51 protein-coding genes, 1 tRNA gene, 1 rRNA gene and 1 pseudogene (1 of these 54 cut by a window edge) are annotated in these 50,282 nt (G+C 63.2%); 33 read left to right on the top strand and 21 right to left on the bottom strand.

Annotated elements, in window-relative coordinates; translation table 11 throughout:
• Positions 1–75: ribosomal RNA gene (gene rrf, locus C7449_RS22530) — 5S ribosomal RNA — on the top strand; the annotation flags it as partial.
• Between the two features lie 163 nt (positions 76–238).
• Positions 239–315 (top strand) — tRNA-Met (locus C7449_RS19625).
• Between the two features lie 509 nt (positions 316–824).
• Here C7449_RS19625 and C7449_RS19620 read toward each other — a convergent pair.
• The 5 genes from C7449_RS19620 to C7449_RS19600 all read right to left on the bottom strand — a co-directional run bounded on the left by C7449_RS19620 (position 825) and on the right by C7449_RS19600 (position 5,845).
• A complete protein-coding gene (locus C7449_RS19620) occupies positions 825–1,031 on the bottom strand; it encodes a hypothetical protein (RefSeq protein WP_108004600.1) in 207 nt (68 codons plus the stop codon).
• Positions 1,032–1,198: 167 nt separating this feature from the next.
• A complete protein-coding gene (locus tag C7449_RS19615; RefSeq protein ID WP_170115957.1) occupies positions 1,199–2,296 on the bottom strand; it encodes an alcohol dehydrogenase family protein in 1,098 nt (365 codons plus the stop codon).
• Positions 2,297–2,309: 13 nt separating this feature from the next.
• The gene (locus C7449_RS19610; protein ID WP_108004599.1) at positions 2,310–3,686 is read right to left on the bottom strand and encodes an aspartate aminotransferase family protein; all 1,377 of its coding nucleotides are present in this window, start codon (positions 3,684–3,686) and stop codon (positions 2,310–2,312) included.
• A gap of 44 nt (positions 3,687–3,730) precedes the next feature.
• The gene (locus C7449_RS19605; protein ID WP_108004598.1) at positions 3,731–5,227 is read right to left on the bottom strand and encodes an NAD-dependent succinate-semialdehyde dehydrogenase; all 1,497 of its coding nucleotides are present in this window, start codon (positions 5,225–5,227) and stop codon (positions 3,731–3,733) included.
• Between the two features lie 120 nt (positions 5,228–5,347).
• On the bottom strand, positions 5,348–5,845 hold the full coding sequence (locus tag C7449_RS19600; protein WP_108004597.1) for an Lrp/AsnC family transcriptional regulator: 498 nt from the start codon (positions 5,843–5,845) through the stop codon (positions 5,348–5,350).
• Between the two features lie 105 nt (positions 5,846–5,950).
• Between C7449_RS19600 and ehuR the strand changes: the two genes are divergently transcribed.
• The 11 genes from ehuR (at position 5,951) to C7449_RS19545 (ending at position 16,529) form a co-directional block, all read left to right on the top strand.
• Positions 5,951–7,336, top strand: a complete 1,386-nt coding sequence (gene ehuR, locus C7449_RS19595) for a MocR-like ectoine utilization transcription factor EhuR (RefSeq protein WP_108004611.1) — start codon at positions 5,951–5,953, stop codon at positions 7,334–7,336.
• Between the two features lie 121 nt (positions 7,337–7,457).
• Entirely contained in the window at positions 7,458–8,243 is a 786-nt protein-coding gene (ehuA, locus tag C7449_RS19590) for an ectoine/hydroxyectoine ABC transporter ATP-binding protein EhuA (protein WP_108004596.1), read from the top strand.
• 60 nt (positions 8,244–8,303) lie between these two features.
• Positions 8,304–9,158: an ectoine/hydroxyectoine ABC transporter substrate-binding protein EhuB gene (ehuB, locus tag C7449_RS19585; protein WP_108004595.1), complete on the top strand. Its 855-nt coding sequence runs from the start codon at positions 8,304–8,306 to the stop codon at positions 9,156–9,158.
• A 102-nt stretch (positions 9,159–9,260) separates the two neighbouring features.
• Positions 9,261–9,920 carry an ectoine/hydroxyectoine ABC transporter permease subunit EhuC gene (gene ehuC / locus C7449_RS19580; protein ID WP_108004594.1) on the top strand — a complete coding sequence of 220 codons (660 nt, stop codon included), beginning with the start codon at positions 9,261–9,263 and terminating at the stop codon, positions 9,918–9,920.
• Between the two features lie 2 nt (positions 9,921–9,922).
• The gene (ehuD, locus tag C7449_RS19575) at positions 9,923–10,585 is read left to right on the top strand and encodes an ectoine/hydroxyectoine ABC transporter permease subunit EhuD (protein WP_108004593.1); all 663 of its coding nucleotides are present in this window, start codon (positions 9,923–9,925) and stop codon (positions 10,583–10,585) included.
• Entirely contained in the window at positions 10,582–11,364 is a 783-nt protein-coding gene (gene eutA / locus C7449_RS19570; protein ID WP_108004592.1) for an ectoine utilization protein EutA, read from the top strand. Before ehuD ends, eutA begins: the two co-directional genes overlap by 4 nt.
• A 4-nt stretch (positions 11,365–11,368) precedes the next feature.
• Positions 11,369–12,373: a hydroxyectoine utilization dehydratase EutB gene (eutB, locus tag C7449_RS19565; RefSeq protein WP_108004591.1), complete on the top strand. Its 1,005-nt coding sequence runs from the start codon at positions 11,369–11,371 to the stop codon at positions 12,371–12,373.
• The gene (gene eutC, locus C7449_RS19560; protein ID WP_108004590.1) at positions 12,370–13,362 is read left to right on the top strand and encodes an ectoine utilization protein EutC; all 993 of its coding nucleotides are present in this window, start codon (positions 12,370–12,372) and stop codon (positions 13,360–13,362) included. Before eutB ends, eutC begins: the two co-directional genes overlap by 4 nt.
• Positions 13,363–13,394: 32 nt before the next feature.
• Positions 13,395–14,576: an ectoine hydrolase DoeA gene (gene doeA / locus C7449_RS19555; protein ID WP_108004589.1), complete on the top strand. Its 1,182-nt coding sequence runs from the start codon at positions 13,395–13,397 to the stop codon at positions 14,574–14,576.
• A 7-nt stretch (positions 14,577–14,583) separates the two neighbouring features.
• Positions 14,584–15,588, top strand: coding sequence for a N(2)-acetyl-L-2,4-diaminobutanoate deacetylase DoeB (gene doeB / locus C7449_RS19550; protein ID WP_108004588.1), 1,005 nt, complete (start codon positions 14,584–14,586; stop codon positions 15,586–15,588).
• 44 nt (positions 15,589–15,632) lie between these two features.
• Positions 15,633–16,529, top strand: coding sequence for a DMT family transporter (locus C7449_RS19545; protein ID WP_108004587.1), 897 nt, complete (start codon positions 15,633–15,635; stop codon positions 16,527–16,529).
• 119 nt (positions 16,530–16,648) lie between these two features.
• On the opposite strand, the gene C7449_RS19540 is transcribed toward C7449_RS19545, so the two are convergent.
• From C7449_RS19540 to C7449_RS19500, 9 genes are all read right to left on the bottom strand, one after another.
• Complete coding sequence (locus C7449_RS19540; protein ID WP_108004586.1) at positions 16,649–17,962, bottom strand: aspartate aminotransferase family protein; 1,314 nt, start codon at positions 17,960–17,962, stop codon at positions 16,649–16,651.
• Positions 17,963–17,975: 13 nt separating this feature from the next.
• Positions 17,976–18,644 carry a cysteine hydrolase family protein gene (locus C7449_RS19535; protein WP_108004585.1) on the bottom strand — a complete coding sequence of 223 codons (669 nt, stop codon included), beginning with the start codon at positions 18,642–18,644 and terminating at the stop codon, positions 17,976–17,978.
• A complete protein-coding gene (locus C7449_RS19530) occupies positions 18,641–19,672 on the bottom strand; it encodes a branched-chain amino acid ABC transporter permease (protein ID WP_108004584.1) in 1,032 nt (343 codons plus the stop codon). Before C7449_RS19530 ends, C7449_RS19535 begins: the two co-directional genes overlap by 4 nt.
• A 13-nt stretch (positions 19,673–19,685) precedes the next feature.
• The gene (locus C7449_RS19525; RefSeq protein ID WP_108004583.1) at positions 19,686–20,576 is read right to left on the bottom strand and encodes a branched-chain amino acid ABC transporter permease; all 891 of its coding nucleotides are present in this window, start codon (positions 20,574–20,576) and stop codon (positions 19,686–19,688) included.
• Positions 20,577–20,581: 5 nt separating this feature from the next.
• On the bottom strand, positions 20,582–21,289 hold the full coding sequence (locus C7449_RS19520) for an ABC transporter ATP-binding protein (RefSeq protein ID WP_108004582.1): 708 nt from the start codon (positions 21,287–21,289) through the stop codon (positions 20,582–20,584).
• Positions 21,282–22,016, bottom strand: a complete 735-nt coding sequence (locus C7449_RS19515) for an ABC transporter ATP-binding protein (protein WP_108004581.1) — start codon at positions 22,014–22,016, stop codon at positions 21,282–21,284. The genes C7449_RS19520 and C7449_RS19515 overlap by 8 nt, the downstream gene beginning before the upstream one ends.
• Positions 22,017–22,068: 52 nt before the next feature.
• A complete protein-coding gene (locus tag C7449_RS19510; RefSeq protein WP_108004580.1) occupies positions 22,069–23,241 on the bottom strand; it encodes an ABC transporter substrate-binding protein in 1,173 nt (390 codons plus the stop codon).
• Positions 23,242–23,359: 118 nt separating this feature from the next.
• Complete coding sequence (locus C7449_RS19505; RefSeq protein WP_170115955.1) at positions 23,360–24,010, bottom strand: isochorismatase family cysteine hydrolase; 651 nt, start codon at positions 24,008–24,010, stop codon at positions 23,360–23,362.
• Positions 24,000–24,815 carry an N-formylglutamate amidohydrolase gene (locus C7449_RS19500; RefSeq protein ID WP_108004579.1) on the bottom strand — a complete coding sequence of 272 codons (816 nt, stop codon included), beginning with the start codon at positions 24,813–24,815 and terminating at the stop codon, positions 24,000–24,002. Before C7449_RS19500 ends, C7449_RS19505 begins: the two co-directional genes overlap by 11 nt.
• Before the next feature lie 157 nt (positions 24,816–24,972).
• Between C7449_RS19500 and C7449_RS19495 the strand changes: the two genes are divergently transcribed.
• The 4 genes from C7449_RS19495 (at position 24,973) to tdh (ending at position 29,908) form a co-directional block, all read left to right on the top strand.
• Complete coding sequence (locus C7449_RS19495; protein ID WP_108004578.1) at positions 24,973–25,875, top strand: MurR/RpiR family transcriptional regulator; 903 nt, start codon at positions 24,973–24,975, stop codon at positions 25,873–25,875.
• Positions 25,865–27,178, top strand: a complete 1,314-nt coding sequence (locus C7449_RS19490) for a glutamine synthetase family protein (protein ID WP_108004577.1) — start codon at positions 25,865–25,867, stop codon at positions 27,176–27,178. The genes C7449_RS19495 and C7449_RS19490 overlap by 11 nt, the downstream gene beginning before the upstream one ends.
• 487 nt (positions 27,179–27,665) lie before the next feature.
• The gene (locus C7449_RS19485; protein WP_108004576.1) at positions 27,666–28,868 is read left to right on the top strand and encodes a glycine C-acetyltransferase; all 1,203 of its coding nucleotides are present in this window, start codon (positions 27,666–27,668) and stop codon (positions 28,866–28,868) included.
• A gap of 17 nt (positions 28,869–28,885) precedes the next feature.
• A complete protein-coding gene (tdh, locus tag C7449_RS19480) occupies positions 28,886–29,908 on the top strand; it encodes an L-threonine 3-dehydrogenase (RefSeq protein WP_108004575.1) in 1,023 nt (340 codons plus the stop codon).
• 115 nt (positions 29,909–30,023) lie between these two features.
• Here tdh and C7449_RS19475 read toward each other — a convergent pair whose 3' ends face one another.
• On the bottom strand, positions 30,024–31,343 hold the full coding sequence (locus C7449_RS19475) for an MATE family efflux transporter (protein WP_108004574.1): 1,320 nt from the start codon (positions 31,341–31,343) through the stop codon (positions 30,024–30,026).
• A 427-nt stretch (positions 31,344–31,770) separates the two neighbouring features.
• On the opposite strand from C7449_RS19475, the gene C7449_RS19470 reads away from it, so the two are divergent.
• The 9 genes from C7449_RS19470 (at position 31,771) to C7449_RS19430 (ending at position 40,301) form a co-directional block, all read left to right on the top strand.
• Positions 31,771–32,838, top strand: a complete 1,068-nt coding sequence (locus tag C7449_RS19470) for an extracellular solute-binding protein (RefSeq protein WP_245414457.1) — start codon at positions 31,771–31,773, stop codon at positions 32,836–32,838.
• Between the two features lie 145 nt (positions 32,839–32,983).
• The gene (locus C7449_RS19465) at positions 32,984–33,970 is read left to right on the top strand and encodes an ABC transporter permease (protein ID WP_108004572.1); all 987 of its coding nucleotides are present in this window, start codon (positions 32,984–32,986) and stop codon (positions 33,968–33,970) included.
• Positions 33,970–34,764, top strand: a complete 795-nt coding sequence (locus C7449_RS19460; RefSeq protein WP_108004571.1) for an ABC transporter permease — start codon at positions 33,970–33,972, stop codon at positions 34,762–34,764. The genes C7449_RS19465 and C7449_RS19460 overlap by 1 nt, the downstream gene beginning before the upstream one ends.
• A complete protein-coding gene (locus tag C7449_RS19455; RefSeq protein ID WP_108004570.1) occupies positions 34,764–35,849 on the top strand; it encodes an ABC transporter ATP-binding protein in 1,086 nt (361 codons plus the stop codon). Before C7449_RS19460 ends, C7449_RS19455 begins: the two co-directional genes overlap by 1 nt.
• A gap of 94 nt (positions 35,850–35,943) precedes the next feature.
• Positions 35,944–37,443, top strand: a complete 1,500-nt coding sequence (locus tag C7449_RS19450) for an NAD(P)-binding domain-containing protein (protein ID WP_245414456.1) — start codon at positions 35,944–35,946, stop codon at positions 37,441–37,443.
• Positions 37,444–37,452: 9 nt separating this feature from the next.
• Positions 37,453–37,953 (top strand): CMD domain-containing protein, encoded by a 501-nt coding sequence (locus tag C7449_RS19445; RefSeq protein ID WP_108004569.1) that lies wholly within the window; start codon positions 37,453–37,455, stop codon positions 37,951–37,953.
• Entirely contained in the window at positions 37,950–38,525 is a 576-nt protein-coding gene (locus C7449_RS19440; protein WP_108004568.1) for a peroxidase-related enzyme, read from the top strand. Before C7449_RS19445 ends, C7449_RS19440 begins: the two co-directional genes overlap by 4 nt.
• Before the next feature lie 21 nt (positions 38,526–38,546).
• Positions 38,547–39,161 carry a helix-turn-helix domain-containing protein gene (locus C7449_RS19435; RefSeq protein ID WP_108004567.1) on the top strand — a complete coding sequence of 205 codons (615 nt, stop codon included), beginning with the start codon at positions 38,547–38,549 and terminating at the stop codon, positions 39,159–39,161.
• A gap of 57 nt (positions 39,162–39,218) precedes the next feature.
• The gene (locus C7449_RS19430; RefSeq protein WP_108004566.1) at positions 39,219–40,301 is read left to right on the top strand and encodes an NAD/NADP octopine/nopaline dehydrogenase family protein; all 1,083 of its coding nucleotides are present in this window, start codon (positions 39,219–39,221) and stop codon (positions 40,299–40,301) included.
• 495 nt (positions 40,302–40,796) lie between these two features.
• Here the strand turns inward: C7449_RS19430 and C7449_RS22420 are convergent.
• From C7449_RS22420 to C7449_RS19410, 4 genes and pseudogenes are all read right to left on the bottom strand, one after another.
• Positions 40,797–41,083 (bottom strand): annotated as a pseudogene (locus C7449_RS22420) (antibiotic biosynthesis monooxygenase).
• Between the two features lie 83 nt (positions 41,084–41,166).
• Positions 41,167–41,376: an FGGY-family carbohydrate kinase gene (locus C7449_RS21855; RefSeq protein WP_170115954.1), complete on the bottom strand. Its 210-nt coding sequence runs from the start codon at positions 41,374–41,376 to the stop codon at positions 41,167–41,169.
• A gap of 151 nt (positions 41,377–41,527) precedes the next feature.
• Positions 41,528–42,751 carry an NADP-dependent isocitrate dehydrogenase gene (locus tag C7449_RS19415; RefSeq protein ID WP_108004565.1) on the bottom strand — a complete coding sequence of 408 codons (1,224 nt, stop codon included), beginning with the start codon at positions 42,749–42,751 and terminating at the stop codon, positions 41,528–41,530.
• A gap of 40 nt (positions 42,752–42,791) precedes the next feature.
• Positions 42,792–43,466 carry a FadR/GntR family transcriptional regulator gene (locus C7449_RS19410; protein WP_108004564.1) on the bottom strand — a complete coding sequence of 225 codons (675 nt, stop codon included), beginning with the start codon at positions 43,464–43,466 and terminating at the stop codon, positions 42,792–42,794.
• Positions 43,467–43,733: 267 nt separating this feature from the next.
• Here C7449_RS19410 and C7449_RS19405 point away from each other — a divergent pair, with 267 nt between their 5' ends.
• The 7 genes from C7449_RS19405 to C7449_RS22485 all read left to right on the top strand — a co-directional run bounded on the left by C7449_RS19405 (position 43,734) and on the right by C7449_RS22485 (position 49,246).
• Positions 43,734–44,723, top strand: a complete 990-nt coding sequence (locus C7449_RS19405; protein ID WP_108004563.1) for an ABC transporter substrate-binding protein — start codon at positions 43,734–43,736, stop codon at positions 44,721–44,723.
• A gap of 7 nt (positions 44,724–44,730) precedes the next feature.
• Complete coding sequence (locus C7449_RS19400; RefSeq protein WP_108004608.1) at positions 44,731–45,570, top strand: ABC transporter permease; 840 nt, start codon at positions 44,731–44,733, stop codon at positions 45,568–45,570.
• Between the two features lies 1 nt (position 45,571).
• Entirely contained in the window at positions 45,572–46,381 is an 810-nt protein-coding gene (locus C7449_RS19395) for an ABC transporter ATP-binding protein (protein WP_108004562.1), read from the top strand.
• A 6-nt stretch (positions 46,382–46,387) separates the two neighbouring features.
• Complete coding sequence (locus tag C7449_RS19390) at positions 46,388–47,140, top strand: ABC transporter permease (protein WP_108004561.1); 753 nt, start codon at positions 46,388–46,390, stop codon at positions 47,138–47,140.
• Positions 47,140–47,847, top strand: coding sequence for a fumarylacetoacetate hydrolase family protein (locus C7449_RS19385; protein ID WP_108004560.1), 708 nt, complete (start codon positions 47,140–47,142; stop codon positions 47,845–47,847). Before C7449_RS19390 ends, C7449_RS19385 begins: the two co-directional genes overlap by 1 nt.
• Before the next feature lie 132 nt (positions 47,848–47,979).
• Positions 47,980–48,813, top strand: coding sequence for a sulfite exporter TauE/SafE family protein (locus tag C7449_RS19380; RefSeq protein WP_108004559.1), 834 nt, complete (start codon positions 47,980–47,982; stop codon positions 48,811–48,813).
• A 214-nt stretch (positions 48,814–49,027) separates the two neighbouring features.
• Entirely contained in the window at positions 49,028–49,246 is a 219-nt protein-coding gene (locus C7449_RS22485) for a LysR family transcriptional regulator (RefSeq protein WP_210204760.1), read from the top strand.
• Positions 49,247–49,482: 236 nt separating this feature from the next.
• Here C7449_RS22485 and C7449_RS19370 read toward each other — a convergent pair whose 3' ends face one another.
• Together C7449_RS19370 and C7449_RS19365 are read right to left on the bottom strand one after the other, a co-directional pair.
• Positions 49,483–50,265 carry an ABC transporter permease gene (locus C7449_RS19370; protein ID WP_108004558.1) on the bottom strand — a complete coding sequence of 261 codons (783 nt, stop codon included), beginning with the start codon at positions 50,263–50,265 and terminating at the stop codon, positions 49,483–49,485.
• 2 nt (positions 50,266–50,267) lie between these two features.
• Positions 50,268–50,282, bottom strand: the 3' end of a protein-coding gene (locus C7449_RS19365; RefSeq protein WP_108004557.1) for an ABC transporter permease. Its footprint extends 1,164 nt past the window's final position; only the last 15 of its 1,179 coding nucleotides appear in the window; the start codon falls outside the window, past its right edge; the stop codon is at positions 50,268–50,270.

The raw sequence follows: 50,282 nt of genomic DNA, 5'->3' as shown, positions 1-50,282 counted from the left end.
CGAACACGGCCGTGAAACGCCCCAGCGCCAATGGTACTTCGTCTCAAGACGCGGGAGAGTAGGTCGCTGCCAGGTCTGCTAAAGGCAAATCGATGCAAAACAGGCGCCCCGGAACGTCGCAGACGGTCTGGACAGGCGGCCTGTCCAGGATAGACCATCTTCTCGACACTATCGGCTGACGCCGACACTTGAAAGGGCCGCGCACGCGGCCCATATGCGTTGAAGCGCAAAGAAATAACGCGGGGTGGAGCAGCCCGGTAGCTCGTCAGGCTCATAACCTGAAGGCCGCAGGTTCAAATCCTGCCCCCGCAACCACCGAAACTAACCGCTTCCAGAATGCCTCCTTCTCCGAAAGCGCGGCACGGAAGCGGTTCAAGTAGTCAAGCTTGACCCGGCTGTTCCTGAACCCGCCCGCCCTAACCCGGCGGGCATATTCGTTTTTGTGCTCCTCACGGACGCCGGCGCTGTAATGCTGAAACGCTTCCATCGAGGCGAGGATCGACGCCAATCGGCCATGAATGGTCAGCTCCGCGCGCCGGTTGTCGGGGGAGGGAGCAATCACCACCTTCTGAACAAGCGACCGGACAAACTGGCCCTAACCCACAAGCGTGTCGTTGCCATTCCCGGCCCCCTTCGGCGCCGTCGTCATGGCTTCCAGCACCGAGCGGTACGTTGCCGGGTTCACAATGATCGGGTCTCCCGCATTAGTAAGGAAATTCTGCCTTTCCGGTATGCGTAATTTGTTACGTGCCGGCTTGGAAGTGACGCATTGATCAAACGGTCGCTCAACAAGAGAGCCCCGGCTCGAAGAGCTCTGCTGTTCTTCAGTGCCGGCGCATTGCAGCGGGATCAACCAGTATGCCGGCGCTCTTCTTGATCCGCAGGAGGTTGAGCACGAAGCTAGTCTCGAACACGATCCCGAAATACAGATTGTCAGCCCACCGTCGTTCCAGGTCGAGATCGATGATCTCGGCAACGACAAGCCAGGCGTGCTGCATCGGATGCAGCAGTTCCAAGTCCAAGCCACGCATAAGGTATCAAGCTGTGCTTCCCGCGACCGTCATGGCTTTTGTAGTTGCGGCCAAGAATCTGGTCCGGCCCCGCGACCATAAAGAATTCAATATTTTTTCCTTCAAGTCGCTTCAATGAAAGCTCCTCCGCGCACGCGTTGAGGAGCTTTTGTTGTTTGGCCTCCGTCTCAAGTTCCGCGGCATGCGGCGCGTCTCACCGCGTCCGGCACCACAACCAGCTTGCCCACGAAGCTCTTGCGGATAAAATCCGTCTGGGCCTTGTGAAACTCGGAAAGCGGATAAACACCGCCGACGAGCGGGCGGATTTTCCCGTCCTCGATGTAGCCGATCAGCTTGCGGAAATCGGCGCGGCTGCCCTGGCTCGATCCGTGCAGTTCGAGCTGTTTGAGATACATCGTCCTGAGGTCCAACTGCACCACGGGTCCGGCGATAGCGCCAGCCGTCGTGTAGCGGCCTTCCGGACGGAGGATCTTCAGGAGATCGTTGAAGATGGTACCGCCAACGAGATCGGCGACGACGTCGATCGGCTTGCCGTTGGCGGCCCTGCTGACGGCCTCGACGAAATCGCCATCGCCACGGGTGACAACCGCCTCCGCGCCGATATCGAGCATGGCATGCTCCTTGCCCGGTGCCGTGAAGGCGATAGGCACCGCACCGCGGGCCCGCGCAAGCTGGATGATTCCTGAACCGACGCCACCGGAGGCGCCGGTGACGAGCACCGTTTCGCCCGCGGCAAGACGGGCGCGCATCAGCATGCGTTCAGCCGTGAGATAGGCGCAGCAGAACGTGGCGAGTTCGACATCGCTCATGTCGGTGGCGACGACATGGGCGTTCTCGGCCGGAAGCGCCATGTATTCGGCATAGCCGCCGTCCCGGCCGTGCCCCATGTAGTCGATGTCGGCAAGGCTGTCGTCCTCTCGGTTGTAGATCGAGAAATCGACCATGACGCGCTCGCCAATCCGCGCCTCGTCGATGCCCTCGCCGACCGCGACGATATGGCCGACAGCATCCGTGCCCTGGATGCGCGGGAAGGTGAGCGTGTTGCCCTGCCGGCGCCACGTCGAGACGGCGGCTGGGTCGTCTTCCGTGCCATAAGCGCCTTCGCGCACCCAGACGTCGGTGTTGTTCATGCCGCAGGCACTCACCTTGATCAGGACTTCGCCCGCTGCCACGCGCGGAACCGGCACGTCACGGCTGTAGACCAACTTGTCCAGACCGCCGTGGCCCATAAGGCGCACGGCAGCCATCGTATCGGGAACCGTCATCATCAGAGCCTCCTCAGCGACCGAGAACCGTTTCAATCGCCGCAGCCGTCGCCTTGACGACGGTGTCGGCTTCCTCGCGGGTCAGGCAAAGCGGCGGGGCAAAGCCGAGAATGTCGCCCTGCGGCATGGCCCGGCCGATAACGCCGCGCTCGAGAAGGGCGGCGGAGACCTGCGGACCGATCTTCCGGGAGGGGTCGAAGAAGACGCGATCATCTCGGTCCTCGACGAATTCCACGGCAGCCATCAATCCGTCGCCGCGCACCTCGCCGACGTGTTTGTGGCCGGCGACGGCCTTGGCCAGCTCCGAGCGGAAATAGGCGCCGGTGGAGCCGGCATTCTCTACCAGGCGGAGTTCGTCGACCAGTTCGAGGTTGGCGATCCCGGCGGCGGCGCAGATCGGGTGGGCCGAGTAGGTCCAGCCGTGACCGATGGCGCCCGCCTTGTCCGATCCCTGCACGAGTACCTGCCACATCTTGTCGGAGACGATCGAGCCGGAGAGCGGGGCATAGGCGGAAGTGAGCCCCTTGGCGATGGTGATCAGGTCCGGCTTCATGCCGTAGTGATCGGAGCCGAACATCGAGGCGAGGCGGCCGAAGCCGGTGACGACTTCGTCGGCGACGAGCAGGATGTCGTATTTCTCCAGCACGGATTGGATTTTCTGCCAGTAGCCCTGCGGCGGCGGGACTATGCCGCCAGTGCCGAGGATCGGCTCGCCTATGAAGGCGGCGATGGTGTCGGGGCCTTCCGCAAGGATCATCTCTTCCAGCTTGTCCGCGCAATATTGCGAGAACTGGTCTTCGCTCATCGAGCGGTCCGGCCGGCGGAAGTAGTAGGGTGCTTCAGTGTGCAGGATCGGGGCGCGCGGCAAATCGAACAGGTTGTGGAAGAGCTCGAGACCGGTCAGCGAACCGGTCATGACACCGGAGCCGTGATAGCCGCGCCAGCGCGAAATGATCTTCTTCTTCTCAGGACGCCCGAGGATGTTGTTGTAGTACCAGATCAGCTTGATGTTGGTCTCGTTGGCGTCGGAGCCGGAGAGGCCAAAATAGACCCGCGACATGCCTTCCGGCGCGCGGTCGATGATCATCTTCGACAGTGTGATCGAGGCTTCCGTGCCGTGCCCGACATAGCCGTGGTAGTAGGCAAGGTTCCTGGCTTGCTCCGCAATCGCATCGGAAATCTTCTGGCGGCCGTAGCCGACATTGACGCAATAGAGCCCGGCAAAGGCATCGAGACTCGTGCGGCCGTTGGTATCGGTGATGTGGACGCCTTCGCCGCCGGCGATGATGCGCGTCGGCGTCTCGCCGCGCGCGTGCATGCCCATGTGAGTCGACGGGTGGAAGAAGTGGTCGCGATCCCAGGCGGCCATTTCATTGCTGTGTTCGGACATGTTGCTTTCCTTTTTTTCGGTGTTCGGGTCAGCGTCGAGAGGCGTCAGGCGGCCGTGTCGATGCAGAGATATTTGAGTTCGGTGAAGGCCTCGAGGCCGTGCCGGGAGCCTTCGCGGCCGATGCCGGATTGTTTCCAGCCGCCGAAGGGTATGGGACCGCCGGTGATCTTCACCCGGTTGATCGCCACCATGCCGTATTCGAGGGCGCGGCCGAGCCGCATCTGGCGGGCACCGTTTTCCGTGACGACATAGGCGACAAGGCCGTATTCGGTGTCGTTGGCCCGGGCAATGACCTCCGCCTCGGTATCGAATGCGGTGACGGCCGCAACCGGCCCGAAGGTCTCTTCGCGCATGATCACCGCATCTTCGGGCACGTCGACCAGAAGCGTCGGCGTGTAGAACAGTGGGCCGGCCTGATGAGCCCTGCCGCCGGTGAGGCAGCGGGCTCCGCGCCTGATGGCGTCCTTCACCTGCTCGTCCACCTTATAAAGGGCGCGCGTGTGCATCAGCGGGCCGATGTCGGCGCCGGGCTCAAGACCGGGGCCGACCTTCAGGGCTTCGATCCGCGCCTTGAAGGCGGTGCTGAAGGCCTCCAGGACCGGGCGTTGGACAAAGATGCGGTTGGCGGCGAGGCAATCCTGGCCGGATGTCGCGAACTTGGCGTTGACGGCGATGTCCACGGCCTTGCCGATGTCCGCATCGTCGAAGACGATCAGAGGCGCGTGGCCGCCGAGTTCCATCACCAGCCGCTTCATGGTTGCCGCGCATTGTCCGGCGATGACCCTGCCGATCTCGGTCGAGCCGGTGAAGCTGATGGCACGTACACGATGGTCCTCACACATCCGACCGACGATCGTTTCGGCATCGCCGGTGACCACGTTGAAGACGCCGGCGGGCAGGCCGGCCCGCTCGCCGAGCTCCGCCAGCGCCAAGGCGGACAGAGGCGTTTCGGAGGAAGGGTGGGCGACGACAGTGCAGCCGGCGGCGAGCGCCGCTGCCGCCTTGCGGGTGACCATGGCGCAGGGGAAGTTCCAGGGCGTGACGATGCCGACGACGCCGAGCGCCTCGCGGCGCACGATCATCTCCGTGCCCCGAAGATGGCTTGTTACGCTCTCGGCATTCAGTCGCTTGCCCTCCTCGGCGTACCACTCGACGAATGCGGCCGCATAGTCGATCTCGCCTTGCGATTCCGACAGCGGCTTTCCCTGTTCCAGCGTCATGATCAGCGCGAGGTCGTCCTTGGCGGCCAGCATCAGGTCGTACCAGCGCCGCAGGATGGTGGCACGATCCTGCGGCAGCAAGGAGCGCCATTCGCAGAACGCAGCCGCGGCTGCATCGATCGCGCTTCTGGTCTCCTCGGCATCCAGCGCGGAAACCCAGGCGAGCGGCGTGGAGCTAGCGGGATCTGGAACTTCGAAGGTGCGGTTTGCACCATTGGCGACCCAGCGGCCGCCGACATAGGCCAGTGACTTCAGGAGATGTCTGTCCTTCAGGCGCTCAAGCGCGTCGTGGCAGGCAGGTCGTGCGAATACGGCATTCATCTCCGGGCTCCTCGTGCTTCCTGACGCGGAGTCTGGCAGGTTTGACACGAGAGATGGTCTGTTGACGGGCGCGCCAAGAGAGGATTGGTCCAAGAGACCCGGCGCCAAGAGAGGAATCGTCTATTGGCCGTTTGCCGTTTCCGTCCCCGATAGCAGCATGGTCAGCGGCAGGGCGGTTTCTTCCTTCACCGTCTTGGTGACGATATAGGTGAAGTAGCGGGCGATGCCGATTTCGCGGTCGAGCAGGCCGTCGACCAGTCGCTGATAGGCGTCGATATCCGCCGCCATGATCCTCAGGATATAATCGACGCCGCCGCCGACCGACCAGCAGGCGACGATTTCCGGAATGGTGGCCACCGCGCGTTCGAAGCGATCGAAATCGGCCTGGCGATGGTGTTCGAGGGTGACTTCCATCATGACGCTTGCGACCGGTGCGACGCGGCGGACGGCGACGCGGGCATGATAGCCCGAAACGATGCCGACCTTTTCAAGCTTGCGCAGCCGCATCCAGCAGGGTGTGGGCGACAGCCCGACCTCTTCGGCGAGCGCCACCTTGGTGATGCGGCCGTCGCGCTGGACGGCCTCGAGGATGCGCAGGTCGATCACGTCAAGTTTCATGCGGCGGGGGACCTCAAATCGGAATCATGGCAGAGCCTATGAAAAAGCCCGGACGAATGCAATTTTCCATTGTCAATTGACCTGATATTTATCACTGTCAAAAGCATGACAAATTGGCGCCCCGATCCGCTGCAGCTTCGCCGTCCGGCCTATCTCTCGCTCGCCGAGCAAATCGCCAATGCTATCCATGACGGCAAGCTTGCCAACGGCACTCGGCTGCCCACGCACCGAAAGCTCGCGGAGGACCTCAAACTGTCGATCCAGACGGTCAGCCGCGCCTATGACGAGTTGATCCGGCGCGGAATGATCGTGGGCGAGATCGGCCGCGGCTCTTTCGTGCAGACCAGGCCGAAGGAGCCGGAGCCGCCATATCTGCCGGAGCGCCTGGGCGAGGTCATCGATCTGTCGATCCTGAAGCCTGTCTGCGAACAGATCCATCTCGACCGCATGCGCGAGGCCTTCGGATGGTTGGCGGATAACCTGCCGGCCAGTTCTGCTCTTTCGTTTCGACCCAACATGGTGTTCCCCCGCCACCGGGCCGTCGCGGCAGAATGGCTGTCGCTGTGTGGGCTGGACGTACCCCCGCTCAACATCAACCTGACGAACGGGGCCACTTCGGCCATGACCGTGGCGTTGATGAGCGTCGCGCCGCCTGGATCGACGGTCGCCACGGAGGCAATCAGCCATCATACGCTGGTGCCGCTTTCCACCTACCTCGGCATTCATCTTGAGGGCCTGGCGATCGATGCCGACGGGATGGTCCCGGAGGCCTTGGATGCTGCCTGCCGGAACGGGCCTATCCGGGCGGTATTTCTCCAGCCTTCTGTGGTCAATCCCACGGCAACGCTGATGAGCGCCAAGCGCCGCCAGGAGCTTGCCGCCGTCGCCACGGCACACGATATCGCGATCATCGAGAACGACATTCTCGGGCCGATGGTCGAAAGCCGTCCGCCGCCGGTGCAGAGCTTCGCGCCGGAGCGCACTCTCTACGTCACCAGCTTCACCAAAATCACCGTGCCCGGCCTGCGGATCGGCTATCTCGCCGCGCCGGACCGCTATGTCGCCGCCGTTGCCAACCGGCATCTGGTGTCCAACTGGATGGCCACGCCGGCGATCGCCGAAATCGCCACGCGCTGGGTCGGCAACGGCACGGCGATGGAACTGGTCAACTGGCAAAGGCGGGCTCTGGCGCGGCGTCACGAGATCGCCGCCGAAGCGCTGGCCGGGCTTGCCTATCACGCCCATCCGCAGAGCCTGCATGTCTGGTTGCCGCTGACCTGCCAGCATACGGAGGAGGGTTTCGTGGCGCAGGCGCGGCTGCGCGGGGTGGCGATCGCTCCGGGTGCCTCCTTCCAGACAGCGGACCGCGGCCACGCTCCGGCCGTGCGCATCTCCGTCGGCTCCACCTCCGAGGCGGAATTGCGGACGGGGCTCGGTATCGTCGCTTCACTGGCTCAGGGCAATCCGGAAGCGCTGCTGCTCGCCATTTGACGATTTCCGCCTCTCATTCTAGCGGTGAGGAATTATTGTCATGATATTATTTTGATAATTGACATGATTTAACAAGCTCGTCATCGTTCGCGCATCGCTCGTCTCAAGAGGAGAGACATGCATGCCTTCGCCCATCATTCGCATCGACAACATCACGAAGACCTACGGGCCGCTGACGGTGCTCGACGGTTTGTCGATGGATGTCATGCCGGGCGAGAAGCTGGCGCTGATCGGCCCGTCCGGCTCCGGCAAGACCACCATCCTGCGCATCCTCATGACGCTCGAGAAGATCGCCGCCGGCCACATCGAGGTCGATGGCGAACAGCTTTATCATATGCGGAAGGGCGACAGCCTGGTCGCTGCCGATGAAAAGCATCTGCAGAAGATGCGCACGAAGATCGGCATGGTCTTCCAGCACTTCAACCTGTTTCCGCACAAATGCGTGCTCGACAACATCACGCTGGCGCCGATGTTGACCAAGGGCGTGGCAAAGGCGGCGGCCGAGGCTCGTGCGATGAAGCTTCTCGACATGGTGGGCATGGCCGACAAGGCCCAGAGCATGCCTGCGCAACTTTCGGGGGGGCAGAAGCAGCGCGTCGCCATCGCCCGAGCATTGGCCCTCTCGCCGAAGATCATGCTGTTTGACGAGGTGACCTCGGCGCTCGACCCGGAACTGGTGGAGGAGGTCCTGAACGTCATGCGCAGGCTCGCCGCCGAAACCGACATGACCATGCTGCTCGTCACCCACGAGATGGGCTTCGCCCACGACTTTGCCGATCGCGTTCTTTTCTTCGACAAGGGCAGGATCGTCGAGGAAGGCAGGCCGGAGGACATATTCCGAAATCCCAGGCAGGAGCGAACACAGACTTTCCTGCGCAAGATAATCGCGGCGGGGCACCGCGTCTGATCGCCGGCGCGATCCGGCTTGCCTCCGATAAAAATGGAAAAAATCCAGAGGAGATGAACGATGACATTGAAACATTTCATGAGAATGGCAGCCGGCGTCACGGCGTTGATGTCGGTTCTTGCGGCAGTGCCTGCAAACGCAGATGACGCGAAGCTGGACGAACTGAAGGCACAGGGCTTTGCCCGCATCGCCATCGCCAACGAGCCGCCGTTCACCGCTGTCGGTGCTGACGGCAAGGTTTCGGGCGCTGCTCCCGACGTCGCTCGCGAGGTCTTCAAGCGCCTCGGCGTTGCGGATGTCGTCGCCTCGATTTCGGAATACGGGGCGATGATCCCCGGCCTGCAGGCCGGCCGCCACGACGCGGTCACTGCCGGCCTGTTCATGAAGCCGGAGCGCTGCGCCGCCGTCGCCTACTCCGAGCCTGTGCTGTGTGACGCTGAAGCCATGCTCGTCAAGAAAGGCAATCCGAAGGGTTTCCAGAGCTACGCCGACATCGCCAAGGATCAGTCGGCCACCATCGGCGCGCCGGGCGGCGGCACGGAAGAGAAGCTGGCCCTGGAAGCCGGCGTGCCGCGCGAGCGCGTCATCGTGGTGCCGGATGGCCAGAGCGGCCTGAAGATGCTGCAGGACGGCCGCATAGATGTCTATTCGCTGCCGGTTCTCTCGATCAATGACCTCGTCAAGAAGGCCAACGATCCGAACCTCGAAGTCGTTGCTCCGGTTCAGGGCGCGCCGGTCTATTGCGATGGCGCCGCCTTCAAGAAGGGCAACGAGGCACTGCGCGACGCGTTCGATGTCGAACTCGCCAAGCTGAAGGAATCGGGCGAGTTCGCCAAGCTCATCGAGCCCTATGGCTTCTCGGCCGCTGCTGCAATGTCCACGACGCGCGAAAAGCTCTGCGCGGCCGCTAACTGACGTCGGCGGGGAGAGGGGTTCGCTTCTCTCCCCGTTACGCTCGGCGGCAGGAAGCTGCACCGCCCGAACCGCAATTGAAACGGCAATGACAGAGAAAGCACGATGATCGACTGGTCCGGCTACATTGGGCTGATCTTGCAAGGCGCGCTGGTGACGATCGAACTGACGCTCATGGGGTCGGCGCTGGCGCTGGTCATGGCCTTTGTCGCGGGGCTCGGCCGTCTGTCGCGCTTCGCTGCGGTCCGCGCGCTGGCCACGGTCTATATCGAATTCTTTCGAGGGACCTCGATTTTCGTCCAGCTGTTCTGGGTCTATTTCGTCCTGCCTTTCGCCGGCATCACGCTGACGCCATTGCAGGCAGGCGTTCTGGCGCTGGGGCTGAATGTCGGCGCCTATGGTGCGGAAGTCGTGCGGGGCGCTGTCCAGGCCATCGGCCGTGAGCAGCACGAAGCCTGCGTCGCGCTCAATCTCGGTCGCTTTCAGCGCATGAGGCATGTGATCCTGCCGCAGGCGCTGCCGTTGATGCTGCCGACGTTCGGCAACAATGCAATCGAGCTTCTGAAGGGCACCGCCGTCGTTTCCCTGATCTCGCTGACCGACATGACCTTCCAAGCGCAGGTGGTACGGGCGCAGACGGGCAGCACGCTGATCCCGTTTGCAACGATCCTCGTCCTTTACTTCGTCATGGCCTTGGCCATTTCGACGGGCGTGCGCTGGTTGGAGCGCCGGGCGAGACGCGGTCTAGACGGCGTGAGGGCCTGATCGTGGAGTGGGATTGGGCATTCGTCCAGGAGATCATGCCGACCCTTCTCGAAGGGTTGAAGATCACGATCCTTGCCACCGTACTCGGCGCGATCGTCGCTGCCGTCGTAGGCCTGCTCCTGGCGATTGCAAGGCGCTCGCCAAACCCTGTGATTTCGCGCCCGGTCGGTTTCTTTGCCGATTTCATTCGCGGCACACCGCTTCTGGTGCAGCTCTATTTCATTTTCTACGTGCTGCCCGACATCGGCATCCGGCTGTCGCCGCTGGTCGCCGGCGTGATCGGCCTTGGCATCCATTACGGCACCTATGCGGCCGAGGTCTACCGTGCCGGCATCGACAATGTGCCGCGCGGCCAGTGGGAAGCGGCACGGGCCACCAATCTCACCATACGGCAGGCGTGGATCCATGTGGTGCTGCCGCAGGCCATCCCGCCGATGATCCCGGCGCTCGCCAACTATTTCATCGCCATGTTCAAGGAGACGCCGTTGCTGTCGGCCATCACGGTGCTGGAACTGATGAACCAGGCAAAGAGCGTCGCCAACAGCAGCTACCGCTATATCGAGCCGATGACTCTGGTCGGCGTGTTCTTCCTGGTCATCAGCCTGATCTCGGTGGTGGCACTGCGTTTCCTGGAAGAGCGTTATGCCAAGGTGGATGAAAGATGATCACGACCGATATCCGGATCGGCACGGCAAGCCGCGCACCACGCCTCGACGAACGCCCACTGGCAAAACGGGTCGGCCTGATCATCCTGGCGACGGACCACACGACCGAGGTCGATTTCCAGCGCATGGTGGCAAGCGAGCGTATTGGCGTCTACGTCACACGCATTCCCTATGCCAACCCGGTCACGCCCGAGAACCTGATGAAGATGCAGCCGCAGCTGACGGCGGCTGCGGCGCTGATCCTGCCGGACGAGCCGCTCGATGTGGTGATGTATTCCTGCACTTCGGCCTCTGTCGTCATCGGCGACCAACAGATCGAGGTGGCCGTCCAGGCGGCAAAGCCGGGCGTTCCCGTCGTCACGCCGACCGCTGCGGCCGTGCGGGGTTTGCAGGCCGTCGGCGCGAAACGAATCTCGGTGCTGACGCCGTATACCGTCGAGACCAGCCGGCCGATGGCGCGCTATTTCGCCGATCTCGGCTTCCAGATCGACCGCTTCACCTGCCTCGGGCTGACCGACGACCGGGAGATGGCGCGGATCTCGCACGACGAGATCGCCGCATTTGCGGCGGAGGCCATGGCGCCGGAGTCGGACGCGCTGTTCATTTCCTGCACGGCCGTCCGCGCGGCAGAGGTCGCTTCGCATATCGAGGCGGCGCTCGGAAAGCCGGTGGTCAGCAGCAATCTCGCGACTGCCTGGGCATGCCTGCGTCTTTGCGCCGACGCGGTGTCGCGCCCCGAGCTTGGCATTCTCATGACCAAGCCCTACCCGGAAGGTTGATCGTATGTGCGCGCAACCGGCCTCCGTTTCGATCGATGATATCCGCGCCGCCTCCGCCCGTATCGCCGGGCGGATCCTGAACACGCCGTTGGTGCCATCCGCCTCGCTTCAGGAGATGGCGGGCGTTCCCGTTTACCTCAAGCTCGAACACCACCAGACGACCGGCAGCTTCAAGCTGCGTGGGGCGACCAACGCGGTCCTGTCGCTGACGTCGGCTGAACGTGCCCGCGGCGTCGTCGCCGCCTCCACCGGCAATCATGGCCGGGCACTTGCGCATGCGGCAAAGGCGGAAGGCGCGGTCGCGACCGTCTGCATGTCGCGGTTGGTGCCGGAAAACAAGGTCGCGGAGATCCGCCGGCTCGGCGCCGAGGTCCGCATCGTCGGCAACTCGCAGGACGAGGCGCAGGAGGAGGTCGGCCGGCTGGTGGCCGAGAAGGGCATGGTCATGGTGCCGCCCTTCGACGATGCCGCGGTCATTGCCGGGCAGGGGACGCTCGGACTTGAGCTCGTGGCGCAACTGCCGGACGTCGCGACCGTGCTCGTGCCGCTTTCCGGCGGCGGCCTTGCGGCCGGCGTGGCAGCGGCCGTCAAGAGCTTGAACCCGAGGACAAGGGTGATCGGGCTCACCATGGAACGCGGTGCCGCGATGAAGGTAAGCCTCGACGCCGGACATCCGGTCAGCGTGGAGGAACTGCCGAGCCTGGCGGATTCGCTCGGCGGCGGCATCGGGCTCGACAATGCGCTCACCTTTTCCATGTGCCGCCACCTTCTCGACGATGTGCTGCTGCTTTCCGAGGAGGAGATCGCCGCGGGTATGCGGCATGCCTATGGTGCCGAGCGCGAGATCGTCGAAGGAGCCGGCGCTGTCGGTATCGCCGCGCTGCTGGCCGCACGGGTCCGGTCTTCCGGGCCGATCGTCGCCATCCTGTCCGGTCGCAATGTCGACATGACCCTGCACCGCCGGGTCATCAACGGTGCAACGTCTGTTCAGGGAGAGGTGGCGGCATGAGCCGGATGATCATTCTGACAGAGGCCGACCTGAGGTCGGTCGTGGCGCTGGACGCCGAGGCCGTTGCATGCGTGGAGGATGCCTTCCGGGCGCTCGCCACCAAGGCCGTCGCCATGCCGCCGATCCTGCGGCTGGACATTCCCGAGCACCGGGGGGAAGTCGACGTGAAGACCGCCTATGTCCCCGGTCTGGACGGCTTCGCCATCAAGATCAGCCCCGGCTTCTTCGGCAATCCGGACATTGGCCTGCCGAGCACCAACGGCATGATGGTTCTTCTGTCGGCAAAGACCGGCCTCGTCCAGGCGCTGCTGCTCGACAACGGATACCTGACGGACGTACGGACGGCCGCCGCTGGCGCCGTCGCCGCGAAACATCTCTCCAGGCAGGATTCGCGCGTTGCCGCGATCTTCGGCGCGGGCATGCAGGCGCGCCAGCAATTACAGGCGCTGAGGCTGGTGCGGCCCATCCGCGAGGCGCGGATCTGGGCGCGCGATGCGGCGAAGGCGAAGAAGGTCGCAGCCGACCTCACAGTGGCGCTGGGCATACCCGTCGTTGCGACCGCAGATCCGCAGGTTGCCGTTGCCGGCGCCGATATCGTCGTGACCACGACGCCATCGGAGACACCGATCCTGAAAGCCGCGTGGCTGGAGCCGGGGCAGCACGTCACCGCCATGGGCTCCGATGCCGCGCACAAGAACGAGATCGAGCCGGCGGTGATCGCCAAGGCCGACCTCTATGTCGCCGACAGCCTCAGCCAGACCCGTCGCCTCGGTGAACTGCATCACGCCATCAAGGCGGGCCTGGTGCCCCCTGACGCCGCCTTCGCCGAACTCGGCCGGATCGTTGCCGGGCTGGAGCAAGGTCGCAGCGACGAAAACCAGATCATCATCGCCGACCTGACGGGCACGGGCATTCAGGACACGGCAATCGCAACGCTCGCTTTCGCACGTGCCGGATCGGCTGGCGCGGGCGCGCCATTTGAGAGTTGAGACCGGCAAAGTCCGGAGAACGAGGGAGAGACATGACCCAACCGAACCTCAAGTTTTCGCTGGGGGAATATGAGACGCGCCTGGCAAAGACGCGCAAGGCCATGGAGGAGAAGGGCGTCGATCTTCTGATCGTCAGCGATCCGTCGAACATGGCGTGGCTGACAGGCTATGACGGCTGGTCATTCTACGTGCATCAGGCCGTCATCGTGCCGCCGACCGGGGAGCCGATCTGGTACGGCCGGGGCCAGGATGCCAATGGCGCCAAGCTGACAGCCTACCTCAAGCATCAGAACATCATCGGCTACCCCGATCACTACGTGCAGTCGGCCGAGCGCCATCCAATGGATTATCTCGCGGCCAGGCTGGTCGAGCGCGGTTTCGACAAGCTTACGATCGGCGTCGAGATGGACAACTACTGGTTCTCTGCCGCCGCCTTCGCGAGCCTGCTCAAGCATCTGCCCAATGCCCGCTTCGTCGATGCGACGGCGCTCGTCAACTGGCAGCGTGCCGTGAAGAGCGAGACCGAGATCAAGTACATGCGCAATGCCGCCCGCATCGTCGAGGGCATGCACCAGCGCATTTTCGACAAGATCGAGGTTGGAATGCGCAAGTGCGACCTGGTGGCAGAGATCTACGATGCCGGTACGCGCGGCGTCGACGGCATCGGCGGCGACTACCCGGCGATCGTGCCGCTGCTGCCTTCGGGAGTCGATGCCTCCGCTCCGCATCTGACCTGGGACGACAGGCCGATGAAGCGAGGCGAAGGGACCTTCTTCGAGATCGCGGGCGCCTATAACCGCTACCATTGCCCGCTGTCGCGCACCGTCTTCCTCGGCAAGCCGACGCAGGAATTCCTCGATGCCGAGAAGGCGACGCTGGAGGGCATGGAGGCGGGCCTCGCCGCCGCGAAGCCGGGGAACACCTGCGAGGACATCGCCAACGGCTTCTTTGCGGTGCTCAGGAAGTACGGCATCGTCAAGGACAACCGCACCGGCTACGGCATCGGTATCTCCTATCCGCCGGACTGGGGCGAACGCACCATGAGCCTGCGCCCCGGCGACCGCACCGAGCTGAAACCGGGCATGACCTTCCATTTCATGACGGGTCTCTGGCTGGAAACGATGGGCCTGGAGATCACCGAGAGCATCCTGATCACCGACACCGGCGTCGAATGCCTCGCCAACGTGCCGCGCAAGCTGTTCGTCAAGGATTGAGCCGGCCATGAACGAACCCGAACAGCGCGCCTCGCCGATTACGCCCACGGTCGATTTTTCCGCCGAGGGCATCCAGCACGGCTTTCTCCGGCTGCCATATAGCCGTGACGATTCCGCCTGGGGCTCGGTGATGATCCCGATCACGGTCGTCAAGAACGGGGAGGGGCCGACGGCCCTTCTCACCGGCGGCAATCATGGCGATGAATATGAGGGGCCGATCGCACTGTTCGACCTCGCGCGGACCTTGAAGGCGGAGGATGTTTGCGGGCGGGTCATCATTGTCCCGGCGATGAACTATCCGGCCTTCGTTGCCGGCACCCGGACGTCGCCGATCGACAAAGGCAACCTGAACCGCAGCTTCCCGGGCAAGCCGGACGGCACGGTGACGCAGAAGATCGCCGACTATTTCCAGCGCGCACTGCTGCCGCTCGCCGATATCGTCCTGGATTTCCATTCAGGCGGCAAGACGCTTGACTTTCTGCCTTTCTGCGCGGCGCACATCCTGTCGGACAAGGCGCAGGAGCAGCGTTCCTTCGAACTGGTGCAGGCATTCTCCGCACCCTACTCGATGAAGATGCTCGAGATCGATGCGGTCGGGATGTACGACACGGCGGCGGAGGACATGGGCAAGGTGTTCATCACCACCGAACTCGGCGGCGGCGGCACGGCGACGGCCAAAAGTGCCGGCATCGCCAAGCGCGGCGTCGCCAACGTGTTGCGACGGGCCGGCATCCTCAAAGGCGAGGCCGACGTCGCCCCGACACAGTGGCTCGACATGCCGGGCGGCGACTGCTTCGCCTTTGCGGAGGAAGGCGGGCTGATCGAGCCACTGGTGGACATGGGAGGGACCGTGGTCAAGGGTCAGGTGGTAGCACGCATCTATCCGATCGGTCGCACGGGTGCTCCGCCTTCGAAGGTCCATGCAAAGATGGATGGCATCCTCTGCGCCCGGCACTTCCCCGGCCTCGTCAAGGCCGGAGACTGTGTTGCAGTCTTTGCGATGACGGTTTAGCTCATCGCCGCAATCGAACCGCAGCATGCAGACTGGACGATGCCGTGTCGCAGACCGAACTTGCCGCCACGGCATCCGCCACTCACAACCGCTTGGCGCTAATCGCGCTGCTGGCGAGCGGAATCGCCATTGGCGGTTCGCCGATCTTCGTTCGGCTTTCCGAGATCGGCCCCATGGCGACCGCATTCTGGCGAGTCGCTCTGGCGCTGGTACCGCTGTTTCTGTTCTTCCGCGCGACGGAGAGGCGCCATGTGCCCGGGCCCAAGGGGTTGGCAGACGTGATGGGGCTTGCGCTTCCGGGCGTTTTCCTGGCCGCCGATCTGATCACCTGGCATGTCTCGCTCCATGTGACGACGGTCGCCAATGCGACGCTGCTTGCCAATCTTGCGCCTGTTTTCGTGACGGCGGTAAGCTGGCTGTTCCTTGGCGCATCCATCAGCCGCGCCTTCCTGGTCGGCCTCCTTGTCGCGATCACGGGTATCGTCGTCCTGAAGGGTGGGGTGAGCGGGCTTTCGGCTGGCAATCGCGCGGGCGACGCCCTGGCGATTCTTGCGGCCCTGTTTTACGCCGGCTACATGCTGAGCATCGCCCGGGTGCGGGGGCGTTTCGACACCGTCCGAGTCATGCTTTGGAGCACGCTGTCGGCTGCGGTCTGCCTGTTGCCGGTGGTGTTTCTGACCGAGAGCCAGTTTTTCCCCGTCACGATCTTCGGCTGGGGCATGCTTCTCGGGCTGGCGCTGATCAGCCACGCCGGCGGCCAATTGGCGATTACCTATGCGCTTGCCTATTTGCCGACGGCCTTCTCCTCGCTCACGCTGTTCCTGCAGCCCGTGGTCGCGGCCCTTCTCGGCGTGGCGGTGCTCGGAGAAGTCGTCGGCGTCACGCAGGTGATTGGTGGCGCGATCGTTCTTGGCGGTATCCTTTATGCCCGCCGGCAATAGGTCGAAAGTTCTCAGAATTGTGGCCGGCGAAGCGGAAGTCGGGATGCTACGCTTCGGCCGCCTCATTCCTCAACGCAGTCCGCGAGATGATTTGAAGCCTGTTCAGGGTCGTCGGGAGTCTACCAGCCCGCAAAATTGACCAATAAGCTTTCGTCGACGCGTCCCGCAACGACATCGGCGAGTGCCTGATTGAGGATGGCGGCGCCTTCGAGCGCTTGGCCCTGCGTCAATGTCAGGGGCGGGGTGAATTCCAGCACATTGGAACGCACACCGACATAATAGAGCACGAGGCCGAGCTGAAAGGCGCGGAAGACGGTGAGCGCCGTTTGCCGCGCGGCCGGCTCGCGGGTGGTGCGATCCGTCACGAGCTCGACGCCCAGCGCAAGGCCGCGGCCACGGACATCGCCGATCAAAGCATGACGCTCGGCAAGACCGCGAAGCGCATCCCCCAGTGCGTGCCCGGTTCGTTCGGCATTCTCGATGAGATGGTCGCGCTCGATCGTCTCCAAAACGGCGAGCGCCGCGGCGGCGCAGACCGGGTTGCCATGCACGGTCTGCAGGGAGAAGGCGACGGCGTGGTTCAGGATCGGCTCGGGACCGACCACGGCGGAAATCGGCAAGCCGCCGCCCAGGCCCTTGCCGAAGACGACGATGTCCGGTTCGATGCCCGCATGTTCGAAGGCGTTGAACCGGCCGCTGCGGCCGAGACCGACTTTCACCTCGTCCGAGACGAGGAGGATGCTGTGACGGCGGCAAAGCGCCTCCACCGCCTCTAAGAAGCCCTCGGGCGGCACCAGCATGCCGCCGTCCGACTGGATCGGCTCGATGAAGAAGGCGGCGACCTCTTCCGGCGGCACCTCGGTTGCGAAAAGTCTTTCGAGATGGGCGAGGGCTGCGTCCTTTGCCGCCTCGGGACTGCCGGCGACATAGCTGTTCGGATAGGGCACGAGCGTCAGACCCTTTGCCCGCGTGCCTTGCTGCGCCGGATGGCCGGAGACGGCCATGGAGCCGACCGTGCCGCCATGATAGGCGCCGTCAAAGGCGATGATGCGCGGCCGGCCGGTGGCGGTAACGACCATGCGGGCGACGGTCTCGTTGGCATCCGAGCCGGAATGGCCGAACCAGACGCGGCCGCGGGCGCGCTCCGGCACGAGCGACAGCAGCTTTTCGGCCAGGAGGACGCAGGCTTCGTTTGCGGCGGAGAGGTAGCTCGCCCCCGCCTGATCCGAAAGTGCACGGTTTACCGCGTCGCGGACGGCGGGATGGGCGTGACCGAGGCTCGCCGCACCCCAAGACGCGGCGAAATCAAGAAGTTGCCGGCCGTCGTCGCCGGTCACATACGCGCCATTGCCGCCAACGATCGCCTGCGGGAAGAACCGCAGGTGCGCCATTTTCGAGACGGACCGGCTTTCGCGTGCGTAGAGACCGGACATGCAGCTATCCTCGCTATCTGAAGAAGGTCAGAACCTCGTCGAGTTGGACGACGTGGCAGTAGATCATGTTGATGATCTCCAGCTCCCGCCGGTGCAGTTCGTCCGTCGCCGCCGCGCCGCAATCCTCAACAACGAGGACACCGAAGCTTTCGTCGGCGAGGCTGCGCACCGTGGAGGAGACGCACTGGTCGGTGAAGATGCCGCAACAGATGACGTTCTTGATGCCCATATTATGGAGAACGAGGCGCAAGTTTGTGCCGGTCAGCGCGCTGTCAGACGTCTTGGTGATAACGATCTCGTCGGCACGCGGTTCGAGTTCCGGCACGACCTGGCCTTCCGGCAGGTCCTTCGGCAGCAGAAGGTAGTTGAAGCCGGGCTTCTTCTGGCTCAGCGAGCGGTCGCGGCCGTCTGGCTTCAAGCAGGCGATGCGGGCGAAGATGACCTCCACCTTGCGCTTGCGGCATTCCTCGATGAGGCGCGCCGTGTTTGGGATCACCGTTTTCCGCATGCCCTCGTAGAAGGGCTGCCAGCGGGCGGTTTCCTCGGGCGTATCCTTCGGATCGAGATAGGTGTTCTGGATATCGATGACCAGCAGCGCCGTTGTTTCGGGGTCGAGGACGATGTCGTCGGGCGCTTCGGCATTGGCATAGTAGAAGGAACGATAGGCGGTTTTCCAGCTCATGGGGTGGCAATCTCCTTCTTGCGGCGTGTGCGGTTGAGGATGTGACCGATCTCTCGGTTCGGGAAGAGGCCGCCCGGCTTGACGATCATCACGGCGATCATGGCGAGCGCCAGAACGATCTCGGTTAGGCCGACGACCTGCCCGGCGGCGGCCGCGGTGGCGTTCAGCGCGCCTTCGGTGCCGCGCAGGCCCTCGTAGGCGACGGTGACGAGAATGGTGCCGGCGACAGCTCCCGTCACCGTATTCGCCCCGCCGATCACCAGCATGGTGATGATGAGGAAGGTCTCCTTCAGGTAGAAAGCCTTGGGTGCGAAGGAGGTGATGAAATGGCCCCACAGCGCCCCGCCGATCCCGGCGATAAAGGCGGCAAGGATGAAGGCCCGCCAGCGCAGATGCGGAATGTTGGCGCCCAGCGCGGCGGCGGCTACCTCGTCCTCACGGGAGGCCCGGAGCAGCTTGCCGGTGCGCGATTCCTTGAAGACCAGCGCCACGACCACCACGATGGCCGCGACAATGGCGGCGACCGGCAATTCCGTGGTTTTTGGCAGGCCAAAGAGCGTGCGCGGACCGTTGGTGAAGGCGCTCCAGTTGTTCATCACGGTATAGAGGACGACAAGCAGCGCGAAGGAGGTGATGACGGCCGCGGCATCGGAAAGCCGCATCAGCGGATAGGCAACGACCGCCGCCACAACCGCGGCCACCAGTCCGGCCGCGAACATCGCGAGGAGCGGCGAAATCTCCACGGCCTTCATGAACCCGTAGAGATCCGGCAGCGCCATGCCCTTCATCTGGGCCGGGATGGTCAGTACGGCGGACGTATAGGCGCCAAGGCCCATGAAGCCGATATGGGCGAAGGAAAGCAGGCCCGAATTGCCCATGAAGGTCTGGAGACCGACGACGAGCACAAGCGAGATCAGGAGATTGGTCGCGATGCGGTCGTAGAGGCGGATGCCGAGGACCTGGCTGCCCACCGCGACGGCGGCGATGACGGCGATCAGGATGACGGCGGTGAGGTAGGAATGTTTCATGAGGTCCGCTCCTTCAGGTCCGCTGGCCGCTCGCCGGGCCCTTGATGAGGCCCTGGGGGCGCCAGAGCAGGATCAGGATGACGAGGCTGAAGGTGAAGGCGTCGCGGAATTTCAGGAGATCCTGCGACAGGGTGTAGTTGAGCGTCGTATCGATCAGCGCCAGCAGGAAGCCGCCGACGACAGCGCCGGGAAGACTGCGCATGCCGCCGATGACGGTGGCGATGAAGGCGACGAGCAGCGGCTCCAGCCCGACGCCCGGCACGACCGTGCCGATGCGCCCGATCCACAAAATGCCGACGACGCCGGCAAGGAAGCCCGACAGCGCGAAGGCCGAGGAGATGATGAGATTTGCCGGTACGCCGAGCATGCGCGCCATGGTGAAATTCGTCGCGGCGGCGCGCATGGCGATGCCGAGCGTCGTCTTGCGCATGAGGAAGGCCACGCCGGCGAGCAGCACGATGGAGGCGGCGATGGTGATGAGGTTGCGCACCGGCGTGATCGCCCCGCCGATCGAGATGGTCTGCGAGAAGATTTCGGGCAGCGGCACATTGCGCGGGCGCGGCGAGATGAAGAGCAGCGCCGCGTTCTGCAGCAGGTTCGAGAAGGCGAAGGAGGTGATCAGCACCGCCGTTACCGATTTGGCGCGCACCGGACGGAAGGCGGCATAGTCGGTGAGGATGCCGAAGAGCACCGCCATGCCGACGGCAAGGGTGGCCATGACGAGCCAGGGTAGGCCGGAGCCGCTGGAAAGATACATCGTGTATCCGGCGACCATGATGAGTTCGCCATAGGCGAAGTTCACGAGGCGCAGGATGCCGTAGATGATGACGAGGCCGAGCGCCATGAGGGCATAGGCCCCGCCAAGGCTCAAGACGTCGATGACGAACTGGATCGCGAAAGCCATGGGGATCAGCCTCCCAGATAATGCGCGCTGAGATCGCTGCCGGAGCGGATCTCGTCGGCCGTGCCGGATGCGACGATTGCGCCGAGCCGCATGACATAGGCGCGGTCGGCGACGGAAAGCGCCTGGTTCACGTTCTGCTCGACGAGCAGGATGGTGAGACCCGATTGCTTCAGCGTCGCGATCATCTCGAAGATGCGCTCGACGATGGCGGGCGCGAGGCCGAGAGAGGGCTCGTCAAGGAGCAGCACGCTTGGCCGCGCCATCAGCGCCCGGGCGATGACGAGCATCTGCTGCTCGCCGCCGGAAAGCGTTCCTGCGGCTTGGCCGGAGCGTTCGGCAAGCCGCGGAAAGAGCGTGTGCAGCTTTTCCAGGTTCTGCCGGTTGCCGGCCTGGTCGCGGCGGTGGATGTAGGCGCCGAGCATGAGGTTCTCGGCGACCGTCAGGTCCGGAAACACGTCGCGGGTTTCAGGCACGGTGGCAAGGCCGGCGCGGATGACCTGCTCGGGATTGGCGGCAGTGATATCCTTGCCTTCGAGCGCAATCGAACCGCCCGCCGCTTTCAGCGCGCCGGCGATGCATTTGATGGTCGAGGATTTGCCGGCACCGTTTGCGCCGAGCAGGCTGACTAGCTCGCCCTTGCCGACGGTGAAGCTGATGCCGCGCACGGCGCGGATCGTGCCGTAGCTGACGGAAAGATCGGTGACGTCAAGCATTGACCGCCCCCTTGCCGAGATAGGCCTCGATGACGGCCGGATGGCTGCGGACATGGGCGGCATCGCCCTCGGCAATGGTGCGGCCGGAGGCGAGGACATGCAGCCGGTGGCAGAGGCGCATGATGAGGCCCATGTCGTGGTCGATGATCAGCAGGCCGAGACCGCGCGTCTTCGGCAGGTCGGCAAGCGTGTGCAGCAGCGTTTCGGTCTCGGCGTCGTTCATCCCGGCCGCCGGCTCGTCGAGGAGCAGGAAACGCGGCTCGGCGGCGAGCGCCCGAGCGATCTCGACCCGGCGCTTGTCGCCGTAGCTGAGGCTCTCGCCCAACTCGTCCGCCTTCGCCGAAAGCTTGAGCTCGGCAAGAAGGCTGGCCGCGCGTTCGGCTGCGACAGCGCGGGATGCGCCCTTTGCAAGCGCGGCGGCCTCGACATTTTCCAGCACCGTCATCGTGTTGAAGAGGCGGACGATCTGGAAGGAGCGGCTGACCCCGGCAAGCGCGATCTCGCGCGGCGAGAGGCCGGACAGCGTGGTGTCGCCGGCGACGATCGTGCCGGTCGCCAGCTTCACCTGGCCGGTGATGGCATTGATGAGCGTCGTCTTGCCGGAGCCGTTCGGCCCGATCAGGCCGACGACCTCGCCGGTGAGGACAGAAAGCGACACATGGTCGAGGGCGCGGAGGCCGGTGAATTCCACCGACACGTCGTTTGCCGCGAGACGCGTTTCAGACATGGCTTTTCCGAAATTGGGAGGGCCGGCTATGACACCGGCCCGGGAATGCGGATCAGGGCTTGGGCAGGGATTCCGGCTTGCGCCAGCCCACGAAGCTCGGCTTGCCGCCCTTCAGCTCGATGATGGCCGCTGCCTTGTTCGGCACATGGCCCTCTTCCGCGGTGCCGTAGTCGAGGTCGCCGGTCAGAAGCTTGTACTGGCCGTCTTCCAGCGCCTTAGCGAGCGCGCCGCCTTCCGTCGTGCCAGCTGCCTTGATCGCGTCGGCGATCATCATGATCGTGTCCCAGCCGGTCGAGACGAAGGACGTATCCGGCGCATTGCCGTGCATCTGCGTATAGAGCTCGATGAATTTCGGCATGTCCGGATGCGCTTCCGGGCCCATCCAGGTGTGGGTGACGAAAAAGACGTTGTTGCCGAACTTTTCGCCGAGCGACTCGTGCATGGCCGGGTCGTCATAGGCGTCGCCGCCGAGGACCGGCGCATCATAGCCGACTTCCCGCAGCGCGCGGATGATCACGCCGATATCCGTGCCGTAGGACGAGACGAAGATCACGTCCGGCTTCTTGCCGAGCGCCTGGAGACGCGCGAGTTGGGCGGAAAAGTTGTTGTCGCCGTTGGTATAGGTGTCTTCCAGCAGGATCTCGCCGCCATCGGCCTTGAACTGCTCAACGAAATATTTCGAGAGCGACTTGGTATAGGCGATGAACTGGTCGGTCACGACATAGGCCGTCTTCCAGCCCTTCTCCTTGACCGCGAAATCGGCTGCCGTCGCGCCCATCGTGGTGTTCCACATGGAGAGCGTGAACTGCTTGTCGCCGAGCGACCAGGACGAATAGAGCGGGTCGGAGGCGCAGGTCGAGATGCCGACGAGGCCGGCCGACTGCGCTTCGCGGCTTGCCGGCGAACCGAAGTCGAAGTCGCACGGCGCGACGATGACCTGAGCACCCTTGTCGATCAGCTCGACGGCGACGTTGCCAACTGTCACAGGGTCGGACTTGCCGTCCATATTGATGAACTCGATCTGCTTGCCGAGCACACCGCCATTGTCGTTGAGATATTTAACCGCCACCTGGGCGCCGTTATAGCCGGGGGTGTCGAGCGGGGCTTGGATGCCCGTCATCGACAATGCACCGCCGATCACGATCTTGTCGTCATCGGCAAGTGCGGCGGAAGAGGCAAGCGCCAGGCTTGCCGCCAGAAGCAGTTTGGAAGTCCTCGTTTTCATTATCGTTCCCCTTATGATGCCTTATGGCAGTGAATGGAGGCGGGCCGGTCTTTTGTTTTTTGTACGGTCCGCTTTCGAATGCTCCTTGTTGCGTTTCGCCGGTCCTCCCCGGCAGACTTTACTGCCCGATTTCCTTCAGGAGATCATCGGTCGAGATCTGGCGGCAATAGCCCTTGATGGCATTGAGCGAAAAATCGTGCCGCTCCTGCGAGTAGGTGCCACAGGCATCCGGCACCAACGTCACGAGGTAGTTGAGATCGCAGGCGTCGCGCACGGCGGATTCCACACATTGGTCGGTGAGGAGGCCGCACAGCACGATTTGCTTCACCCCGAGATTGCGCAGGATATAGTCGATATGGGTGGAGACGAAGACGCTGGAGGAGCTCTTCGGCAGGACGATCTCGTCATCCAGCGGCTCGAGCTCATCGATGACCTTGCCGTCCCACGAGCCCTTCGGCACGTTGAAGCCGGTGATCTTGTAGTCAAGGCTGCGGTCGCGGCCGTCCTTGGTCAGGCTCTCGATCGTCGTGTGCAGCACTTCGATACCGGCCTTGCGAAAGCCGTCGAGCAGGCGCTGCATGTTAGGGATCGCCACCTCGTGGATGCGCTTGAAATAATAGCCGTACTTGCCCTCGATCTCCGCATCGGAGACGTCCTTGAACTCGCCGCCTTCGCGGCGCACCGAAAAGTTCTGCACGTCGATGAAGAGGATGGCGGAGGCGGCCGGGTCGAGCGGTACGTTTCGCGTGGTCAGATGGTCAGTGGCCATCAGGGGTTCCTTCGAGGTTTTCCGCCGCAAGGCGCAGCGGCTTGGCAAGGCGCTCGGCCCATTCCTGCTGCCCACGGGCGTCGTTGATGAGGTCGTTGCGCACTTCGATGAGCACATGCGGAATGCCGCGCCGCTCGCCATGCGCCGGGATCGTGTAGTCCGAGATATCGTCGACGTGGTACGGCGCGTTGAGCTTCACCGTGACGTCGGGATTGGCCGCGCGAAATGTCTCGACCAGCCGTTCGGCGAGCCGTGCATCGCGATTGTAGAGAAGGCCGAGTTCGAAATCGCGCACGGCGCCCGTTGCGCGCATGACCGGCGTGAAGCTGTGCACAGAGACGAGGAGGGACGGCTTGCCCGCCGCCTGGCGCCGGTCGAGCGCCGTGGCAATCGCCTCGTGCAGCGGCTGGTGGATTTCCACATAGCGCGCGCGGCGCTCGCTATCCGATATATCGGCATTTGCCGGAACCGGGGTGCCGTCGCTTTGAAGGACGATGCAATCCTTCGCCTCGAAGGGGCGGTTGCAGTCGATCACAAGGCGGCTGTAGCGCTGGAGGATGAGCGCGGCATCGAGGCGTTCGGCAAGGCCGCGAGCAACGCCTTCGGCGCCGACGTCATAGGCGATATGCCGCTCCATTTCCTCTGGTGCGACGCCAAGGTCGCCCAGCGCCGTCGGCACGGCCCGGCCGGCATGTTCGCAGGTCAGAAAGATGGTCGAGGCGCCCTCGGAATTGACCCGAACGACGGGGTCGGGGTCGCCTGCGGTCAGCACTCTGGTCGTGTCGCGATCTGTGAACCTGAGCATGCAAACAGATCCGTCAGGCGATCCGGCATTGGCCGGCGGCGCGGGCTTCGATGGCAGTCAGTCAAAGAAATTTTTCAATCATAGTCAATCCGATTTTTCCATTTGACTAAATTTTTTCATGGCGCAAATATCCGCCCCCAACAAGGGAAGAACGCCAATGAGCGATGGGAAAGCATCGACGACGGTCCGTACGCGAATTCGCGAGGCCGCAGCGCAGCTGACCGCCAGCGAGCGCAAGATCGCAAACGCCATTCTTGCAGACTATCCGTTCACCGGTCTTGAAAGCATCCAGGAACTGGCAGCGAAAACCGGCGTCAGCGCACCCTCCATCACCCGTTTCGTCAGCAAGATCGGCTGCGGCGGTTTCCATGATTTGCAACGCCACTTGATTGCCGAGTTGAAGGAGGGCCGGCGTTCGCCGCTCGACCTGAAGTCCACCCAGAGGCCGGTTGGTCAAACGGAGTTTCTGCCGGAATACATCGCGCGGGTTTCTTCCGTCCTGCAGGAAATGACGGCGACGGTTTCGCTGGCGCAGTTCGACATTCTTGCCGCTCTTCTCGCGGATTCCTCGCGCAACATCTATTTGCTTGGTGGCCGCATCAGCGACAATGTCGCCTCCTTCCTGTCGATTCATCTGCGGCAGATCCGCAGTGGCATCTACCACATGGCCGACAATCCAGAATTCTGGCCGGAGCATGTGCTGCGCATGCGCAAGAAGGACGTGGTCGTGCTGTTCGACTTCCGGCGGTACCAGCCCAGCCTCTCGCGCCTTGCCGAGACGATTGCCGAAAAGCAAGGCGCGATGATCGTCGTCGTCACCGACAAATGGATGTCTCCCGCCGCACGCAGCGCCGATCACATCATCGCGCTGCCGATTGATGCAGGCACGGCTTGGGATACGGTCGCGGCCGCGATCGTTCTCGCCGAGGCGCTGATTGTGCGCGTCTCCGAAGCTGATTGGGAGGCGACGCAGAAGCGCATCGGCGATTGGGACGGCGTCCGCTTCTCGCTGCCGGGATATGACCAAAACAAAATCGATGGGGACACAAATGAAACGTGAAGAAATGATGGTTGCCTGCTGCGGCGATCTCTCGGGCAAGGTGCGCGGCAAGGCCTTTCCGTTGGCGCAGATGGAAAAGCGCCTGAAGCGCGGGATCGGCTGGACGCCGACCAATGTGCAGATCACCTGCTTCGACGCGATCGCCGAAAGCCCCTTCGGCTCCCTCGGCGATCTCGTGCTCATTCCCGATCCTGCGACCCGCGTCAGCGTCGAGAGCGAGGAGGGGGCGCCGAACGAGAATTTCGTTCTCGGCAACATCCGCTATACGGACGGGCGGCCCTGGGAATTCTGCACGCGCTCGATCCTCGAAGCAGCACTCGAACGCCTGCAAAAGGTGGCGGGCGTCACGCTTTACGGCGCCTTCGAGCATGAATTCCAGATCAAGCATCTCGTTTCCGAAGTGGGAAAGGCTTTCACGCTTGGCGGCTTTCAGGAGGAGCGCCATTTCTGTGAGGCGATCGTCGCCGCGATGCGCGAGGCCGGTGTGACGCCGGACACTATCCTGAAGGAATTCGGCGCGGGCCAGTTCGAGGTGACGATGGGGCCGCAAAAGGGTGTCACCATCGCGGACCATTCGCTGATCACGCGTGAGCTAGTCGGGCTGGTTGCGCGCGAACTCGGCTACGATCCGACCTTCACGCCGATCCGGGATCCCGCCGGCGTCGGCAACGGCGTGCACGTGCACATGAGCATGCTGGATTCGGAGGGCAATCCCGTCACCCACGATCCGAACGGCAAGCACGAGTTGTCCGACATTGCAGGAAAATTCGTCGCCGGCATCCTGAAGTATCTCGACTCGATCGTCGCCATCACTGCGCCGAGCGTGGTTTCCTATTTGCGCCTGACCCCGCATCGCTGGAGCGCTGCATTCAACAATCTCGGCTTTCGTGACCGGGAAGCCTCCGTGCGCATCTGCCCGGTCTCCGACATCAGCGACATCGACCGCGCCTCGCAGTTCAACTTCGAGTTCCGTGCCGCCGATGGTGCCGCAAATCCGCATCTGGCGCTCGCCGCGATCGTCCATGCCGGCGTACAGGGAATCGAGGAGGGCTTGGAGGTGCCCGAGGCGACCCAGGAAGATCTCTCGTTGCTGAGCACCGAAGCTCTGGCCGCCCGCGGTTATGTCCGTCTGCCGCAGACGCTGGAGGCGGCCCTCCAGCGCTTCAAGGAGAATTCGACCGTTTGCGGTTGGTTTCCCGAGGGTTTTGCCGATGTATACGTGAAGCACAAGGAAGGTGAGATCGCCTTTTTGGCCGACAAGAGTCAGGTGGACATCTGCGCCGCTTACGAGAGTGCCTATTGACGCTGCCAGCGGCAGTCGGCCTTGCTCTCACTGATCGGCCTGATGATCTGGCGTTGCTCGCGTTCGATGCCCTTCAGTTCCTCCATAACACGCTGTCGCCGGGTTTGGGCTCGTTCGGGATCGCCGCCGCGGTTCTGGCGACTTGTTGGGCACAGCTCCTCCAGCCCTTGGATCGTCTTCTGGTTTGGCTTCAGGCGCCGCGAAGGCCGTCGATCGGCAGATGCTACCTTTGATTGGTGCAGCCGTGGCGATCCTTGGCCATGATGGCGCAGGGATCGCCGCACTCGGCGCATTCGAGGATACCGCTCAGGATTAGCTTGGCCGGTGGGCGCCGTTGAGACGATTTTTGGTTGTATAAGCCTTCTTCCGCATTGGCGCGACCAGAGAACGTCGCCGATAATCGGCAGCGGCGGGGCACGAAAATTCCACTGGACCTAACCTATGATCCAATATATTGGATTTTCCGTCATAATGGACGGTGGGACCGATGGATCAGGACTTTCTCTCCCATATCGCGACGATTCTTCAGGGCATCGAGGCCGACGGCCTCTACAAGCGTGAGCGTCAGATCGCGGGCATGCAGTCCGGGCGCATCAGGGTGAAGGGCGCGGCGGGCGAGCGCCGGATGGTCAATCTCTGCGCCAACAACTATCTCGGCCTCGCCGACAATGGCGAAATCCGCAAGGCCGCAGCGGCAGCCCTCGACGAGTTCGGCTTCGGCATGGCCTCGGTGCGCTTCATCTGCGGCACCCAGACGCTGCATCGCGAACTGGAGCACGCCATAGCCGGCTATCTCGGCAAGGACGACGCGATCCTGTTTGCCGCCTGCTTCGATGCCAATGGCGCGCTGTTCGAGCCGCTGCTTTCCGATCAGGACGCCATCATCTCCGACAGCCTTAACCACGCCTCCATCATCGACGGCGTGCGGCTCTCCAAGGCCAAGCGCTACCGCTACGCGCAGGGAGACATGGACGACCTGGAGACCCGGCTAAAGCAGGCCGACGCCGACGGCGCCCGCTTCAAGCTGATCGTCACCGACGGTGTGTTCTCGATGGACGGCCACATCGCCAAGCTGAAGGAGATCTGCGACCTCGCCGATCGCTACGGCGCCATTGTTGCCGTTGATGACTGCCATGCGACGGGCCATATCGGCGACGAGGGCCGAGGCACGCCAGCGCTGACCGGTGTCGGCAATCGGGTCGATATCGTCACCGGCACGCTGGGAAAGACCCTGGGCGGGGCCATGGGCGGTTTCATCGCCGCATCCCAGCCGATCGTCGACCTGTTGCGCCAGCGCGCGCGTCCCTACCTCTTTTCCAACAGCCTCGCGCCGGCGGTTGCCGCCGGTTCTCTGAAGGCGATCGAGATTGCCCGCGCCGCCGATGACCTGCGCGCCAAACTCGGCCGCCACACGATGCGCTTCCGCGATGGCCTGACCGAGGCTGGCTTCACGCTCCTGCCGGGAGAGACGCCGATCATCCCTGTCATGCTCGGCGATGCCGTGCTGGCGCAGCGAATGGCCCAAGCCCTCGACGAGCGGGGCGTCTATGTCGCCGGCTTCTTCTACCCGGTCGTTCCTCAGGGCAAGGCGCGCATTCGCACCCAGATGTCGGCCGCCCTCGACGATCAGGACATCACCCTTGCCATCGACGCCTTCGCCGATGCCGGCAAGTCGGTCGGCATCCTCTGAAATTCGGGAGCTCTCGCATGCGCGCACTGGTCAAGGCCAAGGCTGAACCCGGCATCTGGATGGAAGACCGCCCCGTGCCGGAGGTCGGCCCCGACGACGTGCTGATCAAGGTCAACAAGACCGGCATCTGCGGCACCGACATCCACATCTACAAATGGGACGAATGGGCGGCCAGGACCGTGCCGGTGCCCATGATCACCGGCCACGAATATGCCGGCGAGATCGTCGAACTCGGCTCGCATGTGCGCGGCCTCAAGGTTGGCCAGCGCGTCTCGGGGGAAGGCCATATCATCGGCATGCGCAGCCGGGCCAGCCGCGCCGGCCGTTACCATCTCGACCCCGAGACGCAGGGCATCGGCGTCAACCTGCCTGGCGCATTCGCGGAATATGTGCGCATCCCCGCCTTCAACGTCGTGCCGTTGCCCGATTCGATAGACGACGAACTGGGCGCGATCCTTGACCCGCTCGGAAATGCCGTCCACACGGCACTTTCCTTCGACGTCGCCGGAGAGGACGTGCTGATCACTGGCGCCGGTCCGATCGGTATCATGGGGGCGGCGGTCGCCCGCCATTGTGGCGCACGCCACGTCGTCATCACCGACATCAATCCCAAGCGCCTCGAACTCGCCACCCAAGTGGCCGACGTCACTCCGGTCAACGTCGCCACGGAAGAGCTCCGGGAGGCCATGGGCCGGCTCGGCATGCGCGAGGGCTTCGATGTCGGCTTTGAGATGAGCGGCTCGCCTGCCGCCTTCGAACAGCTGGTCGACCATACGCTGATGGGTGGCCGCATCGCGCTGCTGGGCGTGCCGGCAAGGCCCTTCCAGTTCGACCTTGCGAAGGTCGTGTTCAAGATGATCACGCTCAAGGGCATTTACGGCCGCGAAATGTTCGAGACCTGGCACAAGATGCTGGCGATGCTGGAAAGCGGCCTCGACATCCGCAAGGTCATCACCAGTCGGATGAGGGCCGACGACTACGAGACCGCCTTCGCCAACGCCGCCAATGGTGAGGCCGGCAAAATCGTGCTCGAGTGGTAGGCTTTGGCACCCGTCGGGGCGCCCGCCTGTCGCTGAAAGGACCTCCTGCCAACCTGACCGATCCAGCCAGGCACGACGTTGATGCAGCACTCAGCGGCGATGGTCAGGCGATGCGCTATACGAGCGCGCCGGAGATCCGCCTCAGGTAAAGACCCAGTGTCGCCGTCCGCAGGAGCATCAGGATCACCATCGATATCCACAATCCATGATTGCCTACCGCCTGCTGCAGCGTGTAGGCGGAGACAAGAAAGACAGCCGTGGAGATCGCCATGCTGTTGCGCAGTTCCCGTGTCTGCAAAGCGCCAATGAAGACGCCGTCAAGCATGTAGCTGGCCACTGAAATGAGCGGCAGGACGATGACGTAGGGCAGGAACCGTTCGGCAATGACCCGGATGTCCTCTTGGTCGGTCAGAAGAGAGATGATGGCCGATCCGCCGAGCGCATAGGTCAGCGTGAAAAGGCCTGCCACGAAGCCGGACCACACGAACGCTGCCTTCACGACCCGATGGAATGCGTCGCGGCGGCGTGCACCGATGATCGAGCCGACCAGCGTCTCGGTCGCGTGCGCAAAGCCATCCAGGCCATAGGACATGATGCCGTGCAGATTGAGGAGCACGGCGTTGGCCGCCAGGATAGCATCGCCTTCCCGAGCACCGCTGCGGGCAAACCAGCCGAAGCATATGAGCAGGCAAAAACTGCGCAGGAAAATGTCACGATTGACCGCAAAGAGGCGACTCAGCGCGGCCGCATCGATGATCTCGCGCCACGCGACGTTGGCGCCGAATGGCTTCACGATAACGATGCCGATGGTGAACGCCACCCATTCCGCGATTGCGGTCCCCGCGCCGATGCCGGCGACCCCAAAGCCGAAGACATGCACCAGCGTGAGCGTCGCCGCGACATTGATGAGGTTGAGCAGTACCTGCAGGGCAAGGGACACCAGCACTTGCTGGCGGCCCAGGAGATAGCCCAGCAGCACGAAATTGCCCAGCGCCGCTGGCACGGACAAGATGCGCGCGGAAGAGTACTCCACCGCACTTGCCGTGACCTTGTCGCTGCCGCCCAGAATTGCGAATCCGAGCTCGATGAGCGGCGTTTTCAAGGCGACGATCACGAGACCGGCGATGCCGGCCACCAGCAGGGCGCGCAAAAGGTGCACGCGAGTCATGACGGCATCGTCCGCGCCCCAGGCTTGCGATACAAGGCCCGTGGTCCCCATCCTCAGGAAGCCGAAGCTCCAGAAGATGAAATTGAACAACACCCCGCTCAGGGCAACGCCCCCAAGAAACCAGGAGCCGGGCAGATGACCTGCCACGATCGTGTCGACCAACGACAGGATCGGCTGGACCAGATTTGTCAGGATTATCGGGATTGCGAGAACGACGATGCGTTGATTCCAGTTCTCCCGCGTGTATGCAGCCGCTGCGATGTTCATCTGGCTATTCTCCAAGGTGGCCGCGGGCGGCGGTGCTTATGAAACGGAAGGAACGTGCGCATGCTTTGCGGAGAGGCGCTGCAATTCCACGCGAGCAGGGTGTTGGGGCTATCGTGGGGATGACGCGCCAGGAGCAGCTGACACGATGCCTGCCTGGGTCAACATTATGGCGCTTGACATATGTTCGGTTTTCCAGAAGAATTCCATTCTAGCGGAAATCTAGGACGGTATACTGGACGATGGCAAGTCGTTTTTACTCGTTCCTGGGTTTCTTCTTAGGGAGGTCATGCAAAAATTCAGGTCTTTGGCATTCCTGGTGCTTCGACATCCGCGAATGCACCGGGATATGCGTGCCCTGCGATGCTCTTGTTGAAGAAAAAGGGGAATTCAATTGTCTTCAATCCTAAAGCCAACCCGCAGAACCGCATTGAAATTGCTGGGCGGAAGCGCCGCTGCACTGGCCGCGCCGCACGTTATTCGTTCGGCTTGGGCTGCGGGCGGCGTCCTGAACGTAACGACTTACGACAAATTCCTGCCGCAAGAATTTCTGGACAAGTTCCAGAAGGACACCGGCATCGAGGTCCGAGTCCGCCTGACCGACGACCAGGGCAAGCAGTACAACCTGCTGACCGCCGAGGGCGCCAACCCCTCGACCGACATCTGCACCGTGGCCGGCCACCGTTATTCGCAGTTCATCGCCTCCAAGCTGCTGCAGCCACTCGACACCGGCCGGATCGCCAACTGGAAGAACCTCAACACGGCCTACCAGGATGCGCCATGGGCGCGCGTCGACGGCAATCTCTGGGGCCTGCCGGTTCTCTCCGGCTACGAGGGCCTCGCCCGAAACGTCGACCAGGTGAAGGACGCGCCGAGCTGGGAGATCATGTTCGATCCGCAGTACAAGGCGCAGACCTCCTACATCGTCAGCGACTTCCTGACGATCGCCATGCAGTACCTCGGCCATGACGGCGATTTCGTCTCGTATGAAGGCAAGCCCGAAGTGGCCCAGAAGGCGGTCAACGAGGCGCGCGACCTCCTGATCAAGCACAAGGACATGGTCCGGAAGTACTACGACGCCGCTTCCGAAGTGCAGCAAATGTTCGTCAACGAGGACATCTACCTGGCACATTCGTGGTCGGGTGCGGCCGCGAAGCTGATCATGGACGGGCATCCGATTCAGGTGTCCGTACCGAAGGAAGGCACGTTCGGCTTCTGCTACACGCTCAACGTTGTCAACAATGCGCCGAACGCCGAGAACGCCTACAAGCTGCTCGACGCCATCCTGGCGAGCCCGGAAGTCGGCGCTGCGATGACCCGCCAGTCGGGCTACAGCTCGACGATCAACGGCGTCGGCGATCTGCTCAACGAACGCGAGAAACTTGCGTTGACGCTGCCGCAGGAGGAAGTCGAGCGGATCGTGTTCTTCTCGTCGGTCAACCGCGACATGAAGAACGAGATGATCGACCGCGCCACTACCGAGGTCAAGGCGGCCTGACGCCGCCACGTCTCGCATGGCTTGCGGCCTGCCCCGGAGCGTTGCGACGCCTCCGGGCAGGCGGGCCCTTCCAACAACACGCAACGACTGACTGCCGAACGGCGCGACGTGGCGCCGGTGGGGTTGCGTCAACCGAGATTGTTCGATGGTGAGTACCAACACGACAGCCGGCTATCCGGCAGGGCGCGAGGCGTCCGTGCCCAAGTATTCGACCGGCATAGCCAAGGTGGTCAACTCCGCGCTCTACCGGTACACGCTGGGGGCAGTGGTGGAGACGCGCATCGGCCGGATCATCCTCCTGGCCGGCGTACCGTTGATCTGGCTGGTCATGCTGCATGTCGGGCCGATCTATCAGATGCTGAAGATCAGCCTGACGTCCCACTACCCGGTGCTGCCCGGGGTGGAATCCCACTTCACCCTCGACAATTACGCCATCTTCTTCCGGGAATCGCTGTATTTCACGCCGCTCATCCGGAGCTTCATCTTCGCGACGATCGCAACGGCCGCGACGCTGGTCGTCGTCTACCCGGTCGCCTACTACGTCGCCAAGATCGTCAGGCCCGAGGGTCGCTCCAAGGCGCTGCTGTTGCTTCTGGTCCCGTTCTGGGCCGGCGAGCTTATCCGCACCTTCTCCGTCATCATGCTTCTCGCCAATCGAGGCGCCGTCAACGTGTTGCTGCGCGAGATCGGCCTGATCGACCGGCCGATCCCGATGCTCTACACTTCGTTTTCGCTCGGCTTCGGCCTTGTCTATCTGATCTGCCTTTACATGCTGTTGCCGCTCTATTCGGCGATCGAGAAAATCCCGTCGCCGCTGCTGGATGCCGCCGCAGACCTCGGGGCCGGTCCTTTCACGCGGTTCCGCAGGATCGTCCTGCCGCTGTCCAGGGACGGCATCGTATCGGGGTGCTCGCTGGTATTCCTGACGTGCATCGGCGTCTTTGCCACGCCCATGCTGCTCGGCGGTCCCAACACGGTCCTGTTTCCGGAGACCATCAGCGGCTTCTTCCACGGCGCCAGCGACAAGTGGCCGGTGGGTGCTGCCTTCGCGCTGATCATGCTTGTCACGGCGCTGATCACGGCCGCCATCTTCATGCGCCTCGTCGGCGGCAAGAAAAGGAGTGCATTCTGATGCGCTACATGTTCGCGGACGCTCCGCGCGCGACGCTGACGGCGTGCTACTGGGCTTTTCTCCTCTATCTGCTTTTGCCGCTCACGCTGATGATGGCGATGAGCTTCAAGGACGCCAACTTCATCGCCTTCCCCATCGGGGAGTGGACGCTCGACTGGTACGTCAAGGTGATGCAGGACAAGCAGTTCCTCGAGGCCTGCCTGTATTCGATCATGATCGCCGCGGCAGCGACGGTGTCGGCAACCGTGCTCGGCACCTGGATCGCCATGCTGATCGTGGCCGAGGGCATTCGCGGCCGGGTCGTCATCTTCGCTCTCGCCTGCCTGCCCGCCGTCGTGCCCGGAATGATCTCGGCGATCTCGCTGCGCATCTTCGTCTCGGCCATCGACATGCCGACGGGCACGGCGGCGATCATCCTCGGCCACACCGTCCATGCCGTCCCCTTCGTCGTGGTCATGGCGCTTACCCGGTTGCGCACGATGCCTGGCAACCTCGTCGATGCCGCCCGCGATCTCGGCGCCGACAGCGTGGTCGCATTCTTCCGCGTGACCTTGCCCTACCTGGGACCGGCGCTGTTTGGGGGCATGATCTTCTGCGTACTCCTGTCGATCGACGATTTCGTCCGCACCTTCTTCCTGGGCGGCTATCGCCCGACCCTGCCGATGCTCATCTTTGCCAAGGTGCAGGGTGGCATGTCTCCTGAAATCAACGCCATGGCGACGCTCGTGCTGGTGGTTACCGCCGCCGTCGGGCTCTATGCCGAATTCATGACCCGCCGTGCGAGGACCCGCTGATGGAACCCGTCGTCAAGTTCGATAACATTACCAAAAGCTACGGCAGCCACGTTGCCGTCCAAAACCTGAACCTTGCGATCGAGCGGGGCAAGTTCGTCACGCTGCTCGGCCCGTCGGGCTGCGGCAAGTCGACCTCGCTACGCATGCTCGGCGGCTTCGAGACGCCAACCTCGGGCCGCATCATGCTCGGCGGCAAGGACGTCACGCGGGTGCCGCCCAACAAGCGCAACGTCAACATCGTGTTCCAGGACTACGCGCTGTTTCCGCATATGAGCGTTGCGAAGAACATCGCCTTCGGCCTCGAACTGAAGGGGCACGACCGCCAGCATATCCACCGCCGCGTGTCGGAACTGCTCGAACTCGTGCAATTGCAAGACTATTCCGCGCGGCTGCCGTCGGAACTGTCGGGCGGCCAGCGCCAGCGCGTGGCGCTGATGCGTGCGCTTGCCCCCGACCCGGAAGTGCTGCTGCTCGACGAACCGCTGTCGGCGCTCGATGCCAAGCTGCGCCAGCAGATGCAGATCGAGCTCAAATCGATCCAGGAGAAGACCGGCAAGACCTTCATCTTCGTCACCCACGACCAGGAGGAGGCCCTGACCATGTCAGATACGATCGTGGTCATGAACAAGGGCCGCATTGAGCAGATGGGCGACCCGGACACGCTCTACGGCAAGCCAGGATCGGTATTCGTCGCCAACTTCATCGGCGAAACCAACCTGTTGCGCAGCACCATGGTCGGCACCGAGGGCGACGTCGTGACCCTCGATTGGAACGGCATCACCATCAAGGCCGACCAGGGCGGACTTGCTCCCAAGGTCGGCGGCCACCTCTATGTCGTGCTCCGCCCGGAGGCAATTCATTGCTCGGCAGCCGAGCCGACCAGCGGCAACCGGATCAAGGGCAAGATTCGCCAGCGTGTTTTCAAGGGCAATCACACGTCCTTGATGATCGAAGTCGGCGGCGGGGCGACGCTCAACGCGCTCGTTCATCCCAGCGACGTCGGTCAGCTCAACGGGGAAGACGTCTGGGTCGGCTGGAAGCCGGAAACGGCAACGGTCATCCCCGACCGGCATGCACACAACTGAGTGAAGGACGGCTCGGCGTTCGCCGACAGAGCGAACCGGAAGCAGGCGGAGCACGCAATGCGAATGACGATTTATCATAGGACGGAGGTGAAGCGTGGCGTATGACGCGCAGGCACCGCTGCACTCCCCTCCAACCGGCCTCGCCGAACTCGAGCAACGCGTTCGTGATGATCTCGCGTGCCTGTGCTATCCGCCGGCCAACTGGGTCGTGCCGACAAGGGCAGAAAGCGGCGAACACGTCCATGACGTCGTCGTCATCGGCGGTGGTATGTGCGGATTGGTTGCCAGCTTCGCGCTTCTTGCCGGCGGCATCCGCAACATCCGCATTTTCGACCGCAGCCCATCGGGGTTCGAGGGGCCGTGGCTGACCTACGCCCGCATGGAGACCCTGCGTTCGCCCAAGCAACTGGTTGGCCCCGCCTACGGCATGGCATCGCTCACATTCCGCTCGTGGTATGTCGCGCTTTTCGGCAACGACGCCTGGGCCGGGCTCGACAAGATTCCGCGGCCGATGTGGATGGACTACCTGCGCTGGTACCGGAAGGTCCTGGCACTGCCGGTCGAAAACGACGTGGAGGTCGGCAAGATCCTGCCTGAGGGCGACCTCATGCGCCTGACGTTGAGCGGTGGCGGGGCTCGCGAGACATCGGTCCTCGCCCGCAAGGTGGTGATGGCCACTGGCCGAGACGGCATGGGCCATCCGAGCATTCCCGGCTTCATCGATGGTCTGCCCCGGAAATACTGGGCACATTCGTCCGACCCGATTGATTTCGAACCCCTGCGCGGCAAGCGCGTCGTGGTGGTCGGCGTCGGCGCCTCGGCTGTCGACAACGCGGCGGAAGCGCTGGAAGCGGGTGCCGCCGAGGTGCGTCACCTGATCCGCCGCAAGGAGATGCCCACGATCAACAAGCTGATGGGCATCGGCTCATTCGGTTTCACGGCGGCATTTCCGCGCCTCGATGACGCCCGCCGCTGGCAGATCATGAACTATTCGCTCCGCACCCAGACCCCGGCGCCGCGCGGGTCCACCATGCGCGTCAGCCGCCATTCCAATGCCTATTTCCATTTCGATGCCGCCGTCAAGAAAGTCGAACTGGACGGTGAGGAGATCGTCATCGCCACGCCGTCCGGCAAGACCGTGCGCACGGACTTCCTGATCCTCGGCACCGGCTTCACCGTCGATCCACTGGCGCGCAAGGAACTCGATGGCTATGCCGACAAGATTGCGCTCTGGCAGGACAGGTACATCCCGCCGGCCGGCGAGGAGAACAGCGATCTGGGCAAATTCCCATATCTCGCCGATGACTTCACCTTCATCGAGCGCGAGCCGGGCACGGCGCCCTGGCTGTCCAACATTCACAGCTTCAACGCCGGTGCTGCTGCGAGCCTCGGCAAGATGAGCGGTGACATCCCGGGCATAAGCGAGGGAGCAGCCATCCTGGCGCGCGAAGTCGCGGCAAAGCTCTACCAGGAGAATTTCGACCAGCACTGGCAGCGATTGCTCGACTACGACACGCCGGAACTGCGCGGCGACGAGTGGACGGCGTCGCCGCTGCCGGATGACCAGCGGACCTTTGTCCGCAAGCAGGCTTAGGAGGACGGCGTGGCCGAGAACGACGACGTAATCGCCAGGATTGTAGGCATCGAGCCGGGTAGCGCCCTGGCCGAAGTGGTGGCGGGACGAGCCGACGTCATGGCGTTGACCCAGCAGACCCATGACGGCGCACTGATGCCGGAAACGCCGGGCGGACTGAGCCATGCCGAGCGCGCGGCACTCGCCTGCCGGATCGCCAAGATCAACAACGACAGCGAGTTCGAGGCGCATTTCGAGACGCTGCTCGACAAGGCCGACGCTTCGGGCGATGCCGCTCGCTTCGCCGACATCTGGTTTGACGGCGGCGGCGACATCAGGCTCAAGGCGCTGATGCGCCATGTCGACCTCGTGGCTCACGCGCCGAAGGATGCGACGCGGCATGACATCGAGTTGCTGCGCGAGGCTGGCATAGCCGAGGCCGACATCGTCCGGCTGGCGGAGCTGATCGCCTTCGTCAGCTATCAGATCAGGGTCGCCGCCGGGCTGCGGCTGATGCGGGGGCTGGCATGAGCAGGGTCGTTCACGAATTCACCACCACAGTTCCGGTTTGGAAGCCCTATGTGACGCCGCTCGACCTCGCGGAGGCAAGCCGCGAGCAACTCGACGCTCTGAAGGTGACGCCATCCAACACCAAGGTATCGGACTATGTGCTGGTGCTGGCCCATGACGTCGAAACCCTGAAACATCGGACGCCACTGTTCAACGCCGTCATGTATAATAAGGGCGGGCTCTCAAGGGCCGAGCGCGAGATCGGCGCGGTGGGCGCCTCGATGGTTAATCGCTGCATCTATTGCGCGGCAGTCCATGCCGGGCGCTACAACCAACTGACCAAGGATGAGACGGTCATCGACGCGATCTTCGCCGATGGAAACGATGCCGATATCGAACCTCGGCTCAAGGCAATCCTTAATTTTTCGGTCAAGCTGTCGAAGTGCCCGTCCGACGCGGATGAAGCCGACCTGCAAGCGCTCGTCGATGCCGGCCTGGGCAAGGACGAGATCCTGGATCTCATCTTGTCGACATCGCTGTTCGGCTGGGCCAACCGGCTCATGCATACGCTGGGGGAACCGTTGGCCGAGTGACCCGGGGGAGGGAGCATTGGAATGAGCGTGCGTTCGGACAATCCGCCCGAGATCGGGCCGCGCCTTCAGGCATTTCGGAAGGAGCAGAAGCTGACCCTTGCCGAGCTTGCCGCGCGATCCGGAGTCTCGCGGTCGATGCTCTCCGAGATCGAACGCGGCAATGCCAATCCGACTTACGGCACGCTGTGGCATCTGACCCGGGCGCTCAATATCGACCTCAACAGCCTGATCAGCGGCGCCAGCGAGGAGCGCGCGAGCCGCATCGACCTGCAGCCGGAGAACCTGACGCCCACCATCCGCAGCGCCGACGGCAGCTGCACGCTGCAGATCCTGTCCCCCGCCGGCATGGTGCCGTTGATTGAATGGTATCTCCTGAATTTCGAGACGGACGGCAAGCTGGTCAGCGATCCGCATGGCGCCGGTACAATTGAGCATCTGCACTGTATCGATGGTGAAATCGTCGTGCGCAGCGCTGCCAACGAGATGATCGTGCGAGCTGGGGAAACGGCACGCTACGAAGCCGACGTGCCACACTCGCTGACCAGCGTCGGACAGGTGGGGGCCCGTGCGTTTCTGGTCGTCGCATCAGGGGAGATCAGCGGCAGCAGCCTCGGAACATTGAAGCGACCAAAATGAAACCACCCCGGTGCTCATCACCGGTGGGACAAAACAGTTTAAGAGAAGGATAGTGGAATGCGCGTAGGCATCGTCGGAGCAGGTTCAATCGCGTTTGGAACGGCGGCTTTTCTCGAACAGCAGGGCCACAAGGCAATCCTGTGGTCGCCATCGGGCGAGCGCACGAAGGCTTTGGCAGCGGGCGAGGCGCTCACTGCTCAGGGCGCCATCGAAGGCACCTTCCATCCGAACGTGGCGCCGAACGCCGAGGCCTTGGTCGGCGACGCCGAGGCCCTCGTCATCGCACTGCCGGCTTATGGTCACAAGAGCGTGCTCGACGCAATCGCGCCACATGTGACGCCCTCGCAGACCGTCATCTTCAGCTCTCATGCATCGTTCGGCGCGCTGTATCTGTCCCGGCTGTTGGCCAGCCGCGGCGTCACCGCAACGATCGTTGCCTGGGGAACAACAGTCGTGACCGGCCGCCAGCTCGATCCGACCTCGGTCAACGTCAACACCGTGCGCAAGCGGATCGATCTCGCCACGCTACCGGCTTCGCGCAGCGATGCCGGATTTGCCGTCTGCCAAGCGCTGTTTGGCGACCGCTTCGTCGACCGGGGCAGCCTGATGGCGATCGCGCTCTCCAACCTCAATCCGCAGAACCATATGGGCATTGCGCTCGGCAACATGACGCGCATGGAACGCGGCGAGACATGGAGCCAGGGGCAGAACGTGACGCCGAAGGTCGGCCGCCTGCTTGAGGAACTCGACCAAGAGCGCATAGCGATTGCCACCAAGCTCGGCCTTGAGGTGCGCAACATCTTCCAGCATTTCCACCTGTCATTCCACGTGCCGATCAGTTCGATCTCGCAGATGAACCAGGAAATGCACGAAGCCGGCAATGGCGGGACCGGACCAGCGACCGCCGACAGCCGCTATGTCACCGAGGACGTCCCCTTCGGCCTGGTCATGACGGCCAAGCTTGGGCGCTTGGCAGGTGAGCCGGCGGACCTGCACGAAGCCGGCGTGAAGATCTTCTCCGCCATGTACGGCCGTGACTTCGCCGCCGAAAACGACCTGCTGTTGGCGCTCGATCTCGATGCAATGTCGCTGAGCGAATTGAACGCTCTTTGCCGCGACGGATACGCGCCGGCCAAGTGAGCCTTGAAGTCGCGGCGCTCACGCTTGTGCCGCGGCTTTCCATTCAGGTTCCATCGCGCCCACAAGAACGCATTCACATGGCATTGCGCCTGCAAACCTGCCCTTCTTTGTGGGTGTAAAATCCATCGGTGCTGCAGGCCGTCGCCGCCGTTGGCGGGGACCGGAATTCGATGCCGACCGGCGTCTGGAGGATCAGGCCCGGCAGATTAACTGGGATACGGGAAAAGCTTTGCAGCCATAGGCTTCGGTACCGCAGAACCGGACCGTTCCACCGTTACATGGGAGCGCAGGTATGGAGTAATGAAGGGGGAATTCACGCCCTAAAGACCGGTTCGCAGGATTGGTTGGCCGATTTCGATCATTACGGTGGCCCCTCCATCCGCATGGCCTGCCATTCCGCGGCACCTGCCGCAACACCGACGGCCGTGGTGGCGCCGGCCAAGGCCAGTCTGGAGTGTGACACGCAGATCTGGTTCTGCGGCCCACAACCTGCAACTAAGCTTGCGTGAGAAAATCAGCCATTTCCAAGTCGTAGAACACCTTGGTCCGCGGACGGCGAGTATGGGTCGATGCGCCGGACGCATTCCTTGTGATGCTCGGTCTTGCGGTGTTCGTCGAGCGCCGGAGCGGAACACTTCGTAGATCAGGAAGCTGTTCTCGTCCTCAGGGTCGCGCAGCACATCGAAACGCAGGTTTCCTGGCTCTTGGCGGGTGCCCTCGTAGTTGATCCGGAACGCCCCAGAGCAGCGAGGAGACGTCGACGAGCTGGCGCTGCAAGGCATTTGGCGCGCGCCGAGCGGTCCCCGGCCTCGTCGTAGATTGTCTTGTGGGCGAGGTCCGGCTCGAACTGGCGGTCCCAGCGGAACTAGTTCCCTGCCGCCTCGACGAAGTGGGCATGCAACTCGGTCCCGAGCGCCGTCGCCTCCTTGGCGACCGGCATCACGACGGGAAGCCCGAGCGCGTTGGCCATGATCTGCGACCGGTGGGCGGATTTCGATGCGCCGGCGGAAAATACGACCTTGTCGGGCGTCTTGCCGGTCAGTTGAAAGATGGCGCCCAGGTTGCGGGCCTCCACAACCGCGGCGTTTTCCTGGAGCGCGCGAAAAAAATCGCCGCCTTGCCAGCCTTTTCCAAGACGCCGCCTTCACTGTTGCGCCGTTGTTTGCAACGAAAGCTCACCGTGCTGCTCCCGTATGAAACAGCACGGTTTGGAGCGCCACTGGTTTTTACGCGGCGGCCTGCAGGAAGGTGGCCCGGAGGTTGTCGTCGATCTTCTCCAGGAAGCCCGTGGTGGAAAGCCAAGCTTGATCGGGTCCGATCAGCAGTGCCAGGTCCTTTGTCATGTAACCTGATTCAACCGTCTGGATGCAGACCCGCTCGAGGGTCGAGGCGAAATTTGCCAACCCCGCGTTTTCATCCAGCTTTGCTCGGTGAGCGAGGCCACGCGTCCAGGCGAAGATCGAGGCGATGGCGTTGGTTGACGTCTCCTGCCCTTTCTGGTGCTGGCGATAGTGGCGCGTCACGGTGCCGTGCGCAGCCTCCGCCTCGACGGTCTGGCCATCGGGGGTCATCAGAACGGACGTCATCAGCCCCAGCGAGCCGAAGCCCTGGGCTACGATATCGGACTGGACGTCGCCATCGTAGTTCTTGCAGGCCCAGACATAGCCGCCGGACCACTTGAGAGCAGAGGCGACCATGTCGTCGATAAGGCGGTGCTCGTACCAGATGCCGGCCTCCTTGAAGCGCTCGGCGAACTCCTCGTCATAGATGGTCTGGAAGATATCCTTGAACCGCCCGTCATAGATCTTGAGGATCGTGTTCTTGGTCGAAAGATAGACCGGCACCTTGCGCTGCAGCCCGTAATTGAACGACGCGCGGGCGAAATCGGAGATTGATTCGTCGAGGTTGTACATGCCGAGAGCAACGCCGGCAGCCGGGGCATTGTAAACCTCGTGCTCGATGACCTGACCATCGTCACCGACGAACTTCATCGTCAGCTTGCCCTTGCCGGGGAACTTGAAGTCGGTCGCGCGGTACTGATCGCCGAAGGCGTGGCGGCCGACGATGATCGGCTGGGTCCAGCCGGGTACGAGCCGCGGCACGTTCTTGCAGATGATCGGTTCGCGGAAGATGACTCCGCCGAGGATGTTGCGGATCGTCCCGTTCGGGCTCTTCCACATCTTCTTGAGCCCGAACTCCTCGACACGGCCTTCGTCCGCGGTGATCGTCGCGCATTTGACGCCGACGCCGTACTTCTTGATCGCGTGTGCGGCGTCGATTGTGATCTGATCGTCCGTCTCGTCGCGCTTCTGGATGCTCAGATCGTAATATTTGAGATCGATGTCGAGGTACGGATGGATCAACTTGTCCTTGATGAACTGCCAGATGATGCGGGTCATCTCATCGCCATCGAGTTCGACGACAGGATTGGCGACCTTGATTTTATGCATGTATTCCTCCCAACGGTGACGGCCCTCCGCCGCCAGCTGTTTAGCGCATGTCGCGCATATGGCTTTCGACGCTGCGAAGATGACGCCGCATGGCGTCGGCCGCAGCCGCGCCGTCGCGATCTGCGATCGCTTCGACGATCTGTTCGTGTTCTACAAAGCTGTGGTGGTCCGGCGGCGGGCGCACCGGCGTGTCGCGCAGCCGGCCCCACGTCACTGCCCGGCGCACCGCGCTGAGGGTGTCCAGCAAGCCGAGAAGCAGCGAGTTCTGCGAGGCTTCGCCGATCGTTCGGTGCAGCCGGTTGTCCCATTGTTCATACTGGCGCCAGGTCGGTGCCTGCTGCGCCTTGATCATGCAGTTGCGGATTTCCGCGATCTGGCTGGCGGTGGCGTTCAGGGCCGCGCAACGGGCGACTTCTGGCTCGAACGCAATGCGGGCACCCATGACCTCGAGCGGGTTGGTGCGCTGAACCATGGCGTTGATGTCGGCCACGGTGTCGATCGGGCGATCACCGGTGAACGTCCCCTTGCCGACATGACGCCAAACCACGCCTTCCGCCTGCAGGGTGGCAAGCGCCTTGCGCAGGACGGCGCGGCCGACGCCCAGCGACTGCGCCAGCTCCCGTTCCGGCGGCAGCCGCCCGTCTTCCGGCAGCTCGGCCGTCGCCAGGAAGTGCCTCAGCCTGGCAACGACATCCATCTCGATATTCTGATTCATATCCAAACCAATCGTGAATTGGTTTTAGCAATAATGGCGCGATGGCGCCATGTCAATATCGATGGTGAGAAGGGGTTGGAGTACGTCATTGCCGCCTCAAAGTATTGAAATATATCGATAAATTACAGTAGATTTGGCGTTGTGCGGAATTTTTTGGTTTGCGCCGGCCAAGGAAGTTGCAAAAAATAGGTTGACACTGCTCCGGATTAATATCTGATTGGTTTCAGATTGGGTTCCCGGGGGAAGCCCGGTCGAAGGGAGGAAATCATGAATCAGCTAGCCAGAAAAATCCGGGCTACGGTTTCTGCCGTCGCCTTTTGTGTTGCCGCTGCCGCGCCGGGAATGGCCTGGGCGGATCCGATGCGGATCGCCTTTGGCGATATCGCCACGGTCGAATCGCTGCATCTTCTGGCCGCTTTCGAGCGCGCCAGGGAGAAGGGCGTCGACGTGCAGGTCACGTTCCTGAAGAGTGAAGACATCGCCGCGCAGGCGGTTGTCAGCGGCCAGGCCGATGTCGGCGTCGGTGCACCTTACGCGCTGCTGCAGAAGGTGAAGGCGCCGATCCGCATCTTCACCCAGCTGAGCACGCTGCAGTTCTACCCGGTCGTCAACACCGAGTTCTACAAGGAGTGGAAGGACCTGGATGGCCAGGAAGTCGCCGTCCATTCGCGCGGCTCGGGGACGGAAGCCATCATGCAGCTGATGGCCGCCAGGAACGGCATCAAGTACTCGGGCATTTCCTATGTGCCCGGTGCAGAGGTTCGCACCGGCGCGCTTCTGCAGGGCAACGTCAAGGCGACGATCGTCGATTCGTCCGGCAAGCGTGTGCTGGAGGACAAGGCGCCCGGAAAGTTCGCCTTCCTGCCGCTCGACGGCGTGAACGCGACGGACGAGGCGCTCTTTGCCAACACGGACTACCTCGCCGCCAACGCCAAGGACGTCGAGATCCTGGTCGAGGCGATCCTGACCACCTGGCGGGAGGTGGCAGCCGATCCGAAGGCGGCGGCGGCGCTGAGGGACCAGTACAAGCTCCTTCCGGACGCGACGCCCGAAATGGTGGCCGACATCGAGCCTTATTTCACGGAAGCCGCGCCGGCCGTGCCGCTCAACGGCGGTGGCGAGGCGGCTGCCCGCAGCGACTTCGACTTCTACACCATCTCCGGTGCCCTCGAAGGCGAGGCGAAGGACCTCAAGGTCGAGGACTTCTGGGATCTGACGGCTCTCAACAACGTGATCGGTCGGATCGGCGCGAAGTAAGATGCAGATGACGGTATCACCTGCAAAGCTCGACAACGGTATCGGAGCCTCGAAAGAGGCTCCGGCTACCTTTATCGAGTCGGTCCGAACCTTCGCGGACCAGCGGCGGTCCTTCTGGATCGTCATATCGCTCGCGATCCTCTTTGCGGCCTGGGAAATGGCCGGACGAATCCCGATCAGCTTCGCTTTCCCGACCTTTTTCGAAACGGTCGCCGCCTTTGCCGAGATGGTGGCCGATGGCAGCATGCACAGGGCCTATTTCCTGACGCTGCAGCCGTTGCTGCTCGGAGTCGTGCTTTCCGCCGTAATCGGCATTGCGCTCGGCGTCGCCATGGGACTGTCCGACAAGGCAGAATGGCTGCTTGCGCCCGTCTTCATCGTCCTGCAGGCCGCGCCAATGGCCGCTTTGGTGCCGCTCGTCACCTTCGTCTACGGCATCGGCCTGACCGCCAAGACGCTCGCGGTCATCATGCTCGCCCTGCCGGTTATCGTGCTGAACTCCTACAAGGCCGTCCGGCACGTCAATCCGTCGCTGGTCGACATGTGCCGCTCCTTCCAGGGCACGCGCCTGCAGCAGATCTTCAAGATCATCATCCCCGATGCCTCGCCGGTGCTGTTTGCCGGCCTGCGGCTCGGCATCGCCGCCGGCTTCATCGGCGTGATGCTTGCCGAACTGCTGATCACCCCGACCGGCATCGGCGACCTCATCACCTACCATCGCTCGGTCGCCAACTACGCGCATATGTACGCCGCCGTCGCATCGATCATCGCGGTTTCCACGCTGACGCTCGCCGGCCTGCAGTATGTTGAAACGCACTGGCTGCGTCCGGAAAAGAGGAGAAAATAATATGGCCAATCCTGCTTTGGCGCGCAGCAGCGCCGGCGTGACCGCTGTCACCAGCAACGATCCGGTCGTGCAGGTCTGTGACGTCTGCAAGAACTATCGCGACGTCGAGGCGTTGCGCGGCATCAATCTCGAGTTCGAACGCGGCAAGCTCACCACGCTTCTGGGGCCTTCCGGCTGCGGAAAGACGACCCTGCTGAAGATCATCGCCGGCCTGGTGCCCGCGACGTCCGGGGAAATCCGGGTGAACGGCCGCGCCGTCACCGGACCGGGTCCCGAGCGGGCCTTCGTCTTCCAGGATTTTGCGCTGATGCCCTGGGCCACCGTGCTGCGCAACGTCGCCTTTGGCCTCGAACTGAAGGGCGTGGTGTCCGCCGAACGGAACCGTATCGCCAGGCGCTATATCGAACAGGTGGGGCTTGCGGGTTTCGAAGAGAAGTATCCCCATGAGCTCTCCGGCGGCATGCGCCAGCGGGTCGGCATCGCCCGTGCCTTTGCGGTCAACGCCGACGTGCTCCTGCTCGACGAGCCGTTCTCGGCCGTCGACGAGCAGAACCGGCGCAAGTTCCAGGAAGACCTGTTGCGGCTCGTCGAGCAGGAGAAGAAGACCTTCATCTTCGTAACCCACTCGATCGAGGAGGCGGTCTACGTGTCGGATCGCATCGTACTGCTGTCGCCGCGGCCGGGCCGCATCTCGCAGGTCATCGACCCCATGATCGACCGTTCGGCCTCGCCGGATGACATTCGCCGCGATGCCGGATATCTCGACGTCGTCGAGGAGATCTGGCAGGGGCTGCGCCAGTATGCGGAGTGATGCGCCATGACCCTGTTCGGCACACGCATTCCCATGATGACGTCGCTGATCTTCTGGCTGCTGGTCTGGGAGATCGTCGGCCAGCTTGAACTGATGTTTCTCATCCCGCCGGTTACCTCCATCATCGCCGCCGGGATCGACCTCGTCCAGACCGGATCGTGGCAGAGCGCCTCGATGATCACGCTGCGGTCCTTCGTCTACGGTATGGCGCTTTCCATCGTCGTCGGCGTGCCGCTCGGGGTCCTGATGGGGCGTGTAAAGGTCATCGACAACATTTGCGGCCTCTGGGTGAACATGTTCGTCAGCGCCCCGCTGTCGGCGCTGGTACCGATCCTGATGATCCTGTTCGGCCTCGGCGAGACGACGGTGTTCGTCACCGTGTTCCTGTTCGCGGTCTGGATCATCGTTCTGGATGCCCGCGCCGGCGTCATGCAGGTGCCCACTTCGCTGGTCGAGATGGGCCGCAGCTATGGCGCATCGCGCTGGACGATCTTCACCAAGATCATCCTTCTCTCCGCACTCCCCGAAATCCTGGCCGGTATCAGGATCGGCCTCATTCGCGGCGTGAAGGGGGTTGTCATCGGCCAGATCCTGGTCTCCGTCATCGGTTACGGCGAGCTCTTCGAGCTTTACTCCCGCAACTTCGACATGGAGCGCTTCTGGGCCCTCACCATGCTTCTCTTCGTGGTGGCGATGCTGCTGTCCGCGGGAGTAGAACACTTCGAAAAACGCATAGAATACTACGCAGGAGCGCGATAATGAACGAAATGCCCCAACTCAAGAACTACGTCTTCAATCCGGCGCCGGTGCCGACGCTGGCAGTGTCGGGAAGCGACGCGCAGTTCCCCATCCACCGCATCTACTGTGTCGGCCGCAACTTTGCCGATCACGCCATCGAAATGGGCCACGATCCAAACAAGGAGCCGCCCTTCTTCTTCCAGAAGAACCCCGACACGATCGTCCCGCTCGGCCAGGATTTTCCCTATCCGAGTGAGACGAAGGACGTCCACCACGAGATCGAGTTGGTGGTGGCACTGCACAAGGGCGGCGTCAACATTCCCCTCGAGAACGCCCTGGACCACGTCTATGGCTATGCCGTCGGCCTCGACATGACGCGCCGCGACCTCCAGGGCGAGGCGAAGAAGCTCGGTCGGCCGTGGGAAACCGGCAAGGCCTTCGAAGCGTCGGCGCCGTGCGGTCCGCTGCATCCGGTGTCCAAGGTCGGCCATCCGACGGATGGCGCGGTCTGGCTGAAAGTGAACGGCGAGATGCGCCAGAGCGGCGACCTCAACCAGATGATCTGGAAGGTGCCGGAAATGATCTCCTACCTGTCGCGCCTGTTCGAACTGAAGGCCGGCGACCTGATCTTCGCGGGCACGCCTGCGGGCGTTGGCGCCGTCGTCAAGGGCGACGAGATGGTCGGCCATGTGGCCGGCGTCGACGAGATCCGCTTCCGGGTCGCCTGATTGAAGACAGGGCAGGGCGCCTGGCGCCATGCCGCATGAATGAACAGGGCGCTCCCGCGGGCGCACCCTGTTCCCTCGCTAAACGGCCGTAGCCGGGGCCTGCTTTCACCAACTCGTTCTCCAGGGGCTGCCATGCCTGCATCGCTCACGCTTTTGACTTCGTTTGCGCTCGTTCTCGGTCTCGTGGGCTGCGTGTCAGGATTTCTGGCCGGACTGCTGGGAGTTGGCGGCGGCATTGTCGTGGTGCCGGTCCTCTATCATGTACTGGCGGCTTTTGACGTCGATCCTGCCTTGCGGGCCCATATCGCCGTGGGCACGTCGCTCGCCACCATCATTCCCACCTCCATCCAGTCGATCCGCGCCCACAAGGCAAAGGGTGCAGTTGATACCGACCTGCTAAAACTCTGGGCGCCGTTCGTCGCCGTCGGCGTCGTCATCGGTGTCCTCATCGCCTCCTATGCAACCGCCTCCGTGCTGACGGCCATCTTCGGCATCGTCGCGGCGCTGGTCGCGCTCTACATGCTTTTCACGCGCGAGGGATGGCACCCGGTCAAGGGCCTGCCGGGGCGGCCGGGGCAGGCCGGCATGGCGACGACGATCGGAACGATTTCGACGCTCATGGGCATCGGTGGCGGCACCTTGACGGTGCCGGCCCTCAGCATCTGCAGCTATCCCGTCCGCCGTGCCGTCGGCACCGCCTCGGTGATCGGCCTGATCATCGCGCTTCCCGGCGCGGTCGGCTACGTCATCAACGGCTGGGGCAAGGCCGGTCTCCCGGCATTCTCGCTGGGTTACGTGAACCTTGGCGGCCTCGTGGCGATCGTCTTCACCAGCATGTGGTTCGCACCGCTCGGCGCCCGCACGGCGCACACCATCGAGCCGCGCACGCTGCGCCTGCTCTTCGGTGTCTTCCTGACGATCACCTCTGCCAAGATGCTGCTGGACAGCCATCGCATCTTCTCCTGAGGGGCGACAGCCGACGTCTCCGCAGCAGTCTGCCGCTGCACGTCCGACAAGCTTTCGCAAGTGGGCGGCTACGGTTGTTGCGACGGGGCCTATCGAAAAGGCGATCTGTCAGTTGTATAGCGCTGCAGGTTGATTCACTTCGCTGCTTGCCCGGGAGCCTCGCGTGAGGTCGAGCGCGCACCGTGGCCGGTCCTGCCATCAAAGTCGAGTAAGCATGGAGTTGCGGCAGCTCAAGTATCTGCGAACGGCAGTAGAATGTGGAAGCCTGGGCAAGGCCGCAGCCCAACTCGGAATAGCGACGTCGGGGCTCAGCCAGCGGATCAGTCGTCTTGAAAGTGACACTGTCGACGCGCCTTCTGGTGCGCGGCGCATCGGGCGTGACGCCGACGGAGGCAGGCGCCGTGTTCTGCCGGCAAGCGACGCTCGCCCCTAGGTATCTGGAGGTCGAGCATGTCGTCGAGCGCGGCGAGCCATGGCCGATGATCAAAATGCCTTTGCTCTGCACGCAGTTGATTTTGCCGCCGCCGAGCGCCGGCTGCGGCGTTCCAAAGTCCGAGCGGCCCAATGGAACAGCGTGGAGGCTCCGACGATTTTCTCGGGAGCGCCTCCGCGATGCGTGGCGCTCGCGCAGAGATCACGCCGAACCTTCGGGGTGTCCTAGGGTGCATCCTAGCGCCGCCTTGCCAGGATGGAGCGCGACAGGACGACGATGAAGCCGATTAGAATGGTTGCGGCAATGAAGAGGAAGGCAGCGGCGGCGATCGCAGGGCTGATGTTCTCGCGGATGCTGGAAAACATCTGCCGCGCCAAGGTGCGCTGGTTGGGGCCGGCGACGAACAGCGTCAGCACCACTTCGTCGAGCGAGGTGGCAAAGGCCAGCACGGTGCCGGAGAGCACCCCGGGCAAGGCGAGCGGCAGCGTCACGCGGCGGAAGACCGTCGGCGGTGATGCGCCGAGGCTTTGCGCGGCAAGTTCCACCCGTTCGTCGATCCCGGCGAGCGCGCCGGTGACGCTGACCACGACGAAGGGCACGGCGACGACCGTGTGAGCGATGATCACGCCCAGATAGCTGTTGGTCAGGCCGAAGCCTGCGAGCAGCACCTGCAGGCCGACGCCAAGCACGACGGCCGGCACCACCATCGGCAACAGGAAGAGCGTGCGCATCGTGCCGCGCAAGAAGATCAGCCGGTTGCGCAGGCCGAGCGAGGCGGCCGTGCCGAGCGCGGTCGCAAGCAGCGTGGTGCCCGTGCCGATGATCAGGCTGTTGATGATCGCCCGCCGCCAGGCGTCGGCGAAGAACAGCTCCTCGAACCAGCGCAGCGACCAGGACGGGATCGGATAGGTGAGGATGACGCTCGAGGTGAAGGCGAGCGGCAGGATGGCGACGAGCGGCGCGACGAGGAAGAGGATCGTCAGCGTGGCGAAGGTGGCCTTGGCGATTTTCATCGGCATCGTCAGCGCCTCCCCGG

The organism is Mycoplana dimorpha, assembly GCF_003046475.1.
In the GTDB taxonomy this organism is placed as follows: domain Bacteria; phylum Pseudomonadota; class Alphaproteobacteria; order Rhizobiales; family Rhizobiaceae; genus Mycoplana; species Mycoplana dimorpha.
The sequence above is the reverse complement of the archived record's forward strand: the minus strand, read 5'-3'. Positions and strand labels throughout refer to the sequence as shown.

Coding starts and splice junctions, on each gene's coding strand:
- C7449_RS19620 (WP_108004600.1), bottom strand. CDS start 1,031: ATGCGTGGCTTGGACTTGGAACTGCTGCATCCGATGCAGCACGCCTGG.
- C7449_RS19615 (WP_170115957.1), bottom strand. CDS start 2,296: ATGACGGTTCCCGATACGATGGCTGCCGTGCGCCTTATGGGCCACGGC.
- C7449_RS19610 (WP_108004599.1), bottom strand. CDS start 3,686: ATGTCCGAACACAGCAATGAAATGGCCGCCTGGGATCGCGACCACTTC.
- C7449_RS19605 (WP_108004598.1), bottom strand. CDS start 5,227: ATGAATGCCGTATTCGCACGACCTGCCTGCCACGACGCGCTTGAGCGC.
- C7449_RS19600 (WP_108004597.1), bottom strand. CDS start 5,845: ATGAAACTTGACGTGATCGACCTGCGCATCCTCGAGGCCGTCCAGCGC.
- ehuR (WP_108004611.1), top strand. CDS start 5,951: ATGACAAATTGGCGCCCCGATCCGCTGCAGCTTCGCCGTCCGGCCTAT.
- ehuA (WP_108004596.1), top strand. CDS start 7,458: ATGCCTTCGCCCATCATTCGCATCGACAACATCACGAAGACCTACGGG.
- ehuB (WP_108004595.1), top strand. CDS start 8,304: ATGACATTGAAACATTTCATGAGAATGGCAGCCGGCGTCACGGCGTTG.
- ehuC (WP_108004594.1), top strand. CDS start 9,261: ATGATCGACTGGTCCGGCTACATTGGGCTGATCTTGCAAGGCGCGCTG.
- eutA (WP_108004592.1), top strand. CDS start 10,582: ATGATCACGACCGATATCCGGATCGGCACGGCAAGCCGCGCACCACGC.
- eutB (WP_108004591.1), top strand. CDS start 11,369: ATGTGCGCGCAACCGGCCTCCGTTTCGATCGATGATATCCGCGCCGCC.
- eutC (WP_108004590.1), top strand. CDS start 12,370: ATGAGCCGGATGATCATTCTGACAGAGGCCGACCTGAGGTCGGTCGTG.
- doeA (WP_108004589.1), top strand. CDS start 13,395: ATGACCCAACCGAACCTCAAGTTTTCGCTGGGGGAATATGAGACGCGC.
- doeB (WP_108004588.1), top strand. CDS start 14,584: ATGAACGAACCCGAACAGCGCGCCTCGCCGATTACGCCCACGGTCGAT.
- C7449_RS19540 (WP_108004586.1), bottom strand. CDS start 17,962: ATGTCCGGTCTCTACGCACGCGAAAGCCGGTCCGTCTCGAAAATGGCG.
- C7449_RS19535 (WP_108004585.1), bottom strand. CDS start 18,644: ATGAGCTGGAAAACCGCCTATCGTTCCTTCTACTATGCCAATGCCGAA.
- C7449_RS19530 (WP_108004584.1), bottom strand. CDS start 19,672: ATGAAACATTCCTACCTCACCGCCGTCATCCTGATCGCCGTCATCGCC.
- C7449_RS19525 (WP_108004583.1), bottom strand. CDS start 20,576: ATGGCTTTCGCGATCCAGTTCGTCATCGACGTCTTGAGCCTTGGCGGG.
- C7449_RS19520 (WP_108004582.1), bottom strand. CDS start 21,289: ATGCTTGACGTCACCGATCTTTCCGTCAGCTACGGCACGATCCGCGCC.
- C7449_RS19515 (WP_108004581.1), bottom strand. CDS start 22,016: ATGTCTGAAACGCGTCTCGCGGCAAACGACGTGTCGGTGGAATTCACC.
- C7449_RS19510 (WP_108004580.1), bottom strand. CDS start 23,241: ATGAAAACGAGGACTTCCAAACTGCTTCTGGCGGCAAGCCTGGCGCTT.
- C7449_RS19505 (WP_170115955.1), bottom strand. CDS start 24,010: ATGGCCACTGACCATCTGACCACGCGAAACGTACCGCTCGACCCGGCC.
- C7449_RS19500 (WP_108004579.1), bottom strand. CDS start 24,815: ATGCTCAGGTTCACAGATCGCGACACGACCAGAGTGCTGACCGCAGGC.
- C7449_RS19495 (WP_108004578.1), top strand. CDS start 24,973: ATGAGCGATGGGAAAGCATCGACGACGGTCCGTACGCGAATTCGCGAG.
- C7449_RS19490 (WP_108004577.1), top strand. CDS start 25,865: ATGAAACGTGAAGAAATGATGGTTGCCTGCTGCGGCGATCTCTCGGGC.
- C7449_RS19485 (WP_108004576.1), top strand. CDS start 27,666: ATGGATCAGGACTTTCTCTCCCATATCGCGACGATTCTTCAGGGCATC.
- tdh (WP_108004575.1), top strand. CDS start 28,886: ATGCGCGCACTGGTCAAGGCCAAGGCTGAACCCGGCATCTGGATGGAA.
- C7449_RS19475 (WP_108004574.1), bottom strand. CDS start 31,343: ATGAACATCGCAGCGGCTGCATACACGCGGGAGAACTGGAATCAACGC.
- C7449_RS19465 (WP_108004572.1), top strand. CDS start 32,984: ATGGTGAGTACCAACACGACAGCCGGCTATCCGGCAGGGCGCGAGGCG.
- C7449_RS19460 (WP_108004571.1), top strand. CDS start 33,970: ATGCGCTACATGTTCGCGGACGCTCCGCGCGCGACGCTGACGGCGTGC.
- C7449_RS19455 (WP_108004570.1), top strand. CDS start 34,764: ATGGAACCCGTCGTCAAGTTCGATAACATTACCAAAAGCTACGGCAGC.
- C7449_RS19440 (WP_108004568.1), top strand. CDS start 37,950: ATGAGCAGGGTCGTTCACGAATTCACCACCACAGTTCCGGTTTGGAAG.
- C7449_RS19435 (WP_108004567.1), top strand. CDS start 38,547: ATGAGCGTGCGTTCGGACAATCCGCCCGAGATCGGGCCGCGCCTTCAG.
- C7449_RS19430 (WP_108004566.1), top strand. CDS start 39,219: ATGCGCGTAGGCATCGTCGGAGCAGGTTCAATCGCGTTTGGAACGGCG.
- C7449_RS19415 (WP_108004565.1), bottom strand. CDS start 42,751: ATGCATAAAATCAAGGTCGCCAATCCTGTCGTCGAACTCGATGGCGAT.
- C7449_RS19410 (WP_108004564.1), bottom strand. CDS start 43,466: ATGAATCAGAATATCGAGATGGATGTCGTTGCCAGGCTGAGGCACTTC.
- C7449_RS19405 (WP_108004563.1), top strand. CDS start 43,734: ATGAATCAGCTAGCCAGAAAAATCCGGGCTACGGTTTCTGCCGTCGCC.
- C7449_RS19400 (WP_108004608.1), top strand. CDS start 44,731: ATGACGGTATCACCTGCAAAGCTCGACAACGGTATCGGAGCCTCGAAA.
- C7449_RS19395 (WP_108004562.1), top strand. CDS start 45,572: ATGGCCAATCCTGCTTTGGCGCGCAGCAGCGCCGGCGTGACCGCTGTC.
- C7449_RS19390 (WP_108004561.1), top strand. CDS start 46,388: ATGACCCTGTTCGGCACACGCATTCCCATGATGACGTCGCTGATCTTC.
- C7449_RS19385 (WP_108004560.1), top strand. CDS start 47,140: ATGAACGAAATGCCCCAACTCAAGAACTACGTCTTCAATCCGGCGCCG.
- C7449_RS19380 (WP_108004559.1), top strand. CDS start 47,980: ATGCCTGCATCGCTCACGCTTTTGACTTCGTTTGCGCTCGTTCTCGGT.
- C7449_RS22485 (WP_210204760.1), top strand. CDS start 49,028: ATGGAGTTGCGGCAGCTCAAGTATCTGCGAACGGCAGTAGAATGTGGA.
- C7449_RS19370 (WP_108004558.1), bottom strand. CDS start 50,265: ATGCCGATGAAAATCGCCAAGGCCACCTTCGCCACGCTGACGATCCTC.